The sequence below is a fragment of the Entomomonas sp. E7T21 genome (genome assembly GCF_058693955.1).
In genome coordinates this window covers 2,998,653-3,056,323 of the sequence record NZ_CP191672.1, presented here as the reverse complement: position 1 = coordinate 3,056,323, position 57,671 = coordinate 2,998,653, and the positions used below count along the sequence as shown (strand labels likewise).

General features: G+C 35.9%; 60 protein-coding genes and 1 tRNA gene (1 of these 61 only partly in view). 37 read left to right on the top strand and 24 right to left on the bottom strand.

The window, feature by feature from the left end; translation table 11 throughout:
* Window positions 1–7: 7 nt before the first annotated feature.
* From ACQVD9_RS14500 to ACQVD9_RS14490, 3 genes are all read right to left on the bottom strand, one after another.
* Window positions 8–832: a glycosyltransferase family 2 protein gene (locus tag ACQVD9_RS14500; RefSeq protein WP_264746634.1), complete on the bottom strand. Its 825-nt coding sequence runs from the start codon at window positions 830–832 to the stop codon at window positions 8–10.
* Window positions 825–2,015, bottom strand: a complete 1,191-nt coding sequence (locus ACQVD9_RS14495; protein WP_264746633.1) for an O-antigen ligase family protein — start codon at window positions 2,013–2,015, stop codon at window positions 825–827. The genes ACQVD9_RS14500 and ACQVD9_RS14495 overlap by 8 nt, the downstream gene beginning before the upstream one ends.
* A gap of 174 nt (window positions 2,016–2,189) precedes the next feature.
* Window positions 2,190–2,366, bottom strand: a complete 177-nt coding sequence (locus ACQVD9_RS14490) for a hypothetical protein (RefSeq protein WP_264746632.1) — start codon at window positions 2,364–2,366, stop codon at window positions 2,190–2,192.
* Between the two features lie 106 nt (window positions 2,367–2,472).
* On the opposite strand from ACQVD9_RS14490, the gene ACQVD9_RS14485 reads away from it, so the two are divergent.
* The gene (locus ACQVD9_RS14485; protein WP_264746631.1) at window positions 2,473–2,772 is read left to right on the top strand and encodes a helix-turn-helix domain-containing protein; all 300 of its coding nucleotides are present in this window, start codon (window positions 2,473–2,475) and stop codon (window positions 2,770–2,772) included.
* A gap of 411 nt (window positions 2,773–3,183) precedes the next feature.
* Window positions 3,184–5,781, top strand: coding sequence for a bifunctional aconitate hydratase 2/2-methylisocitrate dehydratase (gene acnB, locus ACQVD9_RS14480; RefSeq protein WP_264746630.1), 2,598 nt, complete (start codon window positions 3,184–3,186; stop codon window positions 5,779–5,781).
* 41 nt (window positions 5,782–5,822) lie between these two features.
* On the opposite strand, the gene ACQVD9_RS14475 is transcribed toward acnB, so the two are convergent.
* The 3 genes from ACQVD9_RS14475 to ACQVD9_RS14465 form a co-directional block, all read right to left on the bottom strand.
* The gene (locus tag ACQVD9_RS14475) at window positions 5,823–6,701 is read right to left on the bottom strand and encodes an EamA family transporter (RefSeq protein WP_264746629.1); all 879 of its coding nucleotides are present in this window, start codon (window positions 6,699–6,701) and stop codon (window positions 5,823–5,825) included.
* Between the two features lie 106 nt (window positions 6,702–6,807).
* Window positions 6,808–9,066, bottom strand: coding sequence for a heavy metal translocating P-type ATPase (locus ACQVD9_RS14470; protein WP_264746628.1), 2,259 nt, complete (start codon window positions 9,064–9,066; stop codon window positions 6,808–6,810).
* Window positions 9,067–9,143: 77 nt separating this feature from the next.
* Window positions 9,144–9,350 carry a heavy-metal-associated domain-containing protein gene (locus ACQVD9_RS14465; protein WP_264746627.1) on the bottom strand — a complete coding sequence of 69 codons (207 nt, stop codon included), beginning with the start codon at window positions 9,348–9,350 and terminating at the stop codon, window positions 9,144–9,146.
* A 96-nt stretch (window positions 9,351–9,446) separates the two neighbouring features.
* Between ACQVD9_RS14465 and cueR the strand changes: the two genes are divergently transcribed.
* Entirely contained in the window at window positions 9,447–9,836 is a 390-nt protein-coding gene (gene cueR / locus ACQVD9_RS14460) for a Cu(I)-responsive transcriptional regulator (protein WP_264747806.1), read from the top strand.
* 47 nt (window positions 9,837–9,883) lie between these two features.
* On the opposite strand, the gene ilvA is transcribed toward cueR, so the two are convergent.
* Complete coding sequence (gene ilvA, locus ACQVD9_RS14455) at window positions 9,884–11,398, bottom strand: threonine ammonia-lyase, biosynthetic (protein ID WP_264746626.1); 1,515 nt, start codon at window positions 11,396–11,398, stop codon at window positions 9,884–9,886.
* A gap of 93 nt (window positions 11,399–11,491) precedes the next feature.
* Window positions 11,492–11,926 (bottom strand): DUF1289 domain-containing protein, encoded by a 435-nt coding sequence (locus tag ACQVD9_RS14450; RefSeq protein ID WP_264746625.1) that lies wholly within the window; start codon window positions 11,924–11,926, stop codon window positions 11,492–11,494.
* Between the two features lie 86 nt (window positions 11,927–12,012).
* On the opposite strand from ACQVD9_RS14450, the gene msrB reads away from it, so the two are divergent.
* A complete protein-coding gene (gene msrB / locus ACQVD9_RS14445; RefSeq protein WP_264746624.1) occupies window positions 12,013–12,417 on the top strand; it encodes a peptide-methionine (R)-S-oxide reductase MsrB in 405 nt (134 codons plus the stop codon).
* On the top strand, window positions 12,414–12,938 hold the full coding sequence (locus tag ACQVD9_RS14440; RefSeq protein WP_264746623.1) for an O-acetyl-ADP-ribose deacetylase: 525 nt from the start codon (window positions 12,414–12,416) through the stop codon (window positions 12,936–12,938). The genes msrB and ACQVD9_RS14440 overlap by 4 nt, the downstream gene beginning before the upstream one ends.
* A gap of 53 nt (window positions 12,939–12,991) precedes the next feature.
* Here the strand turns inward: ACQVD9_RS14440 and ACQVD9_RS14435 are convergent, their stop codons facing one another.
* Complete coding sequence (locus tag ACQVD9_RS14435; protein WP_264746622.1) at window positions 12,992–14,047, bottom strand: alkene reductase; 1,056 nt, start codon at window positions 14,045–14,047, stop codon at window positions 12,992–12,994.
* Window positions 14,048–14,149: 102 nt separating this feature from the next.
* Here ACQVD9_RS14435 and ACQVD9_RS14430 point away from each other — a divergent pair, with 102 nt between their 5' ends.
* Both ACQVD9_RS14430 and ACQVD9_RS14425 read left to right on the top strand, forming a co-directional pair.
* The gene (locus ACQVD9_RS14430; RefSeq protein WP_264746621.1) at window positions 14,150–15,025 is read left to right on the top strand and encodes a LysR family transcriptional regulator; all 876 of its coding nucleotides are present in this window, start codon (window positions 14,150–14,152) and stop codon (window positions 15,023–15,025) included.
* 120 nt (window positions 15,026–15,145) lie between these two features.
* Window positions 15,146–16,069 carry a branched-chain amino acid transaminase gene (locus ACQVD9_RS14425; protein ID WP_264746620.1) on the top strand — a complete coding sequence of 308 codons (924 nt, stop codon included), beginning with the start codon at window positions 15,146–15,148 and terminating at the stop codon, window positions 16,067–16,069.
* A gap of 54 nt (window positions 16,070–16,123) precedes the next feature.
* On the opposite strand, the gene ACQVD9_RS14420 is transcribed toward ACQVD9_RS14425, so the two are convergent.
* The gene (locus tag ACQVD9_RS14420; protein ID WP_264746619.1) at window positions 16,124–16,711 is read right to left on the bottom strand and encodes a metal-dependent hydrolase; all 588 of its coding nucleotides are present in this window, start codon (window positions 16,709–16,711) and stop codon (window positions 16,124–16,126) included.
* Window positions 16,712–17,002: 291 nt separating this feature from the next.
* Between ACQVD9_RS14420 and aspS the strand changes: the two genes are divergently transcribed.
* The 19 genes from aspS to ACQVD9_RS14325 all read left to right on the top strand — a co-directional run bounded on the left by aspS (window position 17,003) and on the right by ACQVD9_RS14325 (window position 33,244).
* Window positions 17,003–18,790, top strand: coding sequence for an aspartate--tRNA ligase (gene aspS / locus ACQVD9_RS14415; RefSeq protein WP_264746618.1), 1,788 nt, complete (start codon window positions 17,003–17,005; stop codon window positions 18,788–18,790).
* A 67-nt stretch (window positions 18,791–18,857) separates the two neighbouring features.
* Complete coding sequence (locus tag ACQVD9_RS14410; RefSeq protein ID WP_264746617.1) at window positions 18,858–19,610, top strand: YebC/PmpR family DNA-binding transcriptional regulator; 753 nt, start codon at window positions 18,858–18,860, stop codon at window positions 19,608–19,610.
* 137 nt (window positions 19,611–19,747) lie between these two features.
* A complete protein-coding gene (ruvC, locus tag ACQVD9_RS14405; protein ID WP_264746616.1) occupies window positions 19,748–20,278 on the top strand; it encodes a crossover junction endodeoxyribonuclease RuvC in 531 nt (176 codons plus the stop codon).
* 25 nt (window positions 20,279–20,303) lie between these two features.
* Complete coding sequence (locus ACQVD9_RS14400; RefSeq protein WP_264746615.1) at window positions 20,304–20,558, top strand: hypothetical protein; 255 nt, start codon at window positions 20,304–20,306, stop codon at window positions 20,556–20,558.
* A gap of 24 nt (window positions 20,559–20,582) precedes the next feature.
* Window positions 20,583–21,194: a Holliday junction branch migration protein RuvA gene (gene ruvA / locus ACQVD9_RS14395; RefSeq protein ID WP_264746614.1), complete on the top strand. Its 612-nt coding sequence runs from the start codon at window positions 20,583–20,585 to the stop codon at window positions 21,192–21,194.
* Window positions 21,195–21,196: 2 nt separating this feature from the next.
* Window positions 21,197–22,240, top strand: coding sequence for a Holliday junction branch migration DNA helicase RuvB (gene ruvB, locus ACQVD9_RS14390; RefSeq protein ID WP_264746613.1), 1,044 nt, complete (start codon window positions 21,197–21,199; stop codon window positions 22,238–22,240).
* Window positions 22,241–22,295: 55 nt separating this feature from the next.
* The gene (locus ACQVD9_RS14385) at window positions 22,296–22,724 is read left to right on the top strand and encodes a YbgC/FadM family acyl-CoA thioesterase (protein ID WP_264746612.1); all 429 of its coding nucleotides are present in this window, start codon (window positions 22,296–22,298) and stop codon (window positions 22,722–22,724) included.
* A gap of 26 nt (window positions 22,725–22,750) precedes the next feature.
* Window positions 22,751–23,443: a protein TolQ gene (tolQ, locus tag ACQVD9_RS14380; protein ID WP_264746611.1), complete on the top strand. Its 693-nt coding sequence runs from the start codon at window positions 22,751–22,753 to the stop codon at window positions 23,441–23,443.
* A 14-nt stretch (window positions 23,444–23,457) separates the two neighbouring features.
* Window positions 23,458–23,907 (top strand): protein TolR, encoded by a 450-nt coding sequence (tolR, locus tag ACQVD9_RS14375; protein ID WP_264746610.1) that lies wholly within the window; start codon window positions 23,458–23,460, stop codon window positions 23,905–23,907.
* Complete coding sequence (gene tolA / locus ACQVD9_RS14370) at window positions 23,900–24,841, top strand: cell envelope integrity protein TolA (protein WP_264746609.1); 942 nt, start codon at window positions 23,900–23,902, stop codon at window positions 24,839–24,841. The genes tolR and tolA overlap by 8 nt, the downstream gene beginning before the upstream one ends.
* 2 nt (window positions 24,842–24,843) lie before the next feature.
* Complete coding sequence (gene tolB / locus ACQVD9_RS14365; protein WP_413774167.1) at window positions 24,844–26,118, top strand: Tol-Pal system beta propeller repeat protein TolB; 1,275 nt, start codon at window positions 24,844–24,846, stop codon at window positions 26,116–26,118.
* A gap of 57 nt (window positions 26,119–26,175) precedes the next feature.
* Window positions 26,176–26,694, top strand: coding sequence for a peptidoglycan-associated lipoprotein Pal (gene pal / locus ACQVD9_RS14360; protein ID WP_264746608.1), 519 nt, complete (start codon window positions 26,176–26,178; stop codon window positions 26,692–26,694).
* 13 nt (window positions 26,695–26,707) lie between these two features.
* Window positions 26,708–27,436 (top strand): tol-pal system protein YbgF, encoded by a 729-nt coding sequence (gene ybgF, locus ACQVD9_RS14355; RefSeq protein ID WP_264746607.1) that lies wholly within the window; start codon window positions 26,708–26,710, stop codon window positions 27,434–27,436.
* Between the two features lie 120 nt (window positions 27,437–27,556).
* A complete protein-coding gene (queE, locus tag ACQVD9_RS14350; protein ID WP_264746606.1) occupies window positions 27,557–28,198 on the top strand; it encodes a 7-carboxy-7-deazaguanine synthase QueE in 642 nt (213 codons plus the stop codon).
* A 1-nt stretch (window position 28,199) separates the two neighbouring features.
* On the top strand, window positions 28,200–28,889 hold the full coding sequence (gene queC / locus ACQVD9_RS14345) for a 7-cyano-7-deazaguanine synthase QueC (protein WP_264746605.1): 690 nt from the start codon (window positions 28,200–28,202) through the stop codon (window positions 28,887–28,889).
* 52 nt (window positions 28,890–28,941) lie between these two features.
* Window positions 28,942–30,618 carry a Na+/H+ antiporter gene (locus tag ACQVD9_RS14340; protein ID WP_264746604.1) on the top strand — a complete coding sequence of 559 codons (1,677 nt, stop codon included), beginning with the start codon at window positions 28,942–28,944 and terminating at the stop codon, window positions 30,616–30,618.
* Between the two features lie 102 nt (window positions 30,619–30,720).
* Window positions 30,721–31,167 carry a hypothetical protein gene (locus ACQVD9_RS14335; RefSeq protein ID WP_264746603.1) on the top strand — a complete coding sequence of 149 codons (447 nt, stop codon included), beginning with the start codon at window positions 30,721–30,723 and terminating at the stop codon, window positions 31,165–31,167.
* A 104-nt stretch (window positions 31,168–31,271) separates the two neighbouring features.
* Window positions 31,272–32,447: an FAD-dependent oxidoreductase gene (locus ACQVD9_RS14330; protein ID WP_264746602.1), complete on the top strand. Its 1,176-nt coding sequence runs from the start codon at window positions 31,272–31,274 to the stop codon at window positions 32,445–32,447.
* Window positions 32,438–33,244 carry an aldo/keto reductase gene (locus ACQVD9_RS14325; RefSeq protein ID WP_264747804.1) on the top strand — a complete coding sequence of 269 codons (807 nt, stop codon included), beginning with the start codon at window positions 32,438–32,440 and terminating at the stop codon, window positions 33,242–33,244. The genes ACQVD9_RS14330 and ACQVD9_RS14325 overlap by 10 nt, the downstream gene beginning before the upstream one ends.
* Window positions 33,245–33,520: 276 nt before the next feature.
* Here ACQVD9_RS14325 and paaX read toward each other — a convergent pair whose 3' ends face one another.
* Both paaX and ACQVD9_RS14315 read right to left on the bottom strand, forming a co-directional pair.
* Window positions 33,521–34,450, bottom strand: coding sequence for a phenylacetic acid degradation operon negative regulatory protein PaaX (paaX, locus tag ACQVD9_RS14320; protein WP_264746601.1), 930 nt, complete (start codon window positions 34,448–34,450; stop codon window positions 33,521–33,523).
* 68 nt (window positions 34,451–34,518) lie between these two features.
* Entirely contained in the window at window positions 34,519–35,115 is a 597-nt protein-coding gene (locus tag ACQVD9_RS14315; protein WP_264746600.1) for a DapH/DapD/GlmU-related protein, read from the bottom strand.
* A gap of 359 nt (window positions 35,116–35,474) precedes the next feature.
* Here ACQVD9_RS14315 and paaG point away from each other — a divergent pair, with 359 nt between their 5' ends.
* The 8 genes from paaG to paaZ all read left to right on the top strand — a co-directional run bounded on the left by paaG (window position 35,475) and on the right by paaZ (window position 43,732).
* A complete protein-coding gene (paaG, locus tag ACQVD9_RS14310) occupies window positions 35,475–36,266 on the top strand; it encodes a 2-(1,2-epoxy-1,2-dihydrophenyl)acetyl-CoA isomerase PaaG (RefSeq protein WP_264746599.1) in 792 nt (263 codons plus the stop codon).
* Window positions 36,267–36,418: 152 nt separating this feature from the next.
* Window positions 36,419–37,720 carry a phenylacetate--CoA ligase PaaK gene (gene paaK, locus ACQVD9_RS14305; protein ID WP_264746598.1) on the top strand — a complete coding sequence of 434 codons (1,302 nt, stop codon included), beginning with the start codon at window positions 36,419–36,421 and terminating at the stop codon, window positions 37,718–37,720.
* A 94-nt stretch (window positions 37,721–37,814) separates the two neighbouring features.
* Window positions 37,815–38,813: a 1,2-phenylacetyl-CoA epoxidase subunit PaaA gene (gene paaA, locus ACQVD9_RS14300; RefSeq protein ID WP_264746597.1), complete on the top strand. Its 999-nt coding sequence runs from the start codon at window positions 37,815–37,817 to the stop codon at window positions 38,811–38,813.
* 14 nt (window positions 38,814–38,827) lie between these two features.
* The gene (gene paaB / locus ACQVD9_RS14295) at window positions 38,828–39,109 is read left to right on the top strand and encodes a 1,2-phenylacetyl-CoA epoxidase subunit PaaB (protein ID WP_201093711.1); all 282 of its coding nucleotides are present in this window, start codon (window positions 38,828–38,830) and stop codon (window positions 39,107–39,109) included.
* A 7-nt stretch (window positions 39,110–39,116) separates the two neighbouring features.
* Window positions 39,117–39,875: a 1,2-phenylacetyl-CoA epoxidase subunit PaaC gene (gene paaC / locus ACQVD9_RS14290; RefSeq protein ID WP_264746596.1), complete on the top strand. Its 759-nt coding sequence runs from the start codon at window positions 39,117–39,119 to the stop codon at window positions 39,873–39,875.
* Complete coding sequence (gene paaD, locus ACQVD9_RS14285) at window positions 39,862–40,395, top strand: 1,2-phenylacetyl-CoA epoxidase subunit PaaD (protein ID WP_264746595.1); 534 nt, start codon at window positions 39,862–39,864, stop codon at window positions 40,393–40,395. Before paaC ends, paaD begins: the two co-directional genes overlap by 14 nt.
* Window positions 40,396–40,420: 25 nt before the next feature.
* Entirely contained in the window at window positions 40,421–41,497 is a 1,077-nt protein-coding gene (gene paaE / locus ACQVD9_RS14280; RefSeq protein ID WP_264746594.1) for a 1,2-phenylacetyl-CoA epoxidase subunit PaaE, read from the top strand.
* Between the two features lie 189 nt (window positions 41,498–41,686).
* Window positions 41,687–43,732 carry a phenylacetic acid degradation bifunctional protein PaaZ gene (gene paaZ / locus ACQVD9_RS14275; RefSeq protein ID WP_264746593.1) on the top strand — a complete coding sequence of 682 codons (2,046 nt, stop codon included), beginning with the start codon at window positions 41,687–41,689 and terminating at the stop codon, window positions 43,730–43,732.
* Between the two features lie 124 nt (window positions 43,733–43,856).
* Here paaZ and ACQVD9_RS14270 read toward each other — a convergent pair whose 3' ends face one another.
* From ACQVD9_RS14270 to ACQVD9_RS14215, 12 genes are all read right to left on the bottom strand, one after another.
* Window positions 43,857–45,209 (bottom strand): OprD family porin, encoded by a 1,353-nt coding sequence (locus ACQVD9_RS14270; protein ID WP_264746592.1) that lies wholly within the window; start codon window positions 45,207–45,209, stop codon window positions 43,857–43,859.
* 59 nt (window positions 45,210–45,268) lie between these two features.
* Window positions 45,269–45,703, bottom strand: coding sequence for a hypothetical protein (locus ACQVD9_RS14265; protein WP_264746591.1), 435 nt, complete (start codon window positions 45,701–45,703; stop codon window positions 45,269–45,271).
* A gap of 553 nt (window positions 45,704–46,256) precedes the next feature.
* Window positions 46,257–47,072, bottom strand: a complete 816-nt coding sequence (locus tag ACQVD9_RS14260; protein ID WP_264746590.1) for a cysteine peptidase family C39 domain-containing protein — start codon at window positions 47,070–47,072, stop codon at window positions 46,257–46,259.
* Between the two features lie 184 nt (window positions 47,073–47,256).
* Window positions 47,257–49,137, bottom strand: coding sequence for a bifunctional glutathionylspermidine amidase/synthase (gene gss / locus ACQVD9_RS14255; protein ID WP_264746589.1), 1,881 nt, complete (start codon window positions 49,135–49,137; stop codon window positions 47,257–47,259).
* Between the two features lie 443 nt (window positions 49,138–49,580).
* Window positions 49,581–50,111: a hypothetical protein gene (locus ACQVD9_RS14250; protein WP_264746588.1), complete on the bottom strand. Its 531-nt coding sequence runs from the start codon at window positions 50,109–50,111 to the stop codon at window positions 49,581–49,583.
* The gene (locus tag ACQVD9_RS14245) at window positions 50,093–50,434 is read right to left on the bottom strand and encodes a hypothetical protein (protein ID WP_264746587.1); all 342 of its coding nucleotides are present in this window, start codon (window positions 50,432–50,434) and stop codon (window positions 50,093–50,095) included. The genes ACQVD9_RS14250 and ACQVD9_RS14245 overlap by 19 nt, the downstream gene beginning before the upstream one ends.
* 796 nt (window positions 50,435–51,230) lie before the next feature.
* Window positions 51,231–51,320, bottom strand: a tRNA-Ser gene (locus ACQVD9_RS14240).
* Window positions 51,321–51,486: 166 nt separating this feature from the next.
* Entirely contained in the window at window positions 51,487–52,203 is a 717-nt protein-coding gene (locus tag ACQVD9_RS14235; RefSeq protein ID WP_264746586.1) for a dienelactone hydrolase family protein, read from the bottom strand.
* Between the two features lie 73 nt (window positions 52,204–52,276).
* Window positions 52,277–54,181, bottom strand: coding sequence for a molecular chaperone HtpG (htpG, locus tag ACQVD9_RS14230; protein ID WP_264746585.1), 1,905 nt, complete (start codon window positions 54,179–54,181; stop codon window positions 52,277–52,279).
* A gap of 216 nt (window positions 54,182–54,397) precedes the next feature.
* Window positions 54,398–54,784 (bottom strand): VOC family protein, encoded by a 387-nt coding sequence (locus ACQVD9_RS14225; RefSeq protein WP_264746584.1) that lies wholly within the window; start codon window positions 54,782–54,784, stop codon window positions 54,398–54,400.
* Between the two features lie 12 nt (window positions 54,785–54,796).
* Window positions 54,797–55,159: a VOC family protein gene (locus ACQVD9_RS14220; RefSeq protein WP_264746583.1), complete on the bottom strand. Its 363-nt coding sequence runs from the start codon at window positions 55,157–55,159 to the stop codon at window positions 54,797–54,799.
* Between the two features lie 76 nt (window positions 55,160–55,235).
* Window positions 55,236–55,928, bottom strand: coding sequence for a helix-turn-helix transcriptional regulator (locus ACQVD9_RS14215; RefSeq protein WP_264746582.1), 693 nt, complete (start codon window positions 55,926–55,928; stop codon window positions 55,236–55,238).
* Window positions 55,929–56,055: 127 nt separating this feature from the next.
* Between ACQVD9_RS14215 and ACQVD9_RS14210 the strand changes: the two genes are divergently transcribed.
* From ACQVD9_RS14210 to infA, 3 genes are all read left to right on the top strand, one after another.
* On the top strand, window positions 56,056–57,090 hold the full coding sequence (locus ACQVD9_RS14210) for an AGE family epimerase/isomerase (protein ID WP_264746581.1): 1,035 nt from the start codon (window positions 56,056–56,058) through the stop codon (window positions 57,088–57,090).
* Between the two features lie 8 nt (window positions 57,091–57,098).
* Window positions 57,099–57,443, top strand: a complete 345-nt coding sequence (locus tag ACQVD9_RS14205; RefSeq protein WP_264747803.1) for a HopJ type III effector protein — start codon at window positions 57,099–57,101, stop codon at window positions 57,441–57,443.
* 124 nt (window positions 57,444–57,567) lie between these two features.
* Window positions 57,568–57,671 carry the beginning of a translation initiation factor IF-1 gene (infA, locus tag ACQVD9_RS14200; protein ID WP_053101714.1) on the top strand. It continues 115 nt past the right edge of the window, so only the first 104 of its 219 coding nucleotides appear in the window; its start codon is at window positions 57,568–57,570; the stop codon falls past the right edge of the window.

The window sequence follows — 57,671 nt, the reverse complement described above, 5'->3', positions numbered from 1 at the left end:
TAATGAATTATTTTCTTCTAATACGATAGGGAATTCTAAAGTTTTTCCATTTTTCCTTTTGTGATTTATTAAGAAATATAGTTATAGGGCTTTTTAAGATTTTGAAGAGTTTGTTAAGAAAATTAATGGTTTTAACTTTTTTATAATAAGCATTATACAAACTCTGATGTTTTTGTTTGATGTAGCTGTAAATATATTGAAAGTCTTTTTTGATTATTATATTGTTTCTTGAGTTAGATCTTATTCTATAAAAAAATAATATCTCATCTATTCGATAAAATTTTTTATTATCAGCAACAAAGTTTAACCAAAACTCCCAATCTTCATAGCCGTTATGACATGCCATGTCATAACCACAATATTTTTGCCAATCAGACTTTTTATAAAGAGCAGAGCAGACTACAACATTTCGTTGTATCATTTCTTCTGGGATAGCTTTTGGAAGTTTAAAAATCCCTGTTTTTGTACCAAAAAATTCTACTTGAGAGTAGACTACATCATAATGATTAGTTTCTATAGTGGTTAACAATTTTTCTAAACAATAAGGATGAATTCTATCATCGGCATCTAAAGGAAAAATATATTCACTTTGAGCAATCTGTATAGCATTATTTCTTGCTGTAACAACGCCTTTATTGGTTTGCTTTATTAGTTTAATGCGAGAGTCTTTATTAGCCCAAATTAGACATTTGTTATAACTATCATCTAATGAGCCATCATCTACAATAATAACTTCAATATCAGTCAAAGATGATGATAAAACACTAGATAAAGTTTCATCCAAATATTGCTCACAATTATAAACAGGTATAATGACTGATATTTTAGGCATGTTGATTAGAGTTTTCTAAATTGATTTTCTGATGAGGCTGATATATTGTTTTTTGATTAGTTAGATAGAACCCTATAGCAATAGGTAACCAAGTCATTAGCCAAATTCCATTCGGCTTATCCCATAAATATATCCCATCAAACTGTAAGGCTATTGAGGAAAAAATAAAAATTCCTAATAGTAATTTACCAATAGGTAGACTGCGATTTTTCCATGCTTGCCAGCCTGTATTAACCCATAAGATTAAATAAAGGATAAGTCCTGGCATACCTAGCCCTATACCTATATGAAGAAATAAATTATGGCTATGAGAGAATACAAGTTGCACTGTAAATGGTATTTGGTAAGGTGTAGCTAATCCTATTCCCATTGGGTTTTCTATAATCATTTGCAATGAGGTTAGTAGAATAGCAGGGCGATAAGAAAAACCTCTTTCAAAGAGTAAGTGGCTTGAAAAAATTAACAATAATATACAGCCAGATAAAATAATAAAAATAAACCACGGTTTTTGTTGTTGTTTTAGCCAAAAAAAACTTAATAGTAAATAGATGACTAAACTACCAATAGCCCCTCTACTACCTGTCCAGATAATAAAAGCTAAAAGTACTAACAGTGCAAAAAAACGAATAATTTGGATAAAAGCGTTTTTATTACAGTTATGAAGATGCAGTATGACAAATGCAATACCCATAGCATAACTGGCAATAATGGGGTTCTCTAGTGTATTGAAAGCAGCCATGCGGTCTGCAATAAGAGGATTGCGCCATGGCCATAGTAACATAGCAATAAGTGCGCAGGCGGCTAGTAGTAAGCTGCTAATAAATAGTGTGTTTTCAAATTTCTTAGGTTGTTTAAGGTTCCATACAACACAACCTAAGATAAAAATTATGATGTAAACGAGTCTTTTTAATTCTCTTATTTTTTGAATTTCTTGTGACCAATTGGTAGTAATAGCTGCCCATACAATGAGAACAATAAAAAACCATAATACGGGAGTCGTTCTAATATTTCTAAGTAATGATTTATGATAAATAATTATTAAACAAATGGCGGGTAGATAAAGAAAAATGTTCAATAATTGTGAATAAAGTTTATAAGGGAGTATAGCTAAACCAACAATAAGCATGATAACGCCATATTGGAATAAATTATTTATAAAAAATAATTCTCGAGAGTTATTCATAAATAGACTGTTCCATTTTTTTGATAAAACGTTCCCTAAGGATGAACAAATAGAAGTTATCCTTGTGGAGTAAAATTGTTTAAACAGGCTTTATGTAATGATGGTTATGACTATATGGAACCATTATAAAGCAACATATTGCCCTCTCTAAAAGTAGTGAAAAATTAAAAAATACTACTGATTTGAGGAGTTCTTGGTTTTCATATTTTCTAGAATTAGTAATCGCATGTATGTGCCTCCCTTTAATCCTTTACCTTTTGCTTCGTTGTCAAACCGAAGAGCATCATCTAAAGACAAGCGTACTAAATATTCTTTATAGGGGCGCTTTGCTTGTTTCAATTGAGTCGACATGACATAATTTCCTTAAGTATTGTTAGGTTTCGTTATGTTGTAAATTATCCACTTTCAATAGAGTTTATTATTCATTTGAATAACAATCAAGGTAAATATATTCCTTATGAGTGTAGGGGAACGGTTAAAAGAAGAAAGATTACGTTTGAATCTTTCACAAGAAGAGTTTGGTCAATTGGGTGGGGTGGCTAAGATAGCTCAATTCAATTATGAGAAAAATAAGCGAAAACCAGACATAGATTATTTAGAAAAAATTTATCAAAATGGTGTTGATATTTTATATATCGTTACTGGTAGAAGAGATGAGTTTTCTAAAGATGAAATTGAGTTAATTGGTTTATTTAGGCAAGCTCTCTTAAAGAAAAAAATAATTATCCTAAATCTTTTAACAGAGAGTAGTGATTAATCTTTTAGTAGGTTTTTGTTTAAATTATGAAGATCATACTAATAAATAATAGTTACTATACTAAAAATTAATAATAGATATGGAAATTATTAGAAATTTTGTTGTCTATTTAGATGTCTCACTGATTGTAGACAAAATTTTATTCTTTTTAGTACAGGGATTTTAAACAATGGTTACTGGCGTATGTTGCTATCCTTACTTAACTTTATGAGTAGATTGTACTAAAATAACAAAGATCAGGTTCTTTTGTATCATAGAAGCTGTTTTCAAAGCGTCACGAGTATTATCTTGGAACCCCTCTTTATTCCACGTAAAACTTTGAAAACAGCTTCCTATAAAGGGTCTTAATGGGAAAGCTGGAAATCCTAATCATAAATTATCCAGCCTAAGAATCACAAAGAGGGTAATACCGTGCTTGAAGCTTATCGTAAACATGTAGCCGAACGTGCTGCAATGGGAGTTGTTCCTCAACCGTTAACTGCTGACCAAACAGCCCAGCTAGTAGAATTATTAAAAAATCCGCCAAAGGGTGAGGAAGCATTTTTAGTAGATTTAATTAGTAATCGTGTTCCACCTGGGGTGGATGAAGCCGCTTATGTAAAAGCTGGCTTTTTATCAGCTATTGCTAAAGGTGAAACCAGTTCACCATTAATTAATAAACAATTAGCAGTTAAATTATTAGGTTCAATGCAAGGTGGTTATAATATTAACACTTTGGTTGGGCTATTAGATAATAGCGAGTTAGCTAGCCTAGCAGCGGATGAGTTAAAGCATACGCTATTAATGTTTGATGCATTCCATGATGTGGCTGAGAAAGCTAAAGCAGGCAATGCTAACGCTAAAGCGGTATTAGAGTCTTGGGCTAATGCTGAGTGGTTTACTTCACGTAAAGCACTACCAGAAAAAGTAACTATTGCTGTATTTAAAGTACCTGGTGAAACCAATACAGATGACCTTTCACCTGCACCTGATGCATGGTCTCGCCCAGATATCCCTTTACATGCTTTAGCTATGTTAAAAATGGCACGTGATGGTATTGAACCAGTTCAACCAGGCAGCGTAGGACCTTTAAAACAAATCGAAGAAGTTAAAGCTAAAGGTTATCCTGTTGCTTATGTCGGTGACGTGGTAGGCACAGGTTCTTCTCGTAAATCAGCCACTAACTCAGTGCTTTGGTATTTTGGTGAAGATATCCCTTATGTACCTAACAAGCGTGAAGGTGGTTTCTGCTTTGGTACTAAGATTGCTCCTATTTTCTATAACACAATGGAAGATGCTGGCGCGTTACCTATTGAGTTTGATGTATCTAACCTTAATATGGGCGACTTAATCGATCTTTATCCTTATGAGGGTAAAGTAACTAAGCATGATAGTGATGAAGTAATAACAACTTTTGAGCTTAAAACACCTGTGTTGTTAGATGAAGTTCGTGCTGGTGGTCGTATTCCTTTAATTATTGGTCGTGGTTTAACTGATAAAGCGCGTACCGAGCTAGGTTTAGGTCATTCAGATGTATTTAAGAAACCAGAAGTACCAGCTGACTCTGGTAAAGGTTTCTCTTTAGCACAGAAGATTGTTGGTCGTGCATGTGGTGTAGCAGGTATCCGTCCAGGTACTTACTGTGAACCAAAAATGACAAGTGTAGGCTCGCAAGATACTACAGGACCTATGACTCGTGATGAGTTAAAAGATTTAGCCTGTTTAGGTTTCTCTGCTGATTTAGTAATGCAGTCTTTCTGTCATACAGCTGCTTATCCAAAACCAATTGATGTAACTACGCAACATACCTTACCTGACTTTATTCGTAATCGTGGTGGTGTTTCTTTACGTCCTGGCGATGGTATTATTCATAGCTGGTTAAACCGTATGGTATTGCCAGATACTGTAGGTACCGGTGGCGACTCGCATACGCGTTTCCCAATGGGTATTTCTTTCCCAGCGGGTTCTGGTCTAGTTGCTTTCGCAGCTGCTACTGGTGTTATGCCATTGGATATGCCTGAGTCGGTGTTAGTGCGCTTTAAAGGCAAAATGCAACCAGGCATCACATTACGTGACTTAGTACATGCAATTCCTTACTATGCAATTCAACAAGGTTTATTAACTGTTGAGAAGAAAGGTAAGAAAAATATTTTCTCTGGTCGTATCTTAGAAATTGAAGGTTTAGACCACTTAACAGTTGAGCAAGCATTTGAGCTTTCTGATGCTTCTGCTGAACGTTCTGCGGCTGGTTGTACTATTAAACTTCCAGAATCAGCGATTGCTGAATACCTAAAATCTAACATCACTTTATTGCGTTGGATGATTGATCAAGGTTATGGCGATGCGCGTACTATTGAACGTCGTGCTAAGAAAATGGAAGAGTGGTTAGCTAATCCAGAATTGTTAGAAGCCGATAAAGATGCTGAATATGCAGCAGTGATTGAAATTGATCTAGCTGATGTAAAAGAGCCTATTCTTTGTGCTCCTAATGATCCAGATGATGCTCGTTTATTATCAACAGTAGCTGGTGATAAAGTGGATGAAGTATTTATTGGTTCATGTATGACTAATATTGGTCATTTCCGTGCCGCTGGTAAGTTACTTGAAAAAGTTAAGCATATTCCTACTCGTTTATGGATTGTGCCACCAACTAGAATGGATCAATATCAGTTGATTGAAGAAGGTTACTACAGTATCTTTGGTCGTGTAGGTGCTCGTACAGAAGTTCCTGGTTGTTCATTATGTATGGGTAACCAAGCGCGTGTTGAACCTAATAGTACAGTAGTTTCTACTTCAACTCGTAACTTCCCTAACCGTTTAGGCGATGGTGCTAATGTATATTTATCTTCTGCAGAGCTTGCTTCTGTAGCCGCTACTTTAGGTAAATTACCTACAGTACAAGAATATATGCAATATGCAGACACTATTAACACAATGGCTCCAGAGATTTATCGCTATTTAAATTTCGATCAAATGACTAATTATGTTAAAGCGGCCGAAAATGCCAAAATTGATGTAAAAATAGCCTAAATCATAAGCTACAAAAAATGGCGACTTTATAGTCGCCATTTTTATTGTGGGCGTTTAAAAAAGAAAAATAATCGATAACCAAATACATTTACACAAAGACCAATCATTACAGCAATTGAGCCTATAATTTCAAGGGTAGTAAGATGTTCATTTAAGAACCATGCGCTACTACTCATACCTATTATTGGCACTAATAATGAAAAAGGTGCAACAATACTGGCAGCATAACGTGACAGCATTTGTGCCCATAGCCCATAGGCTAATAAAGTAGCAATAAAGCCTAAATAGAGAACGGAAAGTATAGTGGTAAGGTTTATATTTAAAATACTGTCTTTAATCGTTGTAACACCTTCAAATATTATTGAGCAGGCAATTAGGGGAATGACAGAAACAACTCCACCCCAAATAGTTAAGTGCAAGGTATTCACTGGCTGTAATTTCTTGATTAAGATATTGCCTGTTGCCCATGAGAGACCAGCACAAAGAGTTAATAGTAATCCTATAAGTGTTGCATTAGTTCCAGCATCATAACCTATAATAATCAAACCAATAACGGCGATGGCTAAACCTAATAAAGTTTGTGGTCTAATAAATTCCTTTAATATAAAAGCTCCCATAATAATGGTAAAAAAGGCTTGTGATTGCATTACTAAAGAAGCGAGCCCTGCTGGCATACCAAAATAAATAGCAGTGAATAGAAAAGTGAATTGTCCAAAACACATCACCATTCCATAGATGATTAACCAAGAAAATTTAATTTTAGGTAATGGGAAAAATAATGCAGGAATAATCAGGGTAGCAAATCTTAACGCCCCAAAAAGTAGGGGAGGTACAGATAATAACCCCAATTTAGTAGCTACGAAACTAAAACCCCAAGATAAAATAACTATAAAAATTAGCATTAAATGGCGTAGGGGCATTTGTTAAACCTAAACTTGATAAAAATAAGGTGTCTAATTTACTCTTAATTATCCTTTTATAGAAAGCCTCTTTTATATTGTTTTGCTATATAGCAAACTATAATTTTTATAAAGAAAACCGTTTTAATCTTAAAGCATTGCCTAATACGAATATACTAGACAGTGCCATTGCACCTGCTGCAATTGCAGGTGAAAGCAATATACTAAAGAATGGATACAGAATACCCATTGCAATAGGAATTAATGCTGTATTGTAAGCAAAGGCCCAAAAGATATTTTGATAAATATTACGGATAGTTGCTTTTGATAAGCTAATGGCTTTAACTACACCCATTAAATCACCAGACATCAATACTACGTCTGCCGCTTCTATTGCAATATCAGTGCCTGTACCAATAGCAATACCAATATTGGCTTCAGCTAGCGCAGGAGCATCATTAATGCCATCACCTACAAAAACTAGATTACCTTGCTTTTTAAGTTCTTTAATAGCGGTTACTTTGCCATCAGGTAATACTTCTGCTACAACTTGATCAATATCTAGCTGTTTGGCAATGGCTTCTGCTGTGTGTCGATTATCACCCGTAATCATCGCCACTTTTAGGCCTAATTGGTGTAAAGCTTTAATAGCATTAGGTGTTGTTTCTTTAATAGGATCAGCTACTGCTGCAATAGCTACTAATTTGTTATCTACTGCCATATAGAAAGGGGTTTTACCTTCTTTTGCAAGGCGTAATATATCATCGTTAAAATGTTCTGTAGCAATACCTTGTTGTTGCATAAAATAGGCTGTACCTACTTTTACCATTTGTTGCTGGTTAGAGGCTTGTAAGCCTTGGCCTGTTACTGTAGTAAAATCTTCTATAGGTAATAAAGTAATATTTAATTGTTTAGCGTATTGAGTAATAGCTTCAGCAATAGGATGTTCTGATTTAGCTTCTAAAGAGGCCATTAATGAAAGCGCAGTATTTTTATCGTAATTTTCAATACAGATAAAATCAGTTAATTCAGGTTTCCCTTTGGTTAAAGTACCAGTTTTATCTAATGCAACTACTTGTACATCACGTAATATTTGTAATGCTTCACCTTTGCGAATAAGAATACCAGCTTCTGCTGCTCGTCCTGTTCCCACCATGATCGATACAGGTGTTGCTAAACCCATTGCGCAGGGGCAAGCCACAATAAGCACTGCTACAGCATTAACTAATGCAAAACTAAGTGCTGATTCTTGAGCAAAGATCATCCAAATAATAAAGGTGATAACAGCAAGAGCCATAACTGTAGGCACAAACCATAAGGTTACTTTATCAATAATGGCTTGAATAGGTAGTTTGGAACCTTGTGCTTGTTCAACCATGCGGATAATTTGGGCTAAAACGGTATCGCTACCCACTTTAGTGGCTTTAATAGTTAGAGCACCTCTCTGGTTTACAGTGCTTCCAACTACAGGATCATCTATTTGTTTTTTTACAGGAATAGGTTCACCTGTAATCATTGATTCATCGATATAGCTATTTCCCTCAACTACTACACCATCCACAGGAATTCTCTCACCAGGTAAAATATCAATAAGATCATTTGCTTGTACTTGTTCAATGGGGATTTCTATTAGTTGATTATCGCGGTGTACTCGTGCATGACTCACTTGTAATTGTACTAATCGTTTAATTGCTTGTGATGTACGTCCTTTGGCTTTTGCTTCTAGTAGGCGTCCGATAAGGATAAGGGTAATAATAACAGCGGCAGCTTCATAGTAAACATGTACTGTTCCTTTCGGTAGTAATTGAGGCGTAAAGGTAGCGATTACTGAATAACAGTAAGCAGCCAGTGTGCCTACAGCCACTAGGGAGTTCATATCAGGTGCTAAACGCAGTAAAGCAGGGATACCTTTTTTATAAAAATTAAAGCCAGGAATAAGCATCACAAGTGTTGTTAGAAACCATTGGCTATACCAACTATTTTGTTCACCAATAGTATTGAGTACAAAGTGATGTACTGTAGAGGAAATGTGTCCTCCCATTTCCAATAAAAAAACAGGTACTGTGAGAACAACAGCAATTAATAAAGCAAACTTAAGTTTATCAATATCTTGTTGTTCTTGCTGGCTATCATCAATGACAGGTTGATCTTCTTTAATAACTTGCGCTTCATAACCAGCTTTGCTAACAGCAGCGGTTAATAACTCATCAGCTAAAGGTTTAGCGAGAGTAATATGTGCTTTATGAGTGGCTAAATTAACATTTGCCTCAGCTACGCCATCAACTTTCTTTAAAGCCCTTTCAACACGACCTACACAAGCAGCACAACTCATGCCTTGAATATTGAGGTCAATTTGATCGATGTTAGATAACTTTTGCTGGTTCATAACTCACTCATAAAGTACTTGCTTAAATTGATAGTAACATTTTAGTAGTTTTAGCTATGTAAGACTAAAGAAGAGTCTTATATTTGCTGTGGGGTAAAGCCTGCTTCTTTGATAATTTCTTCAATAAGGGATGGATTGCTAGTTCCTTGAATAGTTAATTCATGCTTAGCTAAATCTATCTCTAGTTGTGCATTTTGATCCTTATCTTGTATGGCTGAAGTCAGTGTTTTAACACAATGATTACATGTCATATCGGGTATATAAAATTTAATAGCAAATGTCATGATTTACTCTCCATCGATAAAAATGTTAGAGTTATTTTAAAGATTACCATTATGGTAAGGTCAAGTGTTTTTGTTATAGGAGTATTTATAATGGTTATGAATATAGGGCAGGTAGCCAAAGATACTGGTGTTTCGGCCAAAATGATTCGTTATTATGAAACAGTAGGTTTATTGAATACTGTTCAGCGTACAGAGGCAGGCTATCGTACTTATGCTGAAAATGATGTTCAAACGTTGCATTTTATACGTAGAGCTAGAGACTTAGGTTTTTCAGTGGCTGAAATTCAAGAGTTATTAGCCTTATGGCGTGATAAAAATAGAGCTAGTGAGGATGTTAAACGACTGACACAGCAACATATTGATGATTTAGAAAAAAAAGCGAGAAGCTTACAAGAGATGGCAAATACGCTGCGCCATTTAGTTTGCCATTGTCATGGCGATGAGCGTCCAGAATGCCCTATTATTCAAAAGCTTGCTAGCAAATAAATGATTAGAAAGTAGCCAGTGAAAGCTACTTTCTAGTTATGAATTAATTAGGATAAAAATAGTTTATAGGCATCGTTATTAGTTTCATCCCAATAAGGATAACCAATAGTATCTAATGCCTCTTTAAACTGCTTCATTTCAGCTGTGGGAACTTGTAAACCTGCAAAAATACGGCCTTCTGCTGCGCCATGATTACGATAATGGAACATACTAATATTCCAACGGCCACCTAGCTTATTTAAGAAGTTAAATAACGCACCTGGGCGCTCTGGAAATTCGAAGCGAAATACATGCTCATTATCAATGGCCTTATTGCGACCACCTACTAAATGGCGAATATGTAATTTAGCTAATTCGTTATCCGTTAAATCGATTACTGGGAAGCCTTTTTCTTGTAGTGAAGAGACCAATACATCACGAGGGTCATTTTCTGGATGAGTTTGCACGCCCACAAATATATGAGCTTCTTTACTGTTACTATAGCGGTAATTAAACTCAGTAATTTGGCGTTTTCCTAATGCTTCACAGAACTTCTTAAAACTACCAGATTCTTCTGGAATGGTAACAGCAATAATAGCTTCACGTTTCTCACCAATTTCAGCTCGTTCTGCTACATAGCGTAAACGATCAAAGTTAATATTGGCACCTGAATCAATGGCTACTAATGTTTGACCTTTGACACCTGTATCTGCACAGTATTTTTTAATACCTGCTACACCTAATGCACCAGAAGGTTCCGTAATTGAACGAGTATTATCATAAATATCTTTTAAGGCAGCACAGATTTCATCTGTCGTTACTGTAATAACATCATCAATATATTTCTTACAGATTTTAAAGGTTTCTTCACCAATTTGAGTAACAGCTACGCCATCAGCAAATAAGCCTACTTGGTTTAAGGTAACGCGTTTACCTGCTTTCATAGCTGCTTGTAAGCAGTTAGAGTCAGTTGGTTCAACACCAATTACTTTAATTTCAGGGCGTAAGTATTTTATATAGGCAGCCACCCCAGCAATTAAGCCACCACCACCAACAGGCACGAAAATAGCATCTAAAGGTGCATTATGTTGGCGCAGGATTTCCATAGCAATGGTTCCTTGGCCTGCGATAGTGTCTGGGTCATCATAGGGGTGAATAAATGTGAAGCCTTTTTCTTCTACTAGCTTTAGAGCATGAGCTAATGCTTCTGGAAAGGCATCACCATGTAAAACAACTCTTGCACCATGCGATTTAACTGCCAGTACTTTAATTTCTGGGGTTGTTTTAGGCATTACAATAATTGCTTTAATCCCTAGTTTTTTAGCGGAAATAGCTACACCTTGTGCATGGTTACCAGCCGAGGCTGTAATAACACCAATGGCTTTTTCTTCATCACTAAGACGAATAATTTTATTATATGCACCACGAATTTTAAAAGAGAATACAGGTTGTAAATCTTCTCTTTTTAATAGTACGGTATTACCTAATTCTTCAGATAAACTAAGGGCTGGCTGTAATGGTGTTTCTATTGCGACATCATACACAGGCGCCGTTAGGATATTTTTAACATATTTTTCTAACATAGTTCCTTCCTAAAACAGCGGTGTAAAAAGAGAGAGTTTAAACTATTTAGCTAAAGTGTTTTAGTAAAATTATAAAAAATTGCTAAATGTAATTTAGGATTGAGGATAGTTATTTTCTGAAATGGCAAAAAAATCTATGTCAATTTGCTCACGTAACTCCCATAAAGGTTTTTGATTATAAGGAGGTAAAAGCTCAATACCATACGCTTCAATATTTTTAATTAAGCGAGAACCTTTTAGTAAGAGTTGATAAGCCCAATAGTAGCTAGATTGATTCGGGCGAAAACGAATATTATGTTTTATTAGTTTTTCTTTTAATAGTTGTTTATCTGTAACAATTAATTTATCAATCATTACTTGTTCAAGTAAATTTTCTAAACGAAGCCACACAGCTTGCTGTTGTTCTTCATTATAAGTGTTCCAATCAATTATCTCATAATCATAACGTTTACAGCCACGACAAACAGCGTCACCATACACCGTAGAGCAAAGACCAACACAAGGAGTTTTTAGAGAACGACTAGACATAAGTTAAGTTTTATAAAATAAGTTTTCAGAATATCATTAATACTTGATAATTTTACTATGTTACTGATTATGGAATTATAAACCTTATGACTAAAAAACCAAAAACTTTAGAAGAGTGGCAAGCACAATTAACACCTGAACAGTTTTATGTATGTCGTTTGCAGGGTACAGAACATCCATTTTCTGGTAAATATTTTAAAGTACCAGCAAATCCTGGTGTTTATCATTGTGTTGCTTGTGATAGCCCTTTATTTGAAACAAGTACTCAATTTGAAGCAGGCTGTGGTTGGCCAAGTTTCTATCAGCCTATTAGACCCAATGCTGTAGAGGAAAGAGAAGATTTAAGCCATCATATGCATCGTGTTGAAGTGGTTTGTAGCCAATGCCAATCTCATTTAGGTCATGTATTTCCAGATGGCCCTCCACCAACAGGATTACGTTATTGTATTAACTCTGTAGCACTAAATTTTGTTGAGAGTAAAAAGGTATGACAGTGAAATTAACTGCTATTCAAGATGATATTACTACTTTACAAGTTGATGCTATCGTCAATGCAGCCAATAGTTCTTTATTAGGTGGCAGTGGAGTAGATGGTGCTATCCACAGAGCAGCTGGTAAAGAGCTATTACATGAGTGCCGTTTATTAGGTGGCTGTAAAACAGGGCAAGCTAAAATAACTAAAGGTTATAACTTATTAGCTAAATATATTATTCATACAGTGGGGCCAGTATGGCATGATGGGCATCATAATGAAGCTGAGTTATTGGCAAGCTGTTATAGAAATAGCCTACAGTTAGCTTTAGATAATAAGGTAGCAAGTATAGCTTTTCCTTGTATTAGCACGGGTGTTTATCATTATCCAAAATCACAGGCAGCGGAAATTGCAGTGACCACTGTTAAAGAGTTTTTAAAAAATAATGAAACATTACACTGTGTAGTTTTTTGTTGTTTTAGTGAGGAGGATTATTTGATCTATCAACGATTATTAGATAATCCCATGCCTTTATCTTAATTTAGTGGAAGGATTCATTATCTTTAATAAAAGTAATGAATCCTTAATAATGTTTATCCTAATGTTGGATAGTCAGTATATCCTTCAGCACCTGGACTATAGAATGTATCTCTATCAGGTGTGTTTAACGTAGCGTTCTGTTTGAAACGTTCTGGTAAATCAGGGTTTGCTAAGAAAGCACTACCAAATACCACAGCGTCCGCTTTGTTAGTAGCAATATAATTTTCAGCAGTTTCTTTCGTTAAACCAGAACCGATTAAATAAGCACTATCAAATAATGGATGTAATAAACTATGGTAATCAACAGGCGTACCAAATAGTGCTACATGTAAGTAAGCAAGATTAAGCTTATTAATTTGTTTAACTAGGCAGGTATATGTTTCTTGAGGATTAGCATCAGTAATATCATTGAAATTCATTTCTGGTGATATTTTTATACCTACACGATCACTGCCAGCTTCTGCAATCATCGCTTGTAACGTTTCTATTACAAAGCGACAACGATTTTCTACAGAGCCACCATAGTTATCTTGGCGTTGGTTACTACCTGATGATAAGAATTGTTCTGCTAAGTAGCCTGAGGCAGCATGTAATTCAACCCCATCAAAACCTGCTTGTAATGCTAACGTTGTGGCTTGACGATATTCATTAATGACTTGTTTAACTTCTGCTTCTGTTAACTGATGTGGTGTTACAAAGTCTTGTAGACCTATTTCTGTCCAACTTTGTCCAGCAGGCTTGATAGCAGATGGCGCAACAGGGGTCGCATTATTGGGTAGCATTGAAGGGTGTGAAATACGACCGCAATGATTAATTTGCATAAATATAAGACCGCCTTTCTTATGAACAGCTTCGGTCACTTTTTTCCAAGCGGTTACTTGTTGTTCATTACAAATGCCGGGGCTACGCACATAACCTTTGCCCATGGGGGAGGGGAAGACGCATTCTGTAATAATGAGGCCTGCAGATGATCTTTGCGCGTAATAGGTAGCTACTAAATCAGTGGGAACACCGTTATTATCTGCGCGAGAGCGAGTCATAGGAGCCATTACAAATCTATTTTTTAGATTATAAGATCCTATTTTTACAGTACTAAATAATGAATTCATAATATTATTCTCCTAATGTTTGTAGTCTATACTCTATTTTATTTTTAAATTGGAATAAATAAGCTAAAATAGAAATAATTGATCCATATATGGAGCAGTAAATTGGAACGACTAGCAAATATCGGATTGTTTGTTGAAGTGGTTAAGGCTAAAGGGTTTCGGCGGGCAGCTGAAGTATTAGGAATGCCCAATTCAACGTTATCACGAAAAATAGCAGCACTAGAAAAAGATATTGGGTTACGTTTATTACATCGTACGACTCGTAAAGTAGAGTTGACTGAGGCTGGTCGTAACTATTTTGAACGATGTAAAGTTATTATTTCAGATGTGCAATCTGCCCATGAACAATTAACGGATATGATTGAAAAGCCTAGTGGAAAATTAAGAGTTTCGCTTCCTACTGATTTTACTTCTAATTATTTAGTTCCCATTATTGTGGATTTTGCTAATGAGTATCCTGAAATAAGTTTTGATTTTGAATTAACGCCTAGACGGGCTGATCTAGTTTCTGAGCCTTTAGATATGGCTATTCGAATAGGCCATTTACCAGACTCAAATTTAATTGCACGACAAGTGGCTAGTTTACCTATGGGTTTATATGCTTCTCCTCAATATCTAGAACAGGCAGGTGAGCCTGTGCACCCTCAAGAGTTAAGCTTACATGATTGTATTTGCATGACAGCAAAAACAAATAGTCATATTTGGGTATTGCAACGTAAACAAGAAAAAGTTGAAGTGAGAGTAGGTGGGCGATTTGCCTTAAATAGTGTTGGGATGTCCTGTAAATTAGCTACTCTAAATATGGGTATTGCATTGTTAGCAGAAGAGATTGTAAGAGCGGATTTGTTAGTTGGAAATTTAAAACAAATATTACCTGAGTGGAAATTAGCACCATCACCTGTTTATGTAGTGACTGAAACGCGATTATTACCCGCTAAAGTGCAATGTTTTATAGATTATTTGATTAGTCGATTATAAGGAAATGCTTTCTTTATATGAAACTTGTTATTAATATTGAGTTGTTTTATAGAACTATTTCGTTTAATAATCTCTAATAGAAATATATTCTTATTATTTTATTACTAGGAGAACAATAACATGTCAATGGCAGATAGAGATGGGTTTATCTGGTATAACAATAAATTAGTAGACTGGCGTGATGCGCAAACACATGTACTTACTCATACATTACATTATGGTATGGGTGTTTTTGAGGGCGTGCGTGCTTATGAAACGGCTAAAGGGCCAGCGATTTTTCGTTTGCAAGATCATACTAATCGTTTTTTTAATTCTGCTCATATTGTCAGAATGAAATTGCCATTTGATAAAGAAACTATTAATCAAGCACATATTGATGTGGTGAAAGCTAATAAGCTGCAATCTTGTTACTTCCGTCCAATGGCTTTTTATGGTTCAGAAAAACTAGGTGTTGCCCCAGCAGTTAATGATGTCAATGTTATTGTGGCAGCTTGGGCTTGGGGGGCTTATTTAGGTGAAGAGGGAATGCAAAAAGGCATTCGTATTAAAACCAGTTCTTTTACTCGTCATCATGTTAATATCACTATGTGTAAAGCCAAAGCTAATGGTAACTATTTAAATTCAATTATGGCTAACACGGAAGCAACCAGTGATGGTTATGATGAAGCTTTATTATTAGATGCTAGTGGTTATGTAGCAGAAGGTTCTGGTGAGAATATTTTTATTGTACGCAATGGTAAGCTTTATACGCCAGATGCAACCGTGGCGTTGGAGGGTATTACTCGTGATACAGTAATGACTATTGCACGTGATATGGGATTAGAAGTCATTGAAAAACGTATCACTCGTGATGAAGTTTACTGTGCTGATGAAGCTTTCTTTACAGGTACAGCAGCAGAAGTGACACCTATTCGAGAATTAGATCAACGACAACTAGGTCAAGGTTCTAGAGGACCAATTACTGAAGAAATTCAGCAACGTTTCTTTAATATTGTAAATGGTAAAGAGGCGAAGTATGAGCATTGGTTAACGTATGTGAAATAGGTTGTGTAAATGGGCAGTAAAAATACTGCCCAATCTCTTATTGGTTAAAAAAAATTATTCAAACTTTTGGTTAAATAGTTGATATCGCCATTTTCGTAAAACTTCAATAACTATTTTATCTGTACCTTTAGATATCAGACTTATCAGTGAATAACCTTTTCGACTAGCTCTTTCTAAGGTAATAAGCATAGCAATAATCGTAATAGTGGTATTTTGCCAGCTAACTAATTGCCATTGGTTTTGCCAAATTATTTGATAATTTGTATCAAATGGCCCTAAGTAATAGAGCCCCCACAAGTCATCAACTGTACTCCCCCTAGAACCCACTAAGTCACAAAGAAAATGAAGATGAACATTAAGAAAGGTAAAGATGGCAACACGAATTTTATCAATACCAATAGCGGAAGCTAATAACGTAAAGAAAATGGCGGCTGCGATGCCATGCCCATAGAGTCGATGCCAACTCTGATAAAAGTTGGTTTCTGGTAGTCCAGTCAAGCGAGTAATAAAGTCAATAACAATACCTATACCATCTAGATCAGGAACTAATCCTGCTAAACAAACTATTGCTTTATCACGGTTATTTTTTAGACTAGGTTCAAAACAAGCCCAGCCGACTAAAAAATGAGTAATAGGACTCATATAAAATTTCCTTTCAAACTTGCTTATTATAATAAGTTTTTAGTATGAATAAGCAAATAGATTTACCTAATAAGATAGTTGGGTAATGAGTTTTCATAGTAAGGTCTATAATCCTGACCATAAAAAGGTATATAATTACTCATTTATAATTATTTTTAGTATAAGTTATCATTTTTAGCAGATTTTATGCTGTAAAATAAGTGATAACAACAGGATATTATTATTTGAGTGATTATTCTCAGGTAATCAACATATTAGAATCTATAGTTAATTAAAGAGAAGCGAAGACTTATGATGCGCAGTCACTATTGCGGGCAATTAAATAAGAGTTTAGATGGCCAAGAAGTTACTATTTGTGGTTGGGTTCACCGTCGCCGTGATCATGGTGGGGTGATTTTCTTTGACGTGCGTGACCGTGAAGGTCTAGCTCAGGTAGTGTTTGATCCTGATCGTGAAGAGACTTTTGCTAAGGCTGACCGTGTACGTAATGAATATGTAGTTAAAGTAACTGGTAAAGTACGCCCACGTCCAGCCGGGACTGTGAATGCTAATCTTGCTTCAGGTGAAATTGAAATTTTAGGTTATGAGCTAGAAGTTCTTAATGCGGCTGAAACACCTCCATTTGTCTTAGATGACTATTCAGAAGTAAGTGAAGAAACACGTTTACGTTATCGTTTCTTAGATTTACGTCGTCCAGAAATGGCTAATAAATTAAAACTACGTGCTAGTATTACTTCTAGTATTCGTCGTTATTTAGATGAACATGGTTTCTTAGATATCGAAACCCCTATTTTAACTCGTGCTACGCCAGAAGGGGCACGTGATTATTTGGTTCCTAGCCGTACGCATCAAGGGCATTTCTTTGCATTACCTCAATCACCACAGTTATTTAAACAATTATTGATGGTGGCAGGTTTTGATCGTTATTACCAAGTGGCTAAGTGTTTCCGTGATGAAGATTTACGTGCTGACCGTCAGCCAGAATTTACGCAAATTGATATCGAAACTAGCTTCTTAGATGAAAATGATATCATGCAAATTACTGAGGGCATGGTTCGTAAACTCTTTAAAGAAGTATTAAGTGTAGAGTTCGCTGAATTACCACGGATGACTTATGCAGAAGCTATGCGTCGCTATGGTTCAGATAAGCCAGATTTACGTAATCCTTTAGAGTTAGTAGATGTTGCTGATCAGTTAAAGGATGTAGAGTTTAAAGTATTTGCTGGCCCAGCCAATGATCCTAAAGCACGGGTTACTGCATTACGTGTACCCGGTGGTGCTAGTATGCCTCGTAGTCGTATTGATGAGTATACTAAGTTTGTAGGTATCTATGGTGCAAAAGGCTTAGCTTATATTAAAGTTAATGAGCGCGCGAAAGGTGTTGAAGGTTTGCAATCACCTATTGTTAAGAATATTCCAATAGAGAACTTAAACAATATCTTAGATCGTGTTGGGGCGGTTGATGGTGATATTGTGTTCTTTGGTGCAGATAAAGCAAAAATTGTAAGTGATGCTTTAGGTGCTTTACGTGTTCGTTTAGGTGATGATTTGGAGCTGTTAACTTGTAAATGGGCGCCAATGTGGGTTATCGATTTCCCAATGTTTGAAGAAAATGATGATGGTAGTGTTAGTGCATTACACCATCCATTTACTGCACCAAGTTGCAGCGCCGAAGAGTTAGAAGCTAATCCTTTAGCTGCACTGTCTAGAGCTTATGATATGGTGCTAAATGGTGTTGAACTAGGTGGTGGTTCTATTCGTATCCATAATAAGGAAATGCAACAATCTGTATTCCGTGTACTAGGCATTAGTGAAGAAGAGCAGCAAGAGAAATTTGGCTTCTTATTAGATGCATTAAAATATGGCGCACCTCCACATGGTGGTTTGGCATTCGGTCTAGATCGTTTAGTAATGTTAATGACTGACTCTAGTTCAATTCGTGAAGTGATAGCATTCCCTAAAACACAAAGTGCAGCGGACTTGATGACTGATGCACCTGGTTTAGTAGATGCTAAAGCATTACGTGAGTTACATATTCGCTTACGTGAGCAACCAAAGCCTGAAGGGCAAACTAACTAAGCTTTAATTTGTGGTACTATTTTAGTACCACATTAATTTTTAAACAGATAAAAACACGGAGTTATGTATGGCTGGACATTCCAAATGGGCCAACATTAAACACCGCAAGGGTCGCCAAGACGCTAAACGCGGTAAAATTTTTACCAAGGTCATTCGAGAGTTGACAGTAGCTGCCAGCCAAGGTGGTGGTGTTCCTGCTGATAATCCACGTCTTCGTTTAGCAGTTGATAAAGCATTAGCTGTGAATATGACGCGGGATACCATTGACCGTGCAATTGCGCGTGGTGCTGGTACTAACGATGCTGAAAACATGGAAGAGTTAACCTATGAGGGCTATGGTCCTAATGGGGTAGCTATTTTTGTTGAAGCTATGACGGATAATCGTAATCGTACTGCAGCAGAAGTGCGCCATGCTTTTAGTAAAGCAGGTGGTAATTTAGGCACTGATGGTTCGGTAGCTTATTTATTTGAGCGTAAAGGTCAAATCTCCTACGAGTCAGGTGTAGATGAAGAGAAATTATTAGATGTTGCATTAGAGGCTGGTGCTGATGATGTGGTGACTAATGATGATGGTTCGGTAGATGTATTTACTACCTTCCAAGACTTTATTGCTGTTAAAGAAGCATTGGTTGAAGCAGGTTATACTCCAGCTAATGCAGAGGTGGCAATGATCGCTACCACAGAAGCTGATTTAACAGATGTAGATTCTGCACAAAAGATTATGCGATTAATTGATGCATTAGAAGATTTAGATGATGTGCAAAATGTTTATTCTAATGCCAATATTGCAGATGAAATTATGGAGCAATTGGGCGACTAATTGTTGTATAGCTATTGCCCTACATTTTTATACGTCGTTGAATGGCTTTGTCGTACTAGTTGTACTGTCTTCAGCCATCCTCCTCGTCTAAAACCGTATAGCAACAGTTCTATAAAGAAAGATAGAGAGGTAGCAGCGTGACAATTATTTTAGGGATCGACCCTGGGTCACGCATTACTGGCTTTGGGGTTATTAGGGAGATTGGGCAGAAGACAGAGTATATTGCTTCTGGTTGTATTCGTACCCCTGAAGGAAATCTAGCTGATAAGTTACAAACCATATTCCGTGGTGTACGTGAGGTAATTCAAACATACCAACCAACTACCATGGGTATTGAGCAAGTATTTATGGCTAAAAGTGCTGATTCAGCGCTTAAGTTAGGTCAAGCCCGAGGGGCTGCCATTGTGGCAGGCGCTGAAGAGGGCTTAGATATTGCTGAATATAGTGCACGGCAAGTTAAGAAAACAGTGACTGGCTCTGGTGCTGCTGATAAAGAACAAGTAATGTTAATGGTAATGTACTTACTGAAATTAGAAAAGCGCCCGCAGGTGGATGCTTCTGATGCTTTGGCCATTGCTTTATGCCATGCTCACCATCGACAAACTTTGATTCCATTAGGATTAGAGAAAGCTAAAAGAAGACGTGGTCGATTACGCTTAACACTATAAGAAAATAAAAAAGGAGTAGGGGCATATGATAAATGCTAAACCTAAAGGAAAGTGTCCTTTTTGTCTTAAGCAAATGGTTCCTAAAGTCTTAGAAGAAAATACCTTACGTCGAGATAAATGCCAGTGTTCTTTTTGCTCAAAAATAGTCTACATTTGTAGAATGCCTAGTTGTAATAATTATGCAAAAGGTGGAGACTATTATGATGATGAATTATGTCCTGATTGTATGGGTAATCCAGATATAGATATTACTGATATATCTGATCTTATTGATTTTTAGTAGTGGTAATAAAAGAGGTTTATTTTGATAGGTCGTTTACATGGCATTTTGGCAGAAAAGCAACCGCCACATTTGTTAATTGATGTTAATGGTGTTGGTTACGCAGTTGAAGTGCCAATGAGTACCTATTATCAATTACCTGCTATTGATGAAAAAGTGATATTACATATCCACCAAGTTGTGCGTGAAGATGCTCATTTATTATATGGCTTTTATGAAAAGAAAGAGCGTGAGCTATTTCGTGAGTTAATCAGGCTTAATGGTGTTGGACCTAAGTTAGCATTAGCGCTTATGTCTACATTATCTGTTAATGAAATGATAGAGACTGTTCGCCAACAAAATACTGCAGCCCTTGTAAAAGTACCAGGGGTTGGTAAGAAAACCGCAGAACGATTGTTGATAGAGTTAAGAGATCGCTTTAAGGCTTGGGAAGGTGGTACAGAAGCTGCTACTCCATTATCTGCCGAAGTGGCGATGACTAATCCAGCATCCAATGCTGAAATGGATGCGGTGAGTGCTTTAATTGCATTAGGTTATAAACCACAGGAAGCAAGCCGTGCTGTAGCAGCAGTAGAAAATAAGGATGAGTTAACTAGCGAAGAATTAATTCGTCGAGCATTAAAAGGTAAAGGTTAGTTATGATAGAGCCTGATCGTATATTGGCCGCTGGTGCTCGAGATCGTGAAGATCAACAAGACCGTGCAATTCGTCCACTTACATTATCGGATTATATTGGTCAAAAAGTAGTACGTGAGCAAATGGAGTTGTTTATTAAGGCTGCAAGAGGCAGACAAGAGTCTTTAGATCATACTTTAATTTTTGGCCCTCCAGGGTTAGGGAAAACCACCTTAGCGAATATTATTGCTAATGAAATGGGCGTTTCTGTTAAAAGTACTTCTGGTCCTGTATTGGAAAAAGCAGGTGATTTAGCTGCTTTATTAACCAATTTAGAGCCTGGTGATGTGCTATTCGTGGATGAGATCCATCGACTTTCACCTGTAGTGGAAGAAGTACTGTATCCTGCCATGGAAGATTTTCAATTAGATATTATGATAGGTGAAGGGCCTGCGGCACGCTCCATTAAGTTAGATTTACCGCCTTTTACCTTGGTAGGTGCTACCACAAGAGCAGGGATGTTAACTAATCCTTTAAGGGATAGGTTCGGTATTGTGCAGCGTCTAGAGTTTTATGATATTGCTGATCTGGCTACGATTGTGACTCGTTCTGCCAAGATTCTAGGTATACCTATTGAACCAGAAGGCTCTCATGAGATTGCCAGACGTTCTAGAGGAACCCCTCGCATAGCCAACAGAATTTTACGTCGGGTACGTGATTATGCCCAAGTTAAAGGGCAAGGAATTATTACAAAATATATGGCAGATCAAGCACTTAATATGCTTGATGTGGATGAGCGTGGTTTTGATCATTTAGACAGACGATTAATGCTAACCATGATTGATAAGTTTGATGGTGGACCTGTTGGCTTAGATAACTTGGCGGCAGCAATTAGCGAGGAGCGTAATACCATTGAAGATGTATTAGAGCCTTATTTGATTCAGCAAGGATTTATCATGCGTACTCCCCGTGGTCGGATGGTCACTCGACATGCTTATTTACATTTTGGTTTAAATATTCCTAAGAAAATGGTTGAATCCTCTACTCCTGATCTATTTAATGAGTAAAATAGCGTTCTAATAATTTATTTTTATTCATTACTAATAGTACGGTTTTAAAAAAATGCAAAGCGACAATAATAATCCAGTTTTTAGTCAGATATATCGTGTTTATTATGAGGATACAGATGCAGGAGGCGTCATTTACCATAGCAATTATTTAAAGTTTATGGAACGAGTGCGCACTGAGTGGTTGCGTAGCTTTGGATATTCTCAACACGAATTAGCAAAAGAGGATTTATTGTTTGTTGTGCATTCTGCCTCATTGCGTTATGTAGCACCTGGTAGGTTAGATGATGAATTGTTAGTAACAGCTACTATTAAGGAAGTAAGAAGAGCAAGTTTTATATTTTTCCAACAAGTTTATAGGAAACTTGAAAATGGAGATAATGTATTACTTTGTGAGGGGGATATTAGGCTTACTTTAATCGACAAAGTTCTTTTTAAAAGTAAACCTTTGCCTGCTGGTTTTGTAGATAAATTCTTAAATTAATTATTGAATAAGTGTAGGAGATAACCGTGCAGCCAACTGTTCATGATATGTCTGTGTGGGGTTTAGTTACCCAAGCAACTTGGGTTGTACAATTAATTATGTTGGCATTATTAGCGTCTTCAATAATGTCATGGATTATTATTTTCCAACGTAGTAGGGTAATGAATACAGCTAAAAAAGGCTTAGATGAATTTGAAGATCAGTTTTGGTCTGGTATGGATCTTTCAAAACTTTATCGTCAAGTCACTGCTGATCCAGATCCCGATTGTGGGGTTGAGCAAATATTTAAATCAGGTTTTAAAGAGTTCTCTCGCCTAAGCCAATTACCAGGTATGGAGCCAGATGCAATTACGGTAGGTACTCAACGAGCAATGCGAGTAGCTATTGCAAGAGAAGAAGAGAAATTACAAAACCACTTACCGTTCTTGGCAACCGTTGGCTCAACTAGCCCTTATGTGGGTTTGTTTGGTACTGTTTGGGGTATTATGCACGCCTTTATGGGATTAGCGAATGTACAGCAAGCAACACTTTCTACGGTTGCACCAGGTATTGCGGAAGCATTGATTGCCACAGCGATTGGTTTATTTGCTGCTATTCCTGCGGTAATAGGTTATAACCGATTTGCAGCACGATCAGAAACTTTGTTAGGGCGCTATGAAACTTTTGCAGAAGAGTTCCAAGCTATTTTACACCGTAAAGTGCATTCATTTAATGACTAAAGAGGCATAATAAGGTGTCTAGACGTAATAAGCGTAAACCTGTTGCTGAGATGAATGTAGTGCCCTACATTGATGTAATGTTGGTGCTATTAGTTATTTTTATGGTAACTGCACCTATGTTGAATCAAGGGGTAAAGGTTGATTTACCAAAAGTAACTAGTGAACCATTACCTTCTGATACTAAGCAAAAGATTCTTACTGTATCAGTGAAAGCAGATAGTACCTATTATCTTTCTTATGGTGAAGGAGTAGATAACACAGGGGCAGGTAATAAGGCAATTTCATTGGAAGATATGACTAGCCAAGTGACTAAAATTATTACTGCACCAGGTAATGCAGGTAGCCAAGTATTTATCAGAGGAGATAAAACAGCGAGTTATGGATTAGTAATGGCAGCTATGTCAGCTTTACAACAAGCAGGCGTTAGCAATGTTGGATTGATAACAGAGTCTCCTAATGGCTAAGCGTTTCATTTCTTCAGAAAACTATACGATCCCCATAGTATTAGCCGTGATAGTTCATGTGCTAGTATTAGCTGGCTTTTTTATTGGTTGGTCGAATCATCCTGATATTTCTGCTGCTAAGCCTACTATGGTAGCTACTTTATATGAGGTAACTTCAAAAAGCCCTGCTACCACTCAAACATCTGAAAAGATAGCAGGTGAAGCAGAAAAAACTAAAGCTCCTCTATCAAAAGATGATCAAACAGCAACACAACGTGAAGAGCAAAAGAAAATAGCTGAACAGCAGGCCAAAGCAAAAGCAGAGGCTGCTGCTAAAAAACAGGCTGAAGATAAAGCGAAGGCAGATAAGGCAAAGGCTGATACTGATGCAAAAAAAGTAGCAGACGCTAAAGCAAAAGCAGAGGCTGCTAAAAAACAAGCAGAAGACAAGGCCAAGACGGAGAAAGCTAAAGCAGATAAGGCCAAGGCAGACAAAGCGAAGGCTGATGCTGAAGCCAAAAAGAAAGCTGCAGCAGATGCAAAGGCCAAGGCTGATGCAGCAGCACGAAAGGCTCAAGAAGATAAAGAGGCGGCTGCACTAGCAGATCTGCTAGGTGATAAAGTTGAGCATGCAGCCACTAAGGGAGATCAAGCAGGTAGTCAAGTAGTAGGTAGTATTGATGATTTAATTAAACGTTTAGTACAAGAGAATTGGACAGAGTTGGGTAATCCTGTGCCAGGTACTACCGTAGAATTAATGATTCAGATGTTACCTGATGGTACTATTACCAATGTAACAGTTAGTCGTAGTAGTGGTAATGCAGCCTTTGATACTTCGGCAGTGAATGCCGCTAAAAATCTTGGAAGAATACCTGAAATACAGAAATTAGATTCAAATACATTTAATCAGCTTTACCGACAAAGAAAATTCATTTTTACATCGAAAGGTTTATAACAGTGAAAAAGTTTATTCACATTCTCATCTTATATGTCATTGCTTTTATGGGCACTGCTAATGCAGCAGATGCAATTGTTATTGATGGTGGCAGTAATAAAGCTATTTCTATTGCTGTGGTGCCATTTGGTGATTCTGGTACACCAGATATTGCGACTTTGGTAGGCAATGATTTATATAATTCAGGTATTTTTGAACCATTACCTCGTCAAAATATGTTAAGCACGCCTCACAGACCTAATGAAGTTGCCTTTAGAGATTGGACAGCAGTTAATGCACAATTTTTATTAATAGGTAATGCAAGTAATGTGGGGGGTAAAATACAAGTACAATACTATTTGTATAATGTTACCTCACAACAGCAAATTTTTAGTGGTTCTGCTGTGGGTTCACCTAATCAAATTAGAAAGTTAGCTCATTATGTTTCTGATCAAGTATTTGAAAAGTTAACAGCTATAAAAGGTGCTTTCTCTACAAAATTACTTTATGTAACTTCAGCTGGCAATAATAGTTATACTTTACAAATGTCTGACTATGATGGTGCTAATTCAGTTACCTTGTTAAATTCAAAAGAACCTATTCTTTCTCCTCGCTTTTCTCCAGATAATAGGAAAGTGGTTTATGTTTCTTTTGAAAGCAAACGCCCACGTATTTATATGCAGGATATTGCGACAGGTACCCGTGACCAATTAACAAATTATGTAGGCTTAAACAGTGCGCCATCTTGGTCTCCCGATGGACAAAGGTTAGCTTTTGTATCCTCTAAAGATGGTAACCCAGAAATTTATACTATGCGTTTAGATAGTAAGTTAGTACATCGTTTAACTAATAATAATGCTATTGATACGGAGCCTTTCTGGAGTAAAGATGGTAGAAGCATTTATTTTACTTCTGACCGTTCAGGTAGCCCCCAGATTTATAAAATAAATGTAGCAACAGGTAGTACAGAGCGAGTAACAAGCACAGGTAACTATAATGCTAATCCTAAGTTATCTGCTGATGATGGTATGTTAGTGATGGTACATCGCCAAGACGGTTATCGTAACTTTGTGATTGCCACACAAAATTTAGTAACCAATAGAGTTAGTATTCTATCTAATACTAATTTAGATGAGTCACCTACTATTGCACCAAATGGAACAATGGTAATCTATGCAACACGTAAACAAGGTAAAGGCGTTTTGATGTTGGCCTCTATTAATGGACGCGTTCGCATTGAGCTACCAATTGATAATGGAGATATACGTGAGCCTTCATGGTCACCTTTTATAAAATGAGTTTTGTTATAGTTGAATAAGTTTGTTAATGAATATTAATTTTGGAGTTTTGATCAAATGAAAATTACTAAGTTTGCTATTTGTGCACTAATAATGGCCTTTGTTGTAGGTTGTTCTTCTAATAAAAATAATGATACCTCAGGTTCAACTGATGGTAACTCAGGCTATGATTCTAATGCAGGGGTAGGTGTTGGTACTGGTGATACTAGCGGTTTTAATGGTATGAGTGCGGAAGAAGTAGCTGCCTTAAGAGCGATTACTACCTTCTATTTCAATTATGATAGTTCAGATTTACAACCAGATTCAATGCGCGCTTTAGATGTACATGCCCATGACTTAATGCAAAATGGTAAACATGTTGTATTACAAGGTCATACTGATGAACGTGGTACTCGTGAGTATAATATGGCATTAGGTGAGCGTCGTGGTAATGCAGTAAAACGTTATTTAACTATGCAAGGTGTTTCTCCTTCACAGTTAGAAGTAGTTTCTTACGGTAAAGAGCGTCCAGCAGTGAGCGGACATGATGAAGCTGCATGGGCTAAAAATCGCCGTGTTGAGTTAATATTTCAATAAAGGATAGTGACTAATGAGATTGAGGATTTGGCAATTAAGCGTACTTGCATTATGTGGTTTCCCGTTATTAACTTTGGGACAGACAGCAGGACAGAATAATTCCAATTCTTCTGCTCTGTCAGGTCAAGCACAAGTATTTATGCAGTTACAGCAAATGCAGAATCAGATTAATCAGTTGCAAGGTACTGTAGAAGAACAGCAACTGTTAATTAAGCAATTGCAACAAGAAAGTTTGGATCGCTATCAGGATTTAGATAAACGTTTATCGAATGCTAATAGCCAGCCAGCAAAACCAGCTAGTAGTGATAATAGTAAAGCAATAGATGCTAATCAGCCATTAACACCACCAGCTAAACAAAGTAATGCACCTGCAGATCCTGAACAGGAAAAAATTTATTATAATGCTGCTTTTGGTTTGATTCAAAAGAAAGATTATGCAAAAGCTGAACAGGCATTTACTGCTTTTTTAAATAAATTTCCAAATAGCCAATATGCAGGTAATGCTCAATATTGGCTAGCAGAAGTTAATTTAGTACAGGGTGACTCACAGGGAGCTAGTACTAATTTTAGTAAAGTGATACAGCAGTATCCTAATCATTCTAAAGTACCTGATGCGATGTATAAATTAGCAACAGTACAACAGAAATTAGGTAATAATGATAAGGCTAAAGAGTTACTTAATCAGTTAGTTGCAAAGTATCCTAATAGTTCAGCAGCTACTTTAGCAAAACGCAGTTTATAAATAGTAAATTAATTATTGTTTATATTTTTAGGTATAGCTATATTCTCTAAGAGAATGTAGCTATTGTTTTTTTGCATCGGAGTCGGATGGCCTGTTTCGCTGTTACGACCGGGGCTTATTATGAAATTACGTATTACAGAGATTTTTTATTCATTACAAGGTGAATCTCGTTCTATTGGTTTACCAACTGTTTTTATTCGTTTAACAGGTTGTCCCCTGCGTTGTCAGTATTGTGATACTACTTATGCATTTAAGGGGGGAGAGTTGGTTGAGCTAACAGCTATTATGGAAAAAGTAGCTTCTTATAATCCACAATATGTCTGTGTGACAGGTGGTGAGCCTTTAGCCCAACCAAATTGTATTATGTTACTTAAGCAATTATGCGATGCAGGTTATCAAGTTTCTTTAGAAACGAGTGGTGCATTAGATATTTCAGCAACGGATATTCGAGTGAGTCGGGTAGTAGATTTAAAAACACCTGATTCTCAAGAGGTAGAACGTAATCTATATGAGAATATTAATTATCTTACGAAAAATGATCAGATTAAGTTTGTGATTTGTTCGAGAGATGATTACGATTGGGCAAAAACAAAATTGATTCAATATGATTTGTCTAATCGGGTGGATGAGGTTCTGTTTTCACCCAGTTTTCAACAAGTAAAACCACAGCAACTAGCTGATTGGATTATTGCTGATAATTTACCTGTACGTTTTCAATTACAGTTACATAAGATTCTTTGGAATGATGAGCCGGGTCACTAATATGTCTACTTCAAGTTCAATTAAAAAAGCGATTATTTTATTATCAGGTGGTTTGGATTCAGCCACTGTTTTAGCCATAGCAAAAGCAGAAGGTTACCAATGTCATACGATTAGTTTTGATTATGGACAACGCCATAGAGCGGAACTTAATGCAGCAGAACAGGTCTCTAAACAACTAGGCGCTACTTCTCATAAGGTTATAAAGTTAGGATTAGGTGACATCGGTGGTTCAGCGTTAACGGATGAATCAATTGATGTGCCAGAATCTCCTTGTGAAGGCATTCCTATTACTTATGTGCCTGCACGTAATACGGTGTTTTTATCCTTAGCATTAGGTTTAGCCGAAGTGACCGAAGCACAGGATATTTTTATTGGTGTGAATGCAATTGATTATTCAGGTTATCCTGATTGTCGTCCAGAGTATATTGCTGCTTTTGAGAAAATGGCTAATTTAGCCACTAAAGCTGGAGTGGAAGGCAAGTCATTTCGTATTCAAGCACCTTTACAGAATTTATCAAAAGCACAAATTATTCAGCGTGGTATAGCTTGTGGTGTAGATTATGCTCTGACGATCTCTTGTTATCAGGCTGATGAACATGGATATGCTTGTGGTAAGTGTGATAGTTGTCGCTTAAGAGCGGAAGGTTTTAAACAGTCTGGTGTTACAGATCCAACTCGCTATGTAAAATAGCAGAAGGACCTAATTGAGAAATTAACTATATTGAGAAAAGGAGTTATTGATTATGCAGAGTGCTTATATGGTACTCACTTTGTTGATGTTAGTCGGGATTTCTCAATTAGGTAGCCGTTTATTACCCTTTATCCCTGTTCCTATTTTACAAATAGTTCTAGGTACTATTGTGGCATGGCCAGCTTTAGGGGTTCATGTTGAGTTTGAACCTGAGCTTTTTTTAATGCTATTTTTACCACCTTTGCTATTTTCTGATGGTTGGCAAGTACCCAAACGAGATTTATGGAAGTATAAAGGCCCCATTTTTCTATTAGCTGTAGGCTTAGTGCTTTTTACAGTGATTATTGCTGGCTATTTTATTCATTTTTTAATTCCTACCATCTCATTAGCTGCTGCTTTTGCCTTAGCTGCAATGCTTTCACCTACCGATGCAGTGGCTGTATCTGCGGTAACCAGAGGCAAGTTACCAATACCATTAATGCGATTGTTACAAGGCGAGTCATTAATGAATGATGCATCTGGCCTTGTTACCTTTAAGTTTGCCTTAGCTGCTGCAATTACAGGTGTTTTCTCTATAGTAGATGCGAGTGTAACTTTTCTTATAGTGGCTTTGGGTGGTTTGGCTGTAGGCGTTATATTGAGTTGGTTGTTAGGTCAGTTACGCAGTTGGATGATTAATCGTGGTTGGGATGATCCAGCTACCCACGTAATGTTCATGCTTTTACTACCATTTTTAGCCTATGTGGTAGCAGAGCATTTTCATGTTTCTGGTATCTTATCTGCAGTGGCAGCGGGGATGATGCAGAGTTGGGTAGATTTATTACCAAAACAAACGTCAACGAGGTTATTAAATCGAAGTGTTTGGACACTTTTAGAGTTTGTGTTTAATGGTTTAATTTTTATTTTATTGGGATTGCAACTTCCTGATATTATTAAAAAAATGTTAGCTCGTATAGGCCCTGAGCATCAATTTTCTACAATGATGCAACAAATATTCGTAATATTTCTGATCTTTTTTATTTTAATAGTGCTTAGATACCTGTGGATACAAAGTAATTGGTATTTAATAAATCGTTTAAATAAAGTACGCAAAAAATCAGCTTCAGACGTACCTCGAACTAGAAGAGCGGCTCTACTTTTAACGTTAGGGGGTGTACGCGGTGCAGTTACTTTGGCAGGTACATTATCAATACCTTTATTTATAGATGCTAAAGCAGGTATAGTTTTTCCTGAACGCGATTTAATGATTTTTATTGCAGTAGGCGTTATTTTATTATCCTTAATTACTGCGTGTATCTTCTTACCTCTGTTGTTACGTGGTATAGAGATGAGAGTGGATGAGGGACGTAGAAAAGAGCTTCGTGAGGCATGGCATAAAACAGCAGAGGCTGCTATTCATGCGCTTGAAACAGAGGAGTTAACTTCTGATCCTAATATTTCACAGAATGCTGCATTAGCGACTATGGTGGCAGAAACAAAAGCTAGAATCATGGCTGAGTATAGAGAGCATTTAAATGCTTATGATAATAATACGGAGGAAATGCAAGTCCGTGCTGAGCAAAATAATAAAGTAGAGAAAATGCTTAGGCTACGTGCACTACGTGCGCAACGTTTAGAATTATATAGATTAAGACGTCATCGTGCGATAGGTGATGATATTGTCAGACAGGTTTTAGATGAATTAGATTTGCAGGAAGCTACATTGAGCGGTGCAACATCTGCTCATTAATTGTTGCAATAACACCAAGCGATTAAGGAAAGATTGTTTTATAATCTACCAATCTTCTCCTTAATTAGCAGATAGGTTGTTGTAAAGAGGGTATATAAGTACATGAATCAGCAAGATTACTTTATATTATGGTCAATATATGCCGTAGCTGCATTCATATTGTTGTTAGCCAGTATCTTTTTTACTAGTTTCTTGTGGCGTTTGATTAAAGAGCCTATTGTTTTAGTTATTACTATTTTATTGTTTTCTCCTACTTTAATTAACCCTGAACCTGCTCAATATGCCCCAGCTATTGCAGTAATGGCAATGGATTTTTTAATGCAGGTAGGTGATCATCAAGTAGCCATTGCCAATGAATTACTCTATAGAGTGGAAATAGCATTAGCTATTTATTTTATCTTTGCTATTTTTATTCGTTGGCCGCTAGAATATGGTTTTCGTAAATGGAGACAAAAACGTCAAAGTAATAAAGAGCAAGAGAGTATAATCTCTGTAGAAGAAGAGATTCAAGAACCAAGGTCATCATTACAGGCTGAAGAGAAGCTTTAATTTATATAATTAAAGTGTCATTAGGGGAGTTGTGAACATACGTACTATTTTAGTATTAAAGAAAGGATGTTTATATTGTACCAATCATGTTCTAAGGTCATTATATGTCTCAACAAATAGTTACTGATATTGTTATTGTAGGTGGTGGAGTTGCTGGATTATGGCTTAATGCACGACTTCATCAATTAGGTTATAGTACTTTAGTGATTGAAAATAATACGTTGGGAGGCGGACAATCTGTAAAGTCACAAGGCATTATTCATGGAGGTACTAAGTATGCACTAAATGGTGCATTAACAGGTGCTTCTGAGGCCATTTCAGGAATGCCTAAACGTTGGCGAGACTGTTTGGCAGGAAATGGTGAATTAGATTTAACAGGTGTTAATATTCTAAGCCATTATCACTATTTATGGTCACCAGGAAGTATTGCGGGTAATTTAATGAGTTTCTTTGCGAGTAAAGCTTTAAGAACTCGTGTAAAACAAGTAAAAAATAATGAATTACCTATGGCTTTGCAAAATGAACAGTTTAAGGGCAAAGCTTACCAGTTAGACGAATTAGTTTTAGATGTTCCTACTTTAATTAGTAGATTGGTGGAGTTGTCAGAAAACAATGTTTTAGCAGCTAAATCATTATCAGCTGTTAGTGTTTCTAAAGATAAAACAGTTATAAAAGCAGATGATTTTACTATAGAAACACAATGTTTGGTTTTATCAGCTGGTGAAGGTAATGAAGAACTGATGAAAGGTTTTAATCTTACTAAACCTGTAATGCAACTCAGACCTTTGCATATGGTAATGGTTAAGTCACCCAATATTAAACCATTGTATGCTCATTGTTTAGGTGCTGGAGTAAAACCCAGACTAACGGTTACAACACATTACCATCAAGATGGTACCCCTGTTTGGTATTTAGGTGCAGAGTTATCTGAAGCCAACGGTGTTGCCAGAAGTGAAAGTGAGCAAATAGAGTTTGCAAAATCGGAAGTAGCTAAGCTTCTTCCTTGGATTGATTTATCAAATGCAGAGTGGGTAACACTTAGAGTTAATCGTGCTGAGCCTGCTCAGAATAGTTTGATGCGTCCAGATAATGCCTTTATAGCAGAACAATTACCTATTATTGTAGGCTGGCCAACAAAATTAGCGTTAGCGCCTGATTTTGCAGATCAATGCATTAACAGTTTACAAAAAAATAATATAAAACCACTTTATCAACAACCATTGCCTCAACTTCCTAAGCCTTTTGTTGCCAAAAGAGTGTGGGATGAATTATTGCCATGAAAACTTTACATGAGTTGTACAGACCTTTAGGTAGTACAGGAATTGAAGTTTCTCCAATAGGTTTGGGGACTGTCAAAATTGGTCGTGATCAAGGTGTTAAATATCCAGCACATTTTACTATTCCTAATGATGATGAAGTTAAAGTATTGTTAAGAACAGCGCGTGATTTAGGTATTAACACCTTAGATACAGCTCCGGCTTATGGTAATAGTGAACAGCGATTAGGAGAATTATTAACTGATCGTGAGCAGTGGATAATAGTTAGTAAAGCAGGTGAAGAATTTATTAATGGTTCTTCTTCTTTTGATTTTAGTGTCACACATATTACTTCTTCCATTGAGCGGAGTCTTAAACGCTTACAAACAGATTATATTGATGTATTGTTAATACATTCTGATGGTAATGATTTACCCATTGTAAATGATCTAGAATTGTGGGACACGTTAAAAAAGCTAAAAGAACGAGGTCTTATCCGTAGTTTTGGTTTATCTGGAAAGACAGTTGAAGGTGGTATTAAAGCATTGCAGCAAAGTGATTGTGCAATGGTAACTTTTAACTTAAATGAACAGTCTGAAAAAGCAGTTTTGGACTATGCAGCTCAAAATAATAAAGGTATCTTTATCAAAAAAGCATTAGCTAGTGGGCATGTATGTGCTAATGTTGATAAATCTCCTATCGAAGCTAGTTTTGATTTAGTTTTTTCGCAACCAGCAGTATCATCATCAATTGTTGGTACAATTAATCTTCATCATTTAAAACAAAATATAGATGCAGCAATTGCTTGTTTAATTAAGTAGCTATGGCATAGCTAATCAATATAAAAATTAAATCGAATTAATACGAAGTTATACAGTAATTCTCCAGATGTGCGAGACCATTATAGGTTAGCTGTATTGTATGAACGTAATAGTCGTGATTGTTCTGCTTATATACATCAATAGTAAGAAAAGTTATGGCTCAAGAAATAAAGCTACCTTTCTCAGCAGAGAATAATAAAATATCTCCTGCTTTTAATTCATTGATTTGCATAATTTCGTCCTTCTTTTGTTATGAAAGTTAAACAGTCATCATTATTAAGATTGATCAATACCGCCAAAACGTTGATAGAAACTTCTATTTGCCTCTGCAAGCAATCCGTCTGCATTTTCTAGATTTTGATTAATCCATTTTTCTGCTGAAGAGGATATTAGACGATAGATATTACGACATAATTGTCTAGCTGCTCTCCCTTCCCAATCATTTGGTAATAACTCATCAGGTAGTTGAGGATCACGTAACTGTAATTTTCGATACTCATGGATAAGCAGTAATCTTATTAAGAAAGCATCACTAGGTTTTATAATTTTTGCTAAAGATAACTCTTGTAAAAGAGGGCGAAATGATTGCACAAAAGTTTGATATCCTTGTTTTAGCAAATCAATATTCCAACTTTCAGTGACTTGTTGTCTTAACGCTATAGAAGCCAGTATTTCTTGTGGTGTAGTAAAGAAGATAATGCAATCTTCTAAAACATCTAACTCTTGTAGGGTAGTGAAAATATCAGTGCGATCATATTGTGGACTACCCATAGTGTTAGGAGCTAATAATGCAAAGCCTAACCATTCTAATTTTTCACGAACTATTTTTCGTTTTTCTGTTGGAAGTTGTGAGGATATTATTATACACCACGTGCCATTCCATGATGCTGGGTTGGGAGAGTAGACTCGTTTAAATGCTTTTTCAAAACAACTACGTCCGTAATTTGTTAAAGCATAATAGCTTTTTCTGCCTATTTTATCATTAGTTAGCCAATTATCTTGGGTTAGTCGAAAAATTGAAGTTCTTACTAATCGTTCATTAATACCTAAAGGTTGTAATGCTTGGATTAAACTACCTAACCAAATACTACCACCATGAGGTTCTATCACATCTCCAAACAGAGTGATAATAAGTGAACTAGCTCTTATTGTTACTTGTTGTTGGTAGTTTTCAATAAGTTGGTTAAGTGTAGCTAATGTTGTCATGATTAAGTAATAGAATAAGTTATTGGAAAATAAGTAAGTTGAAAACTAATGACTATATCAGTTTTTATTTAGGAAAGAAATTTGGGCTTTAATAATGGATCTTCAGCTGTTAAAGGTCTATTTTCCTCTATTGCGGATAATGGTTCACAAATTTCCATATTGATGAGGCAATGTTTAGCAAGCGCTTGATATTCCTTAGTACCTCGTTGTTTCCAAGCCAGTTCTTTATCCATTAATTTGCGTTTAACTTCAGCAGGGGTACCCATAATCATCGACTGTTCTTCACAACTAAAACCTGCCTTAACAAAGGATGTAGCAGCGACAATGCAACGTGGTGCAATATGTGCACCATCCATTACAACTGCATTCATACCCACTAAACAATCTTCGCCAATGATACAGCCATGTAATACAGCACCATGACCAATATGACCATTTTTTTCAACGATTGTTTCTGCACCAGGAAAACCATGCATAACACAGGTATCTTGGAAATTACTGCCTTCTCGTAAAATAAGGCGACCAAAGTCACCGCGTAAGCAAGCAAGAGGGCCTATATAACATCCTGCTTCAACAATAACATCACCAATTAATACAGCAGTTGGATGAACATAGGCAGTTGGATGTACTACTGGAGTAAGATTTTGATATCGATAGCAAGTCATAATATTCTTATTTTAAAATGTTAATGAGAGAAATATATAATATATGATATTTAAAAATAAATAATATAAAAAATATGTAATATATTTTTATGTTTGTAAAAGATTTTATTTTATAAACTATAATTATTATTAATACATTCTTTTGTAGGATTTGCATATAATCATTTTTTACTATAAACAGTGATTATAAATAAAAATATAATACATTTTTAATGATTGTTTTAAATATTTTGTATCTTATTTGGTGATCTGGATATATGAATTTATTTAAATAATAAAAAAGCTAGTATAAACTGTAATCTGTTAACAGCTATTAGTATTAAAACAATAAAAACTTTATTAATAAGAGGGTGATCAGCATGTCTTTTGAGCATATTATTTTTAGCCTTGAGAATGGCATTGCAAAGCTAACATTAAATCGTCCAAAACAGCTAAATAGTTTTAATGAAGCTATGCATAAAGAAGTTAAACAGGTTTTAGATGAAATACAGTGTAACGAGCAAGTACGAGTTTTAGTGTTAACTGGTGCTGGACGTGGCTTTTGTGCAGGACAAGATTTAAGTGATCGTAATGTCAAAGCAAGTTCAGAGATGCCAAATTTAGGTTACTCAATAGAGCAATTTTATAATCCATTGATTTTACAATTACAAGATTTAGCGATACCAACTATTTGCGCTGTTAATGGTGTAGCGGCTGGCGCTGGCGCTAATATTCCATTAGCTTGTGATATTGTTATTGCTGCAAAATCAGCTAGCTTTATTCAAGCCTTTGTGAAAATAGGTTTAATTCCAGATTCTGGTGGTACATGGATATTACCTCGTTTAATTGGGTTGGCGAGGGCAAAAGCATTAACTTTGTTAGGTAATAAGTTATCTGCAGAACAGGCTGCTGATTGGGGATTGATTTGGCAATGTGTGGATGATGATAAGTTAGTTGAAGAAACGGATAAATTAGCTAGTCATTTCGCTGCTCAGCCTACCTATGGTTTAGCTTTAACAAAACAAGCATTGAATGTAAGTTTTGATAATACATTAGAGCAACAACTTAATATTGAACGTGATTTACAACGTCTAGCAGGACGTAGTGAAGATTATAAAGAAGGTGTTGCTGCATTTATAGAAAAACGTGCACCAGCATTTAAAGGTAAGTAATAGTATTTATTAGCTAATGGGAGGATTTGTATGAATTAATTAAGTGATCATTTATTAACTATTACTTTTGAATAAATTGTAAAAATAACAATAATAAATTTTAAAACTAAATTAGTTTCACTGAAAACAAGTACAATAGAGAGTGTGTGATTATGCAAAAAGTACAATTAGATCCAATTGAAACAGCCAGTATTGATGAGTTGCGTGGGCTACAAATTGAACGTTTAAAACAAAGTGTTAAATATGCTTATGATAATGTTCCTTTTTATCGTCAAAAATTTGAAGAGCAAGGTGTTCATCCAGACGAATTAAATTCTCTAGAGGATTTAAGTAAATTCCCTTTCACCGTTAAAACAGATTTACGTGATAACTATCCGTTTAATATGTTTGCAGTACCTATGAATAAAATCGTTCGATTACATGCTTCTAGTGGTACAACAGGAAAACCAACAGTAGTAGGATACACACAAAATGATATTGATGCATGGGCCAATGTAGTAGCACGTTCTATTCGTGCGGCTGGCGGTAAACCTGGTGATAAAGTACAGGTTTCTTATGGTTATGGCTTATTTACAGGTGGTCTGGGTGTTCACTATGGCGCAGAACGCTTAGGCTGTGCTGTCATTCCTATGTCTGGTGGTCAAACCGAAAAGCAGGTTCAACTTATTCTAGATTTAAAGCCAGATATTATTATGGTTACCCCTTCATATATGCTCAATATAGCAGATGAATTAGAGAAGCAAGGTATATCGGCAGAGGAGATTAATCTACGCGTAGGAATTTTTGGTGCTGAACCTTGGACTGGTGATTTGCGTCAAGCTATTGAGAGACGTCTTGGTATTAATGCATTGGATATTTATGGTTTATCAGAAATGATGGGACCAGGCGTTGCGATGGAGTGTATTGAAACTAAAGATGGCCCAACCATTTGGGAAGATTATTATTATCCTGAAATTATTGATCCTGTTACTTTAGAAGTATTACCTGATGGTGAAATTGGGGAGTTGGTTTTAACAGGTTTACAAAAAGAAGCATTGCCTATTATTCGTTATCGTACCCGTGATTTAACGCGATTATTACCTGGTACTGCTCGCCCTATGCGTCGTTTAGAGCGAATCACTGCACGTAGCGATGATATGATGATTATCCGTGGTATTAATGTGTATCCAACCCAAATTGAAGAGCTTGTATTAAAAGTACCACAGCTTTCTGAAACATACGAAATACATTTAACTCGTAGAGGTAATCTAGATAGTTTAAGCCTCCATGTAGAGTTTAAAGCTGATTATCAAGGTTTATCTGATGATGTAAAAAATAGAGCACTTCAAGAGCTGTCAAAGCACTTTAAAAACTATATAGGTATTAATGCGGAGATTATAGTAAGACCTTGTTATAGTATTAAACGATCAGAGGGTAAGGCTGCTAGGGTTTTTGACCAACGTAAGGCGTCCTAAATATAAAAAAGTCTTAATATGATACTTTTTGTTTAATTTAATAAAAAATAATGTATCATATTTAGGCAAACAAAAATAAGAAAGGAGACATCCCATGTATGCACAACTAGTCGAGACAGGTGTAAAGCGTATCAAAACTTTTGAAGAAATGTCTGATGAAGAAAAAGCTTTTCAAATACGTATTGATGAAGAAATTAAGATAGAACCTAAAAATTGGATGCCTGAGGCATATAGAAAAACACTTATACGTCAAATATCACAACATGCTCATTCAGAAGTAGTGGGTATGTTGCCTGAGGGAAACTGGGTAACTCGTGCCCCTTCTTTTAAACGCAAATTACAGTTAATGGCAAAGATTCAAGATGAGTCTGGGCATGGTTTATACTTGTACAGTGCGATGGAAACATTAGGTGCTGATCGTGATGAGGAAGTGGCCAAACTACATGCAGGTAAAGCTAAGTATTCAAGTATCTTTAATTACCCTACATTGAATTGGGCTGATGTAGGTGCTGTCGGTTGGTTGGTTGATGGAGCTGCTATTGTTAACCAAGTAGCCTTACAACGTACTTCTTATGGTCCTTATTCTAGAGCGATGATTCGTATTTGTAAGGAGGAGAGCTTCCATCAACGTCAAGGTTATGAAATTTTATTAACCATGATGCAACAAGGTAATGCTGCTCAAAAAGAAATGGTGCAGGATGCTATTAACCGTCTTTGGTGGCCGTCTTTAATGATGTTTGGTCCTAGTGATCATGACTCACCTAATAGTGCTCAATCAATGGCATGGAAAATTAAACGTAAAAGTAATGATGACTTACGCCAACAATTTATTGATCAAACTGTACCACAACTAGAGTTTCTAGGCTGTACAGCACCTGATCCAGAGTTGAAATGGAATGAAGAACGTAGTCATTATGATTTTGGTGAAATCAAGTGGGATGAGTTTTATGAAGTAATTAAAGGCAATGGGCCTTGTAACTATGAGCGTATTACAACAAGACGTAAAGCTATTGACGACGGTGCTTGGGTTCGTGAAGCAGCCGTAGCTTATGCTGCAAAACAAAACATGAAAAATAAAAATCAAGTTGCCTAATTAGGAGAATAACAATGTCAGAGTGGACTTTATACGAAGTATTTGTACGTAGTAAACATGGTCTTAATCACAAACACGTAGGCAGTATTCATGCCGCGGATGGGCGTATGGCTATCGAAAGTGCGCGTGATTTATATACCCGTCGTAACGAAGGGGTAAGTATTTGGGTTGTTCCATCTACTGATATTACAGCCTCTTCACCTGATGAAAAAGAAGCATTATTTGATCCATCAGAAGATAAAGTATATCGCCATGCTAGCTTTTACGAGCTACCTAAAGAAGTTGGACAAATGTGAGGTAGTTATGTCAAAAGATATTTTAGTGAATTATTTACTGCACTTAGGTGATAGTGCATTAATCACAGGGCAGCGACTTTGTGAGTTGTGTGGCAGAGCGCCAGCATTAGAAGAAGAAATTGCGCTAATGAACCTTGGTTTAGACTTAGTAGGTCAAGCAAGAAATTGGATGGATTATGCAGCAGAAGTTGTGAATGATGGACGTTGCGCTGATGATTTAGCTTATCGTCGTGATGAAAGAGCTTACCGTAATTTATTGTTAGTGGAACAGCATAATGGTGATTATGCAGTGACTACCTGTAAATTATTCTTCTATGATGTTTGGCATTATCATACTTTACAAAGTTTAACTAATAGTAAAGATGAAAGAATAGTAGCCATTGCTGCTAAAGCATTAAAAGAGGTGAGTTATCATCTACGTCGTTCTACTGAATGGATAAAACGTTTTGCAGATGGTACTGAGGAAAGTAGAAAACGGCTATTAGCTGCAATTAATGAATTATGGCGTTTTACTTATGAATTAGAGCATCCAAATGAAACCATCAAACAGTTATTTGCAGAAGGTGTTATAGAAGATCCTCAGCAAGTGGCTAGTAATTGGCGTAAAACGGTTACAGATGTATTCACCAGTGTGGATATTAAAGTACCAGAACCCGCTAAGTATATTTATTTAGATGGTAGTAAGGGTATGCATACAGAGTTATTGGGTATCATCCTAGCTGAAATGCAGTTTTTACCAAGAGCCTATCCAGATGCAGTATGGTAATTTGATTGCAGGTGACTCAGGAGCCCGTATAGGGTCTCCTGCAGACATCGAGCGTGCATGGAAGATTTTAGAGCAGGTTATGGATCCAGAAGTACCTGTAGTAAGTGTAGTTGATCTAGGGATCATTCGTAATGTTGATTGGCAACAGGGGCATCTATTGGTGGGAGTAACACCTACTTACTCTGGTTGTCCTGCTACTGATTTTATAGAAGAAGAAATCAGAGATGCTTTGGAAAAGGCAGGATTTATTAATCCTAAATTAGAGCGTCAATTGAGCCCTGCATGGACTACCGCATGGATTACTACACGAGGGCGCGAAAAACTGGAGGCTTTTGGTATTGCCCCACCTGTTGATAGCCCTAATAAGGGGAGTCTTACCCATAATGAACCAGTAGTTAGATGTCCGCAGTGTGGTAGTACACATACTGAGGTTATTAGCCAGTTTGGTTCTACTGCTTGTAAAGCACTTTATCGTTGTAATGAATGCGCTGAACCATTTGATTATTTTAAGTGCATTTGATGAAAAGAATAAACGGAGAATAATAATGAAAAAGCAGTTCCATCAATTAACTATCACGGATATACGTCCAGAAACACGTGATACTGTATCAATTGCTTTTGGTGTTCCAGCAGATTTAGCAAACGATTTTCGTTTTAATCCAGGTCAATATCTTGTGTTAAAAAAAGATATTAATGGTGAAGATGTAAGACGCTCTTACTCTATTTGTAGTGGTCTTTATGATAATGAACTACGGGTTGCTGTTAAGAAAGTAGCCGATGGTTTGTTTTCTACTTATGCCAATGAGCAACTTAAAGTAGGTGAAAGTTTAGAAGTAATGCCGCCAGATGGTAACTTCTATATTGAATTAGATGTTAATCGTGCAGCTAATTACTTGGCGGTAGCTGCGGGTAGTGGAATTACACCTATTTTATCAATTATTAAATCTACTTTAGAGGCAGAGCCAAAAAGTACCTTTACACTAGTTTATGGTAATCGCTCTACACCTAATACTATTTTTAGAGAACAGTTAGAAGATTTAAAAAATACTTACTTAGAACGTTTAAATCTTATCTTTATATTTAGTCGAGAACCTCAAGATATTGATCTTTATAATGGACATGTTGATGCCGAAAAGTGTCAAACATTCTTCTCTCGCTGGATTGATTTAGCTAATACCACGGCTGCATTTATCTGTGGTCCACAGGAAATGACAGAGATTGTTAAACAGCAATTACTTGATGGTGGTATGAGTAAAGAACACATCCACTTTGAGTTATTTGCAACCTCAGCGCCTCAGCAAAAAATGAGGGAGCGTACTACAGTTAAAGGTACTGATAAGCAAACTAGTCAGGTTACTGTAGTCGTTGATGGACGTAGTCAAACTATTGACTTGCCAAGAAATACTGAGAGTATTTTAGAAGCAGCAAATAAACAGGGTGCTGATCTACCTTTCTCTTGTAAAGCAGGTGTTTGTTCAACTTGTAGAGCAAAAGTGGTGGAAGGTGAAGTTGAAATGGATAATAACTTTGCCTTAGAAGATTACGAGGTGGCTGCAGGTTATGTGTTGTCCTGCCAGTGTTACCCACTGAGTGATAAAGTTGTTTTAGATTATGATCTATAAGTTTTTATTTTATAGTTATTAAAAATTACTTATATCAGCTTCTTAAAACAACAACTAATAAAGAAAAGTTAAAGTAAATATAAAATGGAGTAATGTTAATTGCTCCAATTTAAACTCTAGAATCACATCTAAATAGAATTTAATTAAACCTTAACACCTTTGTGTGTAGGTGGTTGGGAGAAATTACTAATGTCTGTCATACAAAGTTTTATTGCTGGACAATGGGTTGGACAACAAACATCGCAAGCGTTAACCAGTGCTATTAATGGTAGTATTATTGGTTACACTCATGCAGAATCTTTAGATTTTAATGAAGCATTAGACTATGCTTATAAACAAGGACAATGTTCCTTACGAAAATTTGACTTTCAACAACGTGCTGCACAGCTAAAAGCATTAGCCGTTTACCTTAATAAACACAAAGAAGAATTATATAAAATTTCTTATTATTCAGGTGCTACTCGAAATGATAGTTGGATTGATATTGAAGGTGGAATAGCTACTCTTTTTGCCTATGCGAGTATTGGGCGAAGAGAGTTGCCATCAGGTAATGTATTGCACGAAGGCCCTGTAATCCCATTAGGTAAAGAAAATCATTTTGCAGGAACCCATATTTTAGTACCGCGTTCTGGTGTAGCTGTACATATTAATGCGTTTAATTTTCCAGTATGGGGATTATTAGAAAAATTTGCCCCTAACTTTTTAGCAGGTATGCCTTGTATTGCTAAACCAGCTACTTCAACCTGTTATTTAACAGAAGCATTAGTTAAGTTAATAGATAAATCTGATATTTTACCTACAGGTAGCTTACAATTAATTATAGGTTCTACAGGCGATTTATTAGATATTTTAACTGAACAAGATGTGGTGACTTTTACAGGATCTGCGTCAACAGCCAATAAGTTACGTAGTAATATCCATTTAATTAGTCGTTCAATTCCTTTTAATGCTGAAGCCGATTCGTTAAATGCGGCTATTCTCGCTTCTGATATATCACCTAATGATGCTGAGTTTGATATTTTTGTTAAAGAAGTCGTGCGTGAAATGACCGTGAAGGCTGGTCAGAAATGTACAGCTATTCGTCGTATTATTGTACCAAAACAGTATATTGATGAGGTGGCGGAACGCATTAAAGATCGATTAGCTAAAGTTACAGTGGGTGACCCTGCTGTTGAAGGCGTTAAAATGGGGGCAGTTGCTTCTTTAGAGCAAAAGCAAGATGTTGAACAGCATATTGCTAAGTTATTAAAAAACAGTGAATTAATTTATGGAGAGAGTGCTGATTTTGCACCTGTAGGTAATAATCTGAAAGAGGGTGCTTTCTTACAACCGACTTTATTATTAAGTAAGCAGTCGGCTGCTGACGCAAGTGTTCATTCAATAGAGGCATTTGGACCTGTCAGCACCTTAATTGCTTATTCTGGTGATATTGAAGAGGCTGTTGCTATTGCCTCTTATGGTAAAGGTAGTTTAGTGAGCACATTAACGACTAAAAAGCCAAGTCTTGCAGCTCAAGCTATACCTACTGCTGCTCGTTGGAATGGACGTATATTAGTATTGGATAAAGAGGCGGCTCTCGAATCTACAGGACATGGTTCTCCTTTGTCCATATTGAAACATGGTGGTCCAGGGCGTGCTGGTGGTGGCGAAGAATTAGGTGGATTACGCGCAGTTAAACATTATTTACAGCGTACAGCTATCCAAGGTTCACCTACTATGTTGGCCGCTATTACCAAAGAGTATGTAAGAGGCTCAGAGATTATTGAAACACCTACTCATCCTTTCCGTCATTATTTTGAAGATTTACAGATAGGTGAGTCATTATTAACTCATCGTAGAACAGTAACAGAAGCTGATCTTGTGAACTTTGGCTGTTTATCGGGTGATCATTTTTATATGCATTTCGATGAAATCGCCGCTAAAGACTCACTGTTTGGTAAACGAATAGCGCATGGTTATTTTGTCTTATCCGCTGCTGCTGGGTTATTCGTATCAGCAGCCCCAGGGCCAGTATTAGCTAATTATGGTTTGGATAATCTACGCTTCGTTAATCCTGTTGGTATTGGTGATACGATTCAAGCACGCTTAACCTGTAAACGTAAAATAGATCAAGGTAAAACATCACCTGATGGTACAGGGCAGGGTGTAGTAGCTTGGGATGTGCAAGTAACTAATCAAAATGATGAGTTAGTTGCTAGCTATGATATTTTAACGCTGGTAAGCAAGAAAGAGTAGTGTATAACATTGCCCACTACAATCTAAATTAGATATTGTAGTGAGCATAGCTGTTAAACAATAAACGAACAAGATTAACAAAGTAGTGTGAGATAATTTTAGTTATCTCACACATTAAAGATATTTATAGAATACTTAAAGGATATTGCACAATTAAACGTACTTCATTACGATCATCTAATGCAGATGAACGATAAGTAGCATGACGTACACGGAAACTTAAATCTTTTGCTGGTCCACTTTGTATGGTGTATTTAGCATCTAGATTATATTCCCATTCTTTACCCTTGCCATTTCCATAATTTGTCCATGAGTTGGCGATGTGTCGGCCATTAACGTATTTGTTAGTAATACTTAAACCTGGAATACCATAATCATCAAATTTGATAGTATAGGCTGCTTGCCAAGATCTCTCACCTTCATTGTTGAAGTCAGATACTTGAATAGAGTTACCTAAATAAATTGCGTCTTTACCATCAACACCATAAGGCATACCCCCTTTACCTGAGGAGCTTTGGTAACCCAGTAAGAATGTATGGGCACTAATAGTATAAGCACCCGTTAATGACCATGTATCAGAATCTATTTTATAGACATCTTTCATATCACCTTGGGCTTTTACACGGTAGTAATCAAAATTGAATTTTATATTTTGATTATCAGCTATAGGTATGTTGTAGCCTATGTTGGCGTATTGTTTTTTCCAGAAGTCTTTAACATCAGAGGCGAAAACACTAGCGGATAAGTCATTGGTGAATTGGTAGGTAACACCACCAAAGTAGATTTCTTTTAGACCTTTACCGTTATGTTGTTTATAGCTTAAGAAGCCATTGCTTTGCGAATCATAGCCACTTTGGTTACGCGATGAAAGTGCAGTAAAATGACCAAGCGTTAGTTGAAGTTTTTTTATCTCATTACTTTCAATCAATAGGCCAGTAGCGGATTCGGGTAGTAAACGACCATCATTAGTATCGAATACAGGAGTGCTAACAAACTGTTCACCATATTTGAAGGTGGTATTTGAGATTCTTGCCTTGGCGGCAACGCCTGCTCTACCAAAATCTTTTTCAGGTCTACCATTACTATCACGTGGAAATAAGTGGCTACCAGCTCTGCCTTTGCCTGAGTCGAGTCGCCAAGCATACATACCGATAGCATCAACCCCGAACCCTACTGTTCCTTCGGTATATCCTGAGTTATAGGTACCAATAAAGCCTAGTCCCCACTCTTCTTGATAGCTTTGTGCTTTTTTAGAACCGTGGCCATTTCGACTCGAGTTTCTATAATCTCGATTCATGTAAAAACTACGTGTTAAAACATCTAATTTGCTGCCCTCTATAAAACCCTTAGCTGATGCTTGAGCACTTTCATTAAAAATGCTTTTTTTAGCATCATCTTTTGTTTCAGCAGCATTTACTATGGGAATAAAAGATAATGCTGAAATAATAATGGCTATTTTAGTTGGTTTGTTAATCATGAAAATCCCCTAATCGCTAATGTTTTAAAAAAAGTATAGAGTGCTAGACATTTAAATAGTTATGCCTTTTTTAATAAGATAATATTGTTATAATCTGCTTTATTGAAATTTTCACTATCAAAAAATGGCAAATTTTTATCATTTTCTACAGTAATATGATTTAAATCAGAAATATTGATATTGGATATAGTGAAGAAGGAAAGTTTGAATATCGCTTCACAAGGTTTTTCTTGAGAAAGTTGATGAATATTATGGATGTTTAATGATTTGAAATAGTCTACTTTCCAAATATTTTTAATTTTATTTTTATTAATAAGTTTGGCAAGATATATTCGTTTAAATGACAGGGGATTAATGTTGGCAAAATTATGTTCTGTCATGATGGTAGAGTATTCTTTGGTATGTTCTTTAGCAAATACTCTAGGACTAGTAATAAAAAAAATTAATGCAAACATACAAAAACAAATGCTGTAAGTATATTTGATTGAATTCATTTAACACTCCAATGTTCATCTTTATCAATTCCATTAAAGTGACAGATTTTTATTACAAAATAATGACAAATAGAAAAAATTATATATTTGATTTGTTATGAATGGTCATAAGTATTGATTAGCTAGAAGTATTTTAAAGGATAAATTATAAATATCAGAAGTTTATTTATAAACTACACCTTTGCTATTGGACATAGTTGGTTCTAATTTAGTTGTGATGGTAGTTCTACTCTGATTTTTTTAATTCATTAGGATCAAAGCAAGGTACTTTTATTTCTGGATAGATACTCATGTTTTTGCCGGTGGAGTGGTTGAGACCTTGAATAAATTCTATTTTTCCAGTGGAAGTATGAATTTTGAATGTTGATTTTTCTATAGCAAAACGATTTGGGTAGCCTTGCTTTTTATACTATTTTCGATAGTCCAAGCTTCAGTAAAATTTAAACTTTTAATTGCCATTGCAACTAATATAGTTAAAGCTAATATTATCTATATTTTTTTGATAAGTGGTTTAATAAGAATTGATTAGTTTAATCCTAAAACAAAAGTTGGGTTAATCAGATCGTTTTATATAAAGTACGAATCCTGTGTAATGATATTTATGTTCAAACTGTTCTTGAGTGAATAGAGCCTTCCCTGTTAGAGGATCAGCAATTTCATAAACACTGTTTTGATAACTAAGCAAAGTGATAAAGTGACCAAAGTTATTTAACCGTACACCAATGATAGCTGGTGTGGGAACGCTTACTAAATCCTCTATATGTAAAAACTGATAATCAAAACCTTGGCTATGGGCATAACGAGCTAAATACCAATTCTCTGTTCCTGTTGCAGAGGTAAATACCTGTTTAGCAATATTGGCTTCAGTATCATCTTTACCATAGTATTTGAATATAGTAGCCAGTGAAGATGGACCACAGGTTGCAGGCGTAGTCTGTATAGCAACATTGTCCTGCCATTTATTTGTAAGGTTATTTTGTAGAGGTTTTATTAATGGTTTTATAAAAGGTAGGCTGATATAGACTAGCATAGCAGTTAGACACAAGCCTGTAAGAATACGATTTAGACTTAAAGATATTTTTTTATCTGCAAACCAAGCATTAAACACACCTATAAAAGGAGCAGCTAATATAACCAATAACTCTATATACGGATAGGCCCGAAACTGAGCATATATAGGATTTGCCCCAATAAGATCTGATAGGTAAGCAGCAGGAATACTTAGACTGATTAATGCCAGAATAAAACTAATCACAAGAAAAATTATTTTGTTTTTTGGTTTAGCTATTAATTTAGCTATTTTTGTTGAAGTAAAAAATAACAACAAACCAAGTAATAAACTTAAAATAAAGTTAGGATTAAATATCATAATATAATTTTACTTAGGTGCTTTATCGCATGACTAATAGTGAGAATTAATATTCCATCATTTAAATTGATTATCATACCTACCTGACAGTTTGGTTGCTGTTGATAAGATCAGAGATATTGTATTAAGTAACTAATTTATCTATCCTATCAATTGATAGGATGGATTTTATCATAAGCTAACATTAGGGGGTAATAAATGCTTTATCCTCTATAACTCGTAATGGTTGCATATCACTGGCTCCTTTGATCACTAGCGAGCGATCAGAGCGTAAGCACGCTCCTCCATAATGTCCACCAACAGCAAAGGTGCTTATTTGTACATAACGATTGGCTATTTGTGGTAAACACCAAAGTTGCTGATAGATATTTTCTTGTTCAGCAAACTTTCCTGTGGTTTTATCCAATACCTGTTCATTATGATTAACCAGCTCAATATTGCTACCACAACGCCCTGCGATGGGTTTAATCGCATAGCCATTTTCTGTTAAGTGGTTGTTTAATTCAAAGGTAGATTCCAGTAGATAGCGATGATTAGGAAATAATGACCAAAGCACAGGCAAAATAGCTTTATTACTAGGAATCACTGTCCATAATGGCTCAAATACAAGTACTTCAGGGCGTAATAATACATCAATAAGACGGACATGGTTTTCAGGATGACCTGTACGAATAGGAGGTGCAATTACTTGGTCTTCACTTTCTTGGCGTAATTGCTCTAATACTGTTTCCCATGCCCATGTTTTCCACACACATTTTACGGGATGATCTTCATCATCTACTAAGCGACCACGTTTATCCCAATGTAGGTCATCTAAACCATGCAAAATTTTACTTTCATAGCCTGCTTGAGATAAGGCTCGTTGTATAAATAGGGCATGATAATTTTCTTCAATATCATTATCTTGCATAATATGCACAAACGGCTTAGCATCACTGTGTTTCCATGCTTCACTCAAGGAATCAAGTAAATCCTCTGCTGGGTTTTTTCCTTGGGTTAATCCCCCTTGTTCTGCCCATTTCTGTAAAATATAGCCAGCCTCTGTATGGCAAGAAGCTGAGTCTGCATTGTATTCATAGGCTTTTAAACCACGTTCATCCATACAAAGATCTAGCCGACCAGTAATGGTCTGATAACGGCGATTTTTCCAAGAAAGTCGTAAGCGAGGCCACAGGATACTGGGAATATTAAAGTGTTCGAGTAACTGATCTTCTTTTAATACCTTATCGGTTGCGTGTAGATACATTAAATGCAATTCATTGGTTGCACGAACCAGCTCTTGCTCTGCACTTTTAGATATGGTGAAGTATTGATAGGGATCATCACTATTAATGGTATGTCCATTGGCAGTAATATAAGCATGTTCTAATGGATCGTTTTCATTAAGCCATTCACCATTAAATTGACCATGTTCTGTTAAGCGGTTACTGTGAATTGTTAAGTATTCAGGAGCAGTAATAGGCTGAGGTAAACTATATTGAGTATCTTCTGTTTGAGTCATCCAACCTAGAATATGGGTATCATTAAAGGTATCTTGCAGAGTATAACCATTATCACTAATAAGTAATGGCAGCTCCCGTGTCCATTGTTGTCCTGCGGGTAAGCGAGTATGTATAACATTTTGCTCAACAATCCTTACTTTGGACTCTAATACCTCTGTGATAATGGCAACATGACCAGTGCCTTTAAACTCGCCGCCTTCTTGCCAAATAAGTAAGGAACCAGCAACAGGAGGACGCTTACTACCATTGGCAAAAGCTTGTAGTGGTAAGATAGCATCATTGACGACTTGACGTAAAAAACGTAGTGAAAAGATCTCATAGGCATTGCCTACATCAGTGAAAACAACGCCATAATTAAGGTAAAGAAAACGTCGGGCAAACTCTACACATTGCCATTTATACCCCATGTACTCATGCCCAAGATAACTACGAAAAGAGGAGGTATCAGGATAGTCCTTTGGATTCGCTGTCGCGTAATCTGATGAGTAAATAGCAACACCACCAGGAGCATATCCTAATAGTGTGCCAAAAGGTTCACTTTTCTTTGTCATCTCTACTGACATAATATTTGACCTTGTAATAATTACCTATCAAAGCGCTATATCATAAACCAATCAATGAGCGATCTCTAGGTGGATAAGAGTATTATAAAAATACGTACCATTAACATTCTAATAATAGAAAAAATGCTACTTTATTTGATAACTTAAGTGATTTTGAGTTCAAGATAAGAACGGTATTAGTTATAAGGAAGAGTAATTTTTTAAAGAAAAGTAGTATTAACTTAGCTTAAATAGTGTAGTAGTAAAATAATAAGGTATTGTTTTTATTTTATTGGCTTTGTATATTTGGCGATAGAGTATTACACAATAGAATAGAAAGCCAGCTTGATTATCCTAATAATATAAACTGGCCAGTAATGCCATAATAAAATGCCTCTTTCTAGAGGCAAAATCTTATTCAAAATCAAAGATGATTTTTTCCGTACAAACCATTGCTATACCTTTTAATTTTTAGAGATTGGGCTTTTAATGCCAAATACTTTTTGAAGTGATGGATCACTTTCTATTGCTTTTCGTTTGTTTTCACTAATTTTAAAATAGTCTACACTGTATTTCATTTCATCAATAGCTAATGAGTCTGCAAGTGATATAGAGTTACCCAGTTCTGGATCATCCTTTAACGAATATCCTTCAACATTAAAATAGCGAGCAAGATTTACAGCTATAGAATACTGATTGGCTGTTTCACCAACACATGATTTATAGTTCTTAGAAGATAAATAAAGTAATGCTATTTTAGATTCTTCCATTGTCAAACCTTTATCAGTGAGAAAAGACACACCAATTTTATTTATTTCTCCCTCTTGAAAACATTCATAGAATTTATTTAGATAGTTTTCTTTAGCCATGTCTACATTTTGCTTCGCTATCTTCTTTAACTCTGTTTCTCTTTCAGTTTGGCTTAATAAGTCATAAGCAGAGGCTTGGGTAATAAACAAGACAGATAAAGCAGAAATTAATATTGTTCTAAGCATCTTACCAATTCTCCCCAAAATACCTGTTCTTGCCCGTTTGTTAATAGCTCTAAGTTTCTTGCCTCCCTGATTACTAAGGCTTTAACAACAGCATTCCAGTCGCCAGCTGCTTTGGCTAGACCTTCCCAGTCAGACATACCAACATTTAATCCAACTTGCCAAGTGGCATTCGATCTAGTAAAAATTAAATGGAACGTTCCAGCCATTAAAAGACCTGATACTATTTTACTATCATCTAAAATATGTTGGATATTTTTTATACCATTTGCGCTAGTAGAGCCAAACTTTAAATTATGTACTGGTTTACAATTGACTGTAGCCATATTTCATCCTTAAATATCTTATTTATATGAATGAAATATTAGGCTTATTAACAATCTAACAAAAACATATAATTATCATATTAGTGATTATAAAAACTCATGATGAAATTAGAGGATATGTAAAAGATTTTTGATGGTTAATTATCATCATAATCAATAACTTTATTTACTTGGGCAGCAAATTGTTTGCTTTGCAGTTCAGTCATTCCTTACTCAAGGGCAGTTAAATAGTCGTTATACCATTGCATCATTAAGTTATTTTTGCAAAACCTTATTAAGTTTCTATTTTTGATAGAATAATTCAAAAATACCTGTTACTGTAGCATCCTTTTTCTCACTTTCCTTTTTATTGACAAGGCGAGTATCTTCTTTTTGTAAGTCTTTAATAAATGTCTGATCCTTATCTCTAGCTATATTTGCAGTAGTAGCAGGGTAAATACCTAAGCCAGCTCAGCGCCAACTACCATTAGAATCTTTGTACCTGAAAATCTATCTTTTAGAGCCATTAGGTTTAACAGCAAAGTAGATACCATCAGTACCATAATTTTCACGGTACTCTTTTTTTTCTGGTTTTAGTGAAGCAAGCATAACACTTCATTTCTGAACGTTTTATCGTTTAACTCTGTGATTGTCTTGTGCATCAGTTTGTGGGTTTTTAGCTAGTATACACAATGGTGTACAAAAAAAATCAATGCTACATACGTTTATAGCTGTTTAAACGTGTTTAAATATTCTTTTGTATTTATTGGTATTTAAGGTTTTTATGTTGAAAGGTGTTAAAAAATTCTTGAATAACTGGCGGTTAGAGAGGGATTCGAACCCTCGATACGATTTCTCGTATACACGCTTTCCAGGCGTGCTCCTTCAACCGCTCGGACATCTAACCAATTTGGGAAGCTAATTATACACTGATTAGCTTTTTAAGGTGGGCTAATTTAACGGAATCATTACAGAAAATCAAAGACTTTTTAAGCTTCTTGATAAATTAAATAATTTAATGAGTTTTTTAACAATAGATAGCAGGGAGTTAGTATTAAATCCCTGCTATTTAATTATTTAAACAATTCATCAAGCAGTGTATTCATAGCGTTGAAAGCTCGCTTAGAAACTTTTGCATTATATTGTTTTACTTCAGGATCATTAGCAGTTACATCAGTAAAACCATGAACTGCACCACCATAGTTGATAAATTGCCAATCTACAGCGGGTGCTGATTTCATTTCATTAAAGAAATCTGTTATTTGATCATCAGGAATCATTGGGTCATTAGCGCCATTAAGCACTAGGATTGAGCTTTTAATATTTTGAGCATCTCTAGTATTAGGTGTATCTAAGTTGCCATGAAAGGAAATAGCCGCTTTTATATTTGCACCACTACGAGCTAGCTCTAAGGCACAACAACCACCAAAGCAAAAACCGAAAGCAGCGATTTTTTGTTTATCTATATTGATTTCTTTTAATAATATATCCAGTGCTTTGTTCATACGTTGCCGCAGATCTTGACGATTTTCTTTAAGTGGCGTCATTGCTTCGCTTGCTTGTTGACTATTTTCTGGACGAACAGTTTTTCCATAGAGGTCAACAATAAATACGATATAGCCTTTTTCGGCTTGTTGTGTTGCTAGGTCGATCGCTTCTTTAGTTATACCAAGCCAGTTTGGCGTCATAAGTAGTGCGGGAAGCTTATTGGTAACATTATTAGGAGAAACTAAGACACCTTCAAATGTTTGATTATTATATTGATAAGAAATATTAGTTTGGCTAATCATTATTTAATCCTTTTGTTGTTTTAAATAATAGGGGCAAAAAATAAGGCTCTTGAAGAGCCTTATTCTAGGTATATTAATTGGACAGTTCGATTAGCAATTTGTTTAATCGCTTTACATAGCTAGCTGGGTCTTTTAAATTATTGCCAGCAGCTAATGCGGCTTGATCGAATAGTACATGGGTTAGATCATTAAAACGATCTTCATCTGCTTCTTGGTCTAATTTTTGTACCAAAGGATGCTCAGGATTAATTTCAAAAATAGGTTTTGATTCTGGTATGGCTTGGCCTGTGGCTTGCAATATTTGACGCATTTGTAAACCTAAGTCTTGGTCACCAATGGCTAAAATAGCTGGAGATTCAGTTAGGCGATGAGAGATTCTTACTTCACTAACTTGGTCATTTAGTGCTTTTTTAATACGCTCTACAAGTGCTTCTTTTTCTTTAGCTATTTTTTCTTGATGTTGCTTATCTTCTTCAGAGTCTAGTTTACCTAAGTCTAAATCACCACGAGCAATATCTACAAATTGTTTACCTTCAAATTCAGGTAAATAATTCATTAACCATTCGTCAATACGATCAGTTAATAGAAGTACTTCTATACCCTTTTTACGGAATATTTCTAAGTGAGGGCTATTTTGAATTTGTGCATAGCTTTCACCTGTTAAATAATAGATTTTATCTTGATCAGATTTAGCACGAGATAGGTAGTTAGCGAGTGATACTTTTTGTTCTGTGCTATTTTCATGGGTTGAAGTGAAGCGCAATAAACCAGCAATTTTCTCACGATTAGCATAATCTTCTGCTGGACCTTCTTTTAATACTTGACCAAAGGCTTTCCAGAAAGTTGTGTATTTTTCTGCTTCATTTTTGGCTAATTTTTCTAACATATCAAGCACACGTTTGGTGAGTGCTGATTTCATGTTATCAATAATAGGATCTTTTTGTAGAATTTCTCTTGATACGTTTAAAGATAAATCATTCGAGTCGACAATACCTTTCACAAAACGAAGGTAAAGTGGTAAAAATTCATCTGCTTGATCCATAATAAATACACGGTTCACATAAAGTTTTAAACCATGTGTCATATCACGTTGATAAAGATCAAAAGGAGCACGTGAAGGGATATAAAGTAGTGAAGTATATTCTAGTTTACCTTCAACTTTGTTGTGGCTCCATGCCAGTGGATTTTCAAAATCATGGCTAATATGTTTATAGAACTCTTGATAATCTTCTTCAGTAACTTCTGTACGTGGGCGAGTCCATAGTGCGCTTGCACGGTTGACTACTTCCCACTCAATTTCATCTTTTTTATCTTCTTCTTGATCAAGTTGTTGTTTTGGTAGTTCAATAGGTAAATCAATATGATCTGAGTATTTTTTAATAATATTGCGTAATCGCCAGCCATCAGCAAACTCTAAATCATCATTTTTTAGATGTAATACAATGCGTGTGCCACGATCTTCTTTAGTGATATTTGCTATATCAAACTCACCTTCACCTTTAGATGACCAGTGCACACCTTCATCAGCATTTAAACCAGCACGACGGCTATACACATCGACTTGGTCTGCTACGATAAAAGCACTATAGAAACCTACACCAAATTGACCAATAAGTTTTGAATCTTTCTTTTGATCACCAGATAGGTTTTTAAGGAAATCGGCTGTACCCGATTTTGCAATGGTACCTAGATTAGCAATAACATCTTCGCGACTCATACCTATGCCATTATCATCTAGAGTGATTGTTTTGGCATCTTTATCAAAACTAATACGAATACGTAGTGACGCATCTTTTTCTAATAGTTCAGGTTTAGCAATAGCCTCAAAACGTAATTTGTCGCTAGCATCAGATGCGTTAGAAATAAGTTCACGTAAGAAAATCTCTTTATTCGAGTAAAGAGAATGAATCATTAAGTTTAATAGTTGTTTTACTTCTGTTTGGAAACCTAACGTTTCTTTTTGTGTTTCTACACTCATCTAAAAAATCTCCACTATTGTTAATTCAGAATATGAATAACAAAATGGGGATTAGTTGTTCATTTTTCAAGGGTAATTAGGCAATATAGCTATTGCCTACAGTTTTACACATCGTTGAATGACTTTGCCGTACTAGTTGTACTGTCTTCAGTCATTCGCCTCGTCTAAAATTGCATAGAAATAGCTATACAGTAAATGTATTACCTAATTAGCAGATTATTGAATATTAGTTGTGTCAGTAGCACAGACACGTAACCTGTGACCATCTGGATCTAATGCCACAAAAGTATAGCCAAACTCAAGTTGAGTGGGTTCTAAAAGAATGGGGATATGTAATGCTTGCCATTGCTTATAGATCGTATCGACTTGCTGTTTGGTAACATCACTCAGACAAATTTCAAAACCACCAAAGTGCTTAGTTGGTTCTGGATCAATACCTTCTTTTGTTTGTAGACCTAAGATAATATTTTCATTCAGAGTAAATACACTAAACTCTTTGTATGCTTCTATTGGTTGTTGTCCCAGTATATTTGTATAGAACTGAGTGCTTAATTGAATATCTGAAACATACAGAATTATACTATTGGGTTTAAATAGAAGCATTGTTCATTACCTTTAATCATTATTGGCATAGACACGAAGTCTATTTTGATTATTATCAAGCGCCATAAAGGCATAGCCAAAACAAAGATTAGTAGGCTCTTGTACTATCTTAAGTTTACTTTGCCACTCCTTAAAGCATTGGTCTACAGCTTGATGAGAGGGTAACTGAAAAATTAATTCATGGGCATTGTTAATGCCTGTCGCTTTTGGTTGTACTTCTTGAATACTCCAAAAGGCAAGCAAATAACCTGATTCTAATTGAAAGCAAGCGTAATCAGGATGGTTCTCAATAGGCTGGCATTTGAAAATATCGCTATATAGTGCAACGGTTGCGTTGATATCTTCAACATATAAGATGGTTTGATTGGGTTGCATAGAAAACTCCTTGTTGGTGATATAAATATGTAAGGAGTATTCTAATAGGGAGGAGTGTCAGTTTTTGTCAGTAGTATTAAAAAAGAGGTTTAGGAATTTGTTGGAAATAGTGCCAAGCAGTTAATAAATCTTCACGTTTTCTTGGAAACTGTTCATCTAATAATATTAGTGAAAAAATACGATCTATACGAAAGTGACGAAACTCTTCTCTTAACTCACACCATCCACAAATAACAAGGGTATGATGAAAGAAACCAATAGCAAAGGGCCATATAGTACGTTGAGAGTTTTCTTGATTAACATTGGTGTATTCAATGGTGACTTTTAAGTTTTGGTTAATGGCTTTGCGCAAAGCAATCAGTTGTTCGTCATAAGGCTCTGTTAATTTAGGATAGCCAATTAACAATGAGGTGTTTAATGTTTCCTGTAAAGGTTTGGGGAGTATTGTGCAAATTTTAGTTATTGCCTGTTGAGCGGCATTTGCTAACTGGCTATCAGTTTGACTAACAACCCAGCGACTCCCTATAAGTAGTGCTTCTACTTCTTCCTGAGTAAACATAAGAGGTGGTAAAGTAAACCCCTGTTGTAATTGATAACCTTTGCCTACCTCGCTGGTAATAATGGCACCTTGCTGTTGAAGGGTGGCTATATCTCGGTAAAGCGTCCGTAAACTAATACTTAATTGTGAAGCAAGTACTTTGCCAGCCACAGGATGGCGGTATTTATGAAGTATTTGCAGTAGTTCTAATAGACGTTGTGAACGAGTCATAATAATACTTGTTGAATCAATAAAGGTAATATACGTTATCTAAATCTGAACAAGATTAGAAGAATAATTTGTTTTTCTGTAAGATATCAGGCTATAAATTATTTTGATAATTAAGGTATTGTTGGTTATGGACATAAGTTCCACAAAGCAAAGTATGGTGTCGTTATTGACTCATTACCAGCAGTTGGTCATTAGCCAATTAGCAGAGTATGATTTGGTTGGCGAGTATTTGAATAAACCAATGGAGGAAAATGTACGTTTACTCTGCCAAATGCGTACTATTATTTTTCTTATTAAAACGGCTGAATTATCGAAGGATAATAATATTCGTATTGCTGAACAGTTATATGTTAAGACAGAAACAAATTATTTAAAAACTGATAAATGGTTGCAGCAACTAAATAATAATCAAGAAGCTAATTTATATAGTTATGCTTTTGTGATTTTAGCGCAGAGTTATCTTTATAAAGTTACCAATAACCCGTTATATGCTATAGCTTTAGCTGAAACTTTTAGTTTAGTTGAACACAAGTTTCAAGATTTGGCTATTTTTAAACCTTTATCTGAGTCAGACTGCTTAGAGCAAAATTCAGCGATGCATTTGTTTGAGGCATTAACTTTTGCTTATTATCAAGCCGATGCTGTTTATATGCAGCCAGCTATTTTGAGGTTAGAGCAATTAATAGCAGAGCGGTTCTGGCAAAAAGACAAGCAATTATTGGCTGAAAAGGTAATGTTATCAGGTCAGGTATTAAGTTATGAGGCAGGGCATTGGTTCGAATGGATTTCCTTAATATGGCGAGTAAGTCAACAGGGAGGTGAGTCATTTACTAATAGTAATAAACTATATGCTACTGCTCTAACTCATACCCGTTTTTCTGAACAAGGCTTGGTATTAAATGAAATGGATGCACAATTTCATCCATTAGATACCCAACAAATACGTATTTGGCCAAATTTAGAATATTTAAGGGCAAAAACTTTTATAGAACAACAAATACCTGTTGAAGAACTTAATACATTTATTGAGTTATTTTTTGATCAACGAGGTTTACCTCGAGAGTATTTAACCAAAGAGCTAGTTCAAACTGTTAAATCAACAACGGGTTATCATATAGCCGAGAGCTTTGTTGATATTTTGAATATAAATGAGAAACTATAAAGGGAGGAATTATGCAAATTACCGATTTCCGTCAACAACTACAAAATCCTAACCATCAATTTGCTGATACATTAGCTTTTATTGAGGAGAATTACCGCTTTCAGCCTACAGTATTTAAAAATGGGAATGTAGAAAATAATCAAGGGCAAAATGAAGGCTCATGCAAAGTATTAGCTTTAGCTATTTTGGAGGGATTTACAGATCAAGAAGCGTTATTAGCTTTTGCTGAGCATTATCAGAGTGTGTTAGCTAACCCTGATGGCAGTGATCATCAAAATATTCGTTCGTTGCAAGAAAATGGCCTAAAAGCAGTGGTTTTTGAAAGATTTCCATTAGTTAAGCTGAATAAATAATAAAAAAATAGCATTTTTTATTGCTTTTTATGGAATAGCTTGTCTTTTTTGGGTAGAATGCGACCGCCCAAGTTGTACTTAGGGTTTTTATTTTATTTATTTTAAAAAGTTGAGGTTTTATTGCATGTCTAAAGAAGACAGCTTTGAAATGGAAGGAACTATTGTTGATACACTTCCTAACACCATGTTTCGTGTAGAGTTAGAAAATGGTCATGTTGTGACTGCACA

Coding starts and splice junctions, on each gene's coding strand:
- ACQVD9_RS14500 (WP_264746634.1), bottom strand. CDS start 832: ATGCCTAAAATATCAGTCATTATACCTGTTTATAATTGTGAGCAATAT.
- ACQVD9_RS14495 (WP_264746633.1), bottom strand. CDS start 2,015: ATGAATAACTCTCGAGAATTATTTTTTATAAATAATTTATTCCAATAT.
- ACQVD9_RS14490 (WP_264746632.1), bottom strand. CDS start 2,366: ATGTCGACTCAATTGAAACAAGCAAAGCGCCCCTATAAAGAATATTTA.
- ACQVD9_RS14485 (WP_264746631.1), top strand. CDS start 2,473: ATGAGTGTAGGGGAACGGTTAAAAGAAGAAAGATTACGTTTGAATCTT.
- ACQVD9_RS14475 (WP_264746629.1), bottom strand. CDS start 6,701: ATGCCCCTACGCCATTTAATGCTAATTTTTATAGTTATTTTATCTTGG.
- ACQVD9_RS14470 (WP_264746628.1), bottom strand. CDS start 9,066: ATGAACCAGCAAAAGTTATCTAACATCGATCAAATTGACCTCAATATT.
- ACQVD9_RS14465 (WP_264746627.1), bottom strand. CDS start 9,350: ATGACATTTGCTATTAAATTTTATATACCCGATATGACATGTAATCAT.
- cueR (WP_264747806.1), top strand. CDS start 9,447: ATGAATATAGGGCAGGTAGCCAAAGATACTGGTGTTTCGGCCAAAATG.
- ilvA (WP_264746626.1), bottom strand. CDS start 11,398: ATGTTAGAAAAATATGTTAAAAATATCCTAACGGCGCCTGTGTATGAT.
- ACQVD9_RS14450 (WP_264746625.1), bottom strand. CDS start 11,926: ATGTCTAGTCGTTCTCTAAAAACTCCTTGTGTTGGTCTTTGCTCTACG.
- msrB (WP_264746624.1), top strand. CDS start 12,013: ATGACTAAAAAACCAAAAACTTTAGAAGAGTGGCAAGCACAATTAACA.
- ACQVD9_RS14440 (WP_264746623.1), top strand. CDS start 12,414: ATGACAGTGAAATTAACTGCTATTCAAGATGATATTACTACTTTACAA.
- ACQVD9_RS14435 (WP_264746622.1), bottom strand. CDS start 14,047: ATGAATTCATTATTTAGTACTGTAAAAATAGGATCTTATAATCTAAAA.
- ACQVD9_RS14425 (WP_264746620.1), top strand. CDS start 15,146: ATGTCAATGGCAGATAGAGATGGGTTTATCTGGTATAACAATAAATTA.
- ACQVD9_RS14420 (WP_264746619.1), bottom strand. CDS start 16,711: ATGAGTCCTATTACTCATTTTTTAGTCGGCTGGGCTTGTTTTGAACCT.
- aspS (WP_264746618.1), top strand. CDS start 17,003: ATGATGCGCAGTCACTATTGCGGGCAATTAAATAAGAGTTTAGATGGC.
- ACQVD9_RS14410 (WP_264746617.1), top strand. CDS start 18,858: ATGGCTGGACATTCCAAATGGGCCAACATTAAACACCGCAAGGGTCGC.
- ACQVD9_RS14400 (WP_264746615.1), top strand. CDS start 20,304: ATGATAAATGCTAAACCTAAAGGAAAGTGTCCTTTTTGTCTTAAGCAA.
- ruvB (WP_264746613.1), top strand. CDS start 21,197: ATGATAGAGCCTGATCGTATATTGGCCGCTGGTGCTCGAGATCGTGAA.
- ACQVD9_RS14385 (WP_264746612.1), top strand. CDS start 22,296: ATGCAAAGCGACAATAATAATCCAGTTTTTAGTCAGATATATCGTGTT.
- tolA (WP_264746609.1), top strand. CDS start 23,900: ATGGCTAAGCGTTTCATTTCTTCAGAAAACTATACGATCCCCATAGTA.
- pal (WP_264746608.1), top strand. CDS start 26,176: ATGAAAATTACTAAGTTTGCTATTTGTGCACTAATAATGGCCTTTGTT.
- ybgF (WP_264746607.1), top strand. CDS start 26,708: ATGAGATTGAGGATTTGGCAATTAAGCGTACTTGCATTATGTGGTTTC.
- queE (WP_264746606.1), top strand. CDS start 27,557: ATGAAATTACGTATTACAGAGATTTTTTATTCATTACAAGGTGAATCT.
- queC (WP_264746605.1), top strand. CDS start 28,200: ATGTCTACTTCAAGTTCAATTAAAAAAGCGATTATTTTATTATCAGGT.
- ACQVD9_RS14340 (WP_264746604.1), top strand. CDS start 28,942: ATGCAGAGTGCTTATATGGTACTCACTTTGTTGATGTTAGTCGGGATT.
- ACQVD9_RS14335 (WP_264746603.1), top strand. CDS start 30,721: ATGAATCAGCAAGATTACTTTATATTATGGTCAATATATGCCGTAGCT.
- ACQVD9_RS14330 (WP_264746602.1), top strand. CDS start 31,272: ATGTCTCAACAAATAGTTACTGATATTGTTATTGTAGGTGGTGGAGTT.
- paaX (WP_264746601.1), bottom strand. CDS start 34,450: ATGACAACATTAGCTACACTTAACCAACTTATTGAAAACTACCAACAA.
- ACQVD9_RS14315 (WP_264746600.1), bottom strand. CDS start 35,115: ATGACTTGCTATCGATATCAAAATCTTACTCCAGTAGTACATCCAACT.
- paaG (WP_264746599.1), top strand. CDS start 35,475: ATGTCTTTTGAGCATATTATTTTTAGCCTTGAGAATGGCATTGCAAAG.
- paaK (WP_264746598.1), top strand. CDS start 36,419: ATGCAAAAAGTACAATTAGATCCAATTGAAACAGCCAGTATTGATGAG.
- paaA (WP_264746597.1), top strand. CDS start 37,815: ATGTATGCACAACTAGTCGAGACAGGTGTAAAGCGTATCAAAACTTTT.
- paaB (WP_201093711.1), top strand. CDS start 38,828: ATGTCAGAGTGGACTTTATACGAAGTATTTGTACGTAGTAAACATGGT.
- paaC (WP_264746596.1), top strand. CDS start 39,117: ATGTCAAAAGATATTTTAGTGAATTATTTACTGCACTTAGGTGATAGT.
- paaD (WP_264746595.1), top strand. CDS start 39,862: ATGCAGTATGGTAATTTGATTGCAGGTGACTCAGGAGCCCGTATAGGG.
- paaE (WP_264746594.1), top strand. CDS start 40,421: ATGAAAAAGCAGTTCCATCAATTAACTATCACGGATATACGTCCAGAA.
- paaZ (WP_264746593.1), top strand. CDS start 41,687: ATGTCTGTCATACAAAGTTTTATTGCTGGACAATGGGTTGGACAACAA.
- ACQVD9_RS14270 (WP_264746592.1), bottom strand. CDS start 45,209: ATGATTAACAAACCAACTAAAATAGCCATTATTATTTCAGCATTATCT.
- ACQVD9_RS14265 (WP_264746591.1), bottom strand. CDS start 45,703: ATGAATTCAATCAAATATACTTACAGCATTTGTTTTTGTATGTTTGCA.
- ACQVD9_RS14260 (WP_264746590.1), bottom strand. CDS start 47,072: ATGATATTTAATCCTAACTTTATTTTAAGTTTATTACTTGGTTTGTTG.
- gss (WP_264746589.1), bottom strand. CDS start 49,137: ATGTCAGTAGAGATGACAAAGAAAAGTGAACCTTTTGGCACACTATTA.
- ACQVD9_RS14250 (WP_264746588.1), bottom strand. CDS start 50,111: ATGCTTAGAACAATATTAATTTCTGCTTTATCTGTCTTGTTTATTACC.
- ACQVD9_RS14245 (WP_264746587.1), bottom strand. CDS start 50,434: ATGGCTACAGTCAATTGTAAACCAGTACATAATTTAAAGTTTGGCTCT.
- ACQVD9_RS14235 (WP_264746586.1), bottom strand. CDS start 52,203: ATGATTAGCCAAACTAATATTTCTTATCAATATAATAATCAAACATTT.
- htpG (WP_264746585.1), bottom strand. CDS start 54,181: ATGAGTGTAGAAACACAAAAAGAAACGTTAGGTTTCCAAACAGAAGTA.
- ACQVD9_RS14225 (WP_264746584.1), bottom strand. CDS start 54,784: ATGCTTCTATTTAAACCCAATAGTATAATTCTGTATGTTTCAGATATT.
- ACQVD9_RS14220 (WP_264746583.1), bottom strand. CDS start 55,159: ATGCAACCCAATCAAACCATCTTATATGTTGAAGATATCAACGCAACC.
- ACQVD9_RS14215 (WP_264746582.1), bottom strand. CDS start 55,928: ATGACTCGTTCACAACGTCTATTAGAACTACTGCAAATACTTCATAAA.
- ACQVD9_RS14210 (WP_264746581.1), top strand. CDS start 56,056: ATGGACATAAGTTCCACAAAGCAAAGTATGGTGTCGTTATTGACTCAT.